This window comes from Corynebacterium jeikeium, assembly GCF_000738175.1.
GTDB lineage: Bacteria > Actinomycetota > Actinomycetes > Mycobacteriales > Mycobacteriaceae > Corynebacterium > Corynebacterium jeikeium_C.
Genome location: NZ_JFCH01000055.1, coordinates 57672 through 113071, shown reverse-complemented (window position 1 = coordinate 113071; position 55400 = coordinate 57672). Strand labels below are relative to the sequence as shown.

55 protein-coding genes and 1 tRNA gene (2 of these 56 cut by a window edge) are annotated in these 55400 nt (G+C 63.9%); 34 read left to right on the top strand and 22 right to left on the bottom strand.

Annotated features, from left to right (window positions below):
• Positions 1–1010 carry the start of a DUF6537 domain-containing protein gene (locus tag JQ46_RS09440; protein WP_034987613.1) on the bottom strand. 2389 nt of this gene lie to the left of the window's left edge, so the window shows 1010 of its 3399 coding nt (coding positions 1–1010); it begins with the start codon at positions 1008–1010; its stop codon lies off the left edge, out of view.
• A 241-nt stretch (positions 1011–1251) separates the two neighbouring features.
• On the opposite strand from JQ46_RS09440, the gene JQ46_RS09435 reads away from it, so the two are divergent.
• A complete protein-coding gene (locus JQ46_RS09435) occupies positions 1252–1731 on the top strand; it encodes an Lrp/AsnC family transcriptional regulator (protein ID WP_011273553.1) in 480 nt (159 codons plus the stop codon).
• Here JQ46_RS09435 and JQ46_RS09430 read toward each other — a convergent pair.
• The 5 genes from JQ46_RS09430 to JQ46_RS09410 form a co-directional block, all read right to left on the bottom strand.
• Positions 1708–2466, bottom strand: coding sequence for a hypothetical protein (locus tag JQ46_RS09430; protein WP_034987611.1), 759 nt, complete (start codon positions 2464–2466; stop codon positions 1708–1710). The two genes, JQ46_RS09435 and JQ46_RS09430, sit on opposite strands and share 24 nt — an antisense overlap.
• A gap of 18 nt (positions 2467–2484) precedes the next feature.
• On the bottom strand, positions 2485–3858 hold the full coding sequence (locus JQ46_RS09425; protein ID WP_034987609.1) for a PFL family protein: 1374 nt from the start codon (positions 3856–3858) through the stop codon (positions 2485–2487).
• A 20-nt stretch (positions 3859–3878) separates the two neighbouring features.
• Complete coding sequence (locus JQ46_RS09420; RefSeq protein WP_005294749.1) at positions 3879–4148, bottom strand: ACT domain-containing protein; 270 nt, start codon at positions 4146–4148, stop codon at positions 3879–3881.
• A gap of 31 nt (positions 4149–4179) precedes the next feature.
• Positions 4180–4749, bottom strand: a complete 570-nt coding sequence (locus JQ46_RS09415) for a TetR/AcrR family transcriptional regulator (protein ID WP_034987652.1) — start codon at positions 4747–4749, stop codon at positions 4180–4182.
• A gap of 116 nt (positions 4750–4865) precedes the next feature.
• Positions 4866–7676, bottom strand: coding sequence for an aconitate hydratase (locus tag JQ46_RS09410; protein WP_034987607.1), 2811 nt, complete (start codon positions 7674–7676; stop codon positions 4866–4868).
• A gap of 225 nt (positions 7677–7901) precedes the next feature.
• On the opposite strand from JQ46_RS09410, the gene JQ46_RS09405 reads away from it, so the two are divergent.
• A complete protein-coding gene (locus JQ46_RS09405) occupies positions 7902–8429 on the top strand; it encodes a DUF6676 family protein (RefSeq protein WP_034987606.1) in 528 nt (175 codons plus the stop codon).
• Positions 8430–8830: 401 nt separating this feature from the next.
• Positions 8831–10678, top strand: a complete 1848-nt coding sequence (locus tag JQ46_RS09400) for a DIP1281 family NlpC/P60 protein (protein ID WP_034987605.1) — start codon at positions 8831–8833, stop codon at positions 10676–10678.
• Positions 10679–10682: 4 nt separating this feature from the next.
• On the opposite strand, the gene JQ46_RS09395 is transcribed toward JQ46_RS09400, so the two are convergent.
• The gene (locus JQ46_RS09395; RefSeq protein WP_034987604.1) at positions 10683–11459 is read right to left on the bottom strand and encodes a hypothetical protein; all 777 of its coding nucleotides are present in this window, start codon (positions 11457–11459) and stop codon (positions 10683–10685) included.
• A 25-nt stretch (positions 11460–11484) separates the two neighbouring features.
• Between JQ46_RS09395 and JQ46_RS09390 the strand changes: the two genes are divergently transcribed.
• From JQ46_RS09390 to JQ46_RS09380, 3 genes are read left to right on the top strand one after another with little or no spacing between them, the layout of a single operon-like run.
• Positions 11485–12315 carry a DUF3097 domain-containing protein gene (locus tag JQ46_RS09390; protein ID WP_005294731.1) on the top strand — a complete coding sequence of 277 codons (831 nt, stop codon included), beginning with the start codon at positions 11485–11487 and terminating at the stop codon, positions 12313–12315.
• A gap of 22 nt (positions 12316–12337) precedes the next feature.
• Positions 12338–12778 carry an NfeD family protein gene (locus JQ46_RS09385; RefSeq protein ID WP_005294729.1) on the top strand — a complete coding sequence of 147 codons (441 nt, stop codon included), beginning with the start codon at positions 12338–12340 and terminating at the stop codon, positions 12776–12778.
• Positions 12779–12794: 16 nt separating this feature from the next.
• Positions 12795–13922 carry an SPFH domain-containing protein gene (locus JQ46_RS09380; protein ID WP_005294727.1) on the top strand — a complete coding sequence of 376 codons (1128 nt, stop codon included), beginning with the start codon at positions 12795–12797 and terminating at the stop codon, positions 13920–13922.
• On the opposite strand, the gene JQ46_RS09375 is transcribed toward JQ46_RS09380, so the two are convergent.
• The 3 genes from JQ46_RS09375 to JQ46_RS09365 form a co-directional block, all read right to left on the bottom strand.
• Complete coding sequence (locus tag JQ46_RS09375; protein WP_005294724.1) at positions 13919–14539, bottom strand: hypothetical protein; 621 nt, start codon at positions 14537–14539, stop codon at positions 13919–13921. The two genes, JQ46_RS09380 and JQ46_RS09375, sit on opposite strands and share 4 nt — an antisense overlap.
• 2 nt (positions 14540–14541) lie before the next feature.
• A complete protein-coding gene (locus tag JQ46_RS09370; protein ID WP_034987650.1) occupies positions 14542–15249 on the bottom strand; it encodes a TVP38/TMEM64 family protein in 708 nt (235 codons plus the stop codon).
• Positions 15250–15253: 4 nt separating this feature from the next.
• Positions 15254–15339 (bottom strand) — tRNA-Leu (locus JQ46_RS09365).
• 151 nt (positions 15340–15490) lie between these two features.
• Between JQ46_RS09365 and JQ46_RS09360 the strand changes: the two genes are divergently transcribed.
• Positions 15491–16048 carry a YbhB/YbcL family Raf kinase inhibitor-like protein gene (locus JQ46_RS09360; RefSeq protein WP_034987602.1) on the top strand — a complete coding sequence of 186 codons (558 nt, stop codon included), beginning with the start codon at positions 15491–15493 and terminating at the stop codon, positions 16046–16048.
• Here JQ46_RS09360 and JQ46_RS09355 read toward each other — a convergent pair.
• Positions 16045–17148 (bottom strand): quinone-dependent dihydroorotate dehydrogenase, encoded by a 1104-nt coding sequence (locus JQ46_RS09355; RefSeq protein ID WP_034987601.1) that lies wholly within the window; start codon positions 17146–17148, stop codon positions 16045–16047. The genes JQ46_RS09360 and JQ46_RS09355 overlap by 4 nt on opposite strands.
• A 14-nt stretch (positions 17149–17162) precedes the next feature.
• Positions 17163–18278: a hypothetical protein gene (locus tag JQ46_RS09350; protein ID WP_237744796.1), complete on the bottom strand. Its 1116-nt coding sequence runs from the start codon at positions 18276–18278 to the stop codon at positions 17163–17165.
• 76 nt (positions 18279–18354) lie between these two features.
• On the opposite strand from JQ46_RS09350, the gene JQ46_RS09345 reads away from it, so the two are divergent.
• Genes JQ46_RS09345 through JQ46_RS09335 form a run of 3 tightly spaced genes read left to right on the top strand, consistent with a single transcriptional unit; the run spans position 18355 to position 20987 of the window.
• Positions 18355–19227 (top strand): undecaprenyl-diphosphate phosphatase, encoded by an 873-nt coding sequence (locus JQ46_RS09345; protein WP_034987599.1) that lies wholly within the window; start codon positions 18355–18357, stop codon positions 19225–19227.
• A gap of 11 nt (positions 19228–19238) precedes the next feature.
• Positions 19239–20486 carry a cysteine--1-D-myo-inosityl 2-amino-2-deoxy-alpha-D-glucopyranoside ligase gene (gene mshC, locus JQ46_RS09340; protein ID WP_034987598.1) on the top strand — a complete coding sequence of 416 codons (1248 nt, stop codon included), beginning with the start codon at positions 19239–19241 and terminating at the stop codon, positions 20484–20486.
• Between the two features lie 24 nt (positions 20487–20510).
• Positions 20511–20987 (top strand): hypothetical protein, encoded by a 477-nt coding sequence (locus JQ46_RS09335; protein ID WP_034987597.1) that lies wholly within the window; start codon positions 20511–20513, stop codon positions 20985–20987.
• Here the strand turns inward: JQ46_RS09335 and JQ46_RS09330 are convergent.
• Positions 20984–21829 carry a thioesterase family protein gene (locus JQ46_RS09330; RefSeq protein WP_034987595.1) on the bottom strand — a complete coding sequence of 282 codons (846 nt, stop codon included), beginning with the start codon at positions 21827–21829 and terminating at the stop codon, positions 20984–20986. The two genes, JQ46_RS09335 and JQ46_RS09330, sit on opposite strands and share 4 nt — an antisense overlap.
• A gap of 90 nt (positions 21830–21919) precedes the next feature.
• Here JQ46_RS09330 and JQ46_RS09325 point away from each other — a divergent pair, with 90 nt between their 5' ends.
• The 3 genes from JQ46_RS09325 to aspA are packed head-to-tail and all read left to right on the top strand — an operon-like array spanning position 21920 to position 25421.
• Complete coding sequence (locus JQ46_RS09325; protein WP_034987594.1) at positions 21920–22918, top strand: phosphoribosyl-ATP diphosphatase; 999 nt, start codon at positions 21920–21922, stop codon at positions 22916–22918.
• Positions 22919–22958: 40 nt separating this feature from the next.
• Positions 22959–23804, top strand: coding sequence for an ATP phosphoribosyltransferase (hisG, locus tag JQ46_RS09320; RefSeq protein ID WP_034987593.1), 846 nt, complete (start codon positions 22959–22961; stop codon positions 23802–23804).
• Positions 23805–23861: 57 nt separating this feature from the next.
• Positions 23862–25421, top strand: coding sequence for an aspartate ammonia-lyase (gene aspA / locus JQ46_RS09315; protein ID WP_080719532.1), 1560 nt, complete (start codon positions 23862–23864; stop codon positions 25419–25421).
• Here the strand turns inward: aspA and JQ46_RS09310 are convergent.
• On the bottom strand, positions 25394–26194 hold the full coding sequence (locus tag JQ46_RS09310; protein ID WP_034987592.1) for a RecB family exonuclease: 801 nt from the start codon (positions 26192–26194) through the stop codon (positions 25394–25396). The genes aspA and JQ46_RS09310 overlap by 28 nt on opposite strands.
• A 54-nt stretch (positions 26195–26248) precedes the next feature.
• On the opposite strand from JQ46_RS09310, the gene JQ46_RS09305 reads away from it, so the two are divergent.
• The 11 genes from JQ46_RS09305 to JQ46_RS09255 are packed head-to-tail and all read left to right on the top strand — an operon-like array spanning position 26249 to position 38327.
• A complete protein-coding gene (locus JQ46_RS09305) occupies positions 26249–27082 on the top strand; it encodes a tRNA (adenine-N1)-methyltransferase (RefSeq protein ID WP_034987590.1) in 834 nt (277 codons plus the stop codon).
• Between the two features lie 13 nt (positions 27083–27095).
• Positions 27096–28640 carry a proteasome ATPase gene (gene arc, locus JQ46_RS09300; protein ID WP_034987589.1) on the top strand — a complete coding sequence of 515 codons (1545 nt, stop codon included), beginning with the start codon at positions 27096–27098 and terminating at the stop codon, positions 28638–28640.
• A 13-nt stretch (positions 28641–28653) separates the two neighbouring features.
• Positions 28654–30177, top strand: coding sequence for a depupylase/deamidase Dop (dop, locus tag JQ46_RS09295; protein WP_034987588.1), 1524 nt, complete (start codon positions 28654–28656; stop codon positions 30175–30177).
• Between the two features lie 2 nt (positions 30178–30179).
• Positions 30180–30374, top strand: a complete 195-nt coding sequence (locus JQ46_RS09290; protein WP_034987587.1) for a ubiquitin-like protein Pup — start codon at positions 30180–30182, stop codon at positions 30372–30374.
• On the top strand, positions 30371–31774 hold the full coding sequence (gene pafA, locus JQ46_RS09285) for a Pup--protein ligase (RefSeq protein WP_034987585.1): 1404 nt from the start codon (positions 30371–30373) through the stop codon (positions 31772–31774). The genes JQ46_RS09290 and pafA overlap by 4 nt, the downstream gene beginning before the upstream one ends.
• The gene (locus JQ46_RS09280; RefSeq protein WP_034987583.1) at positions 31771–32706 is read left to right on the top strand and encodes a helix-turn-helix transcriptional regulator; all 936 of its coding nucleotides are present in this window, start codon (positions 31771–31773) and stop codon (positions 32704–32706) included. Before pafA ends, JQ46_RS09280 begins: the two co-directional genes overlap by 4 nt.
• A complete protein-coding gene (locus JQ46_RS09275) occupies positions 32703–33671 on the top strand; it encodes a helix-turn-helix transcriptional regulator (protein WP_034987577.1) in 969 nt (322 codons plus the stop codon). The genes JQ46_RS09280 and JQ46_RS09275 overlap by 4 nt, the downstream gene beginning before the upstream one ends.
• A gap of 36 nt (positions 33672–33707) precedes the next feature.
• The gene (gene tatA, locus JQ46_RS09270) at positions 33708–33962 is read left to right on the top strand and encodes a Sec-independent protein translocase subunit TatA (protein ID WP_034987575.1); all 255 of its coding nucleotides are present in this window, start codon (positions 33708–33710) and stop codon (positions 33960–33962) included.
• A gap of 7 nt (positions 33963–33969) precedes the next feature.
• Positions 33970–34947, top strand: a complete 978-nt coding sequence (gene tatC / locus JQ46_RS09265) for a twin-arginine translocase subunit TatC (RefSeq protein WP_034987573.1) — start codon at positions 33970–33972, stop codon at positions 34945–34947.
• Entirely contained in the window at positions 34934–37606 is a 2673-nt protein-coding gene (locus tag JQ46_RS09260; RefSeq protein ID WP_034987571.1) for a DEAD/DEAH box helicase, read from the top strand. The genes tatC and JQ46_RS09260 overlap by 14 nt, the downstream gene beginning before the upstream one ends.
• On the top strand, positions 37599–38327 hold the full coding sequence (locus JQ46_RS09255; RefSeq protein WP_034987569.1) for an SDR family NAD(P)-dependent oxidoreductase: 729 nt from the start codon (positions 37599–37601) through the stop codon (positions 38325–38327). Before JQ46_RS09260 ends, JQ46_RS09255 begins: the two co-directional genes overlap by 8 nt.
• Here JQ46_RS09255 and JQ46_RS09250 read toward each other — a convergent pair.
• Positions 38324–38515, bottom strand: a complete 192-nt coding sequence (locus JQ46_RS09250; protein WP_237744795.1) for a hypothetical protein — start codon at positions 38513–38515, stop codon at positions 38324–38326. The genes JQ46_RS09255 and JQ46_RS09250 overlap by 4 nt on opposite strands.
• Positions 38516–38738: 223 nt before the next feature.
• Between JQ46_RS09250 and JQ46_RS09245 the strand changes: the two genes are divergently transcribed.
• The 3 genes from JQ46_RS09245 to JQ46_RS09235 are packed head-to-tail and all read left to right on the top strand — an operon-like array spanning position 38739 to position 41384.
• Positions 38739–39176 carry an FxsA family protein gene (locus JQ46_RS09245; protein ID WP_034987565.1) on the top strand — a complete coding sequence of 146 codons (438 nt, stop codon included), beginning with the start codon at positions 38739–38741 and terminating at the stop codon, positions 39174–39176.
• Positions 39173–40600, top strand: a complete 1428-nt coding sequence (gene lnt, locus JQ46_RS09240; RefSeq protein ID WP_034987563.1) for an apolipoprotein N-acyltransferase — start codon at positions 39173–39175, stop codon at positions 40598–40600. Before JQ46_RS09245 ends, lnt begins: the two co-directional genes overlap by 4 nt.
• Complete coding sequence (locus JQ46_RS09235) at positions 40593–41384, top strand: polyprenol monophosphomannose synthase (protein ID WP_034987561.1); 792 nt, start codon at positions 40593–40595, stop codon at positions 41382–41384. The genes lnt and JQ46_RS09235 overlap by 8 nt, the downstream gene beginning before the upstream one ends.
• Here the strand turns inward: JQ46_RS09235 and JQ46_RS09230 are convergent.
• Positions 41375–41752 carry an RNA polymerase-binding protein RbpA gene (locus JQ46_RS09230; protein ID WP_011273522.1) on the bottom strand — a complete coding sequence of 126 codons (378 nt, stop codon included), beginning with the start codon at positions 41750–41752 and terminating at the stop codon, positions 41375–41377. The two genes, JQ46_RS09235 and JQ46_RS09230, sit on opposite strands and share 10 nt — an antisense overlap.
• Positions 41753–41820: 68 nt before the next feature.
• Between JQ46_RS09230 and JQ46_RS09225 the strand changes: the two genes are divergently transcribed.
• The 3 genes from JQ46_RS09225 to JQ46_RS11370 are packed head-to-tail and all read left to right on the top strand — an operon-like array spanning position 41821 to position 43032.
• Positions 41821–42150 carry a hypothetical protein gene (locus JQ46_RS09225; protein WP_034987559.1) on the top strand — a complete coding sequence of 110 codons (330 nt, stop codon included), beginning with the start codon at positions 41821–41823 and terminating at the stop codon, positions 42148–42150.
• Between the two features lie 20 nt (positions 42151–42170).
• Positions 42171–42854: a YceI family protein gene (locus JQ46_RS09220; protein ID WP_034987556.1), complete on the top strand. Its 684-nt coding sequence runs from the start codon at positions 42171–42173 to the stop codon at positions 42852–42854.
• Positions 42855–42864: 10 nt separating this feature from the next.
• Entirely contained in the window at positions 42865–43032 is a 168-nt protein-coding gene (locus tag JQ46_RS11370) for a hypothetical protein (RefSeq protein WP_005294641.1), read from the top strand.
• 23 nt (positions 43033–43055) lie between these two features.
• Here JQ46_RS11370 and JQ46_RS09215 read toward each other — a convergent pair whose 3' ends face one another.
• A complete protein-coding gene (locus tag JQ46_RS09215) occupies positions 43056–44315 on the bottom strand; it encodes an alpha/beta fold hydrolase (RefSeq protein ID WP_034987554.1) in 1260 nt (419 codons plus the stop codon).
• Between the two features lie 89 nt (positions 44316–44404).
• Between JQ46_RS09215 and JQ46_RS09210 the strand changes: the two genes are divergently transcribed.
• Both JQ46_RS09210 and JQ46_RS09205 read left to right on the top strand, forming a co-directional pair.
• Entirely contained in the window at positions 44405–45631 is a 1227-nt protein-coding gene (locus JQ46_RS09210) for a glycoside hydrolase family 1 protein (RefSeq protein WP_034987551.1), read from the top strand.
• Positions 45631–46842 carry an MFS transporter gene (locus JQ46_RS09205; protein WP_034987548.1) on the top strand — a complete coding sequence of 404 codons (1212 nt, stop codon included), beginning with the start codon at positions 45631–45633 and terminating at the stop codon, positions 46840–46842. The genes JQ46_RS09210 and JQ46_RS09205 overlap by 1 nt, the downstream gene beginning before the upstream one ends.
• A 3-nt stretch (positions 46843–46845) precedes the next feature.
• On the opposite strand, the gene JQ46_RS09200 is transcribed toward JQ46_RS09205, so the two are convergent.
• Positions 46846–48261, bottom strand: a complete 1416-nt coding sequence (locus tag JQ46_RS09200; RefSeq protein WP_051876315.1) for an HNH endonuclease — start codon at positions 48259–48261, stop codon at positions 46846–46848.
• 156 nt (positions 48262–48417) lie between these two features.
• Here JQ46_RS09200 and JQ46_RS09195 point away from each other — a divergent pair, with 156 nt between their 5' ends.
• Entirely contained in the window at positions 48418–49212 is a 795-nt protein-coding gene (locus JQ46_RS09195) for an SDR family NAD(P)-dependent oxidoreductase (protein WP_034987546.1), read from the top strand.
• Here the strand turns inward: JQ46_RS09195 and JQ46_RS09190 are convergent.
• The 3 genes from JQ46_RS09190 to JQ46_RS09180 form a co-directional block, all read right to left on the bottom strand.
• The gene (locus tag JQ46_RS09190) at positions 49187–50464 is read right to left on the bottom strand and encodes an amidase family protein (RefSeq protein WP_034987543.1); all 1278 of its coding nucleotides are present in this window, start codon (positions 50462–50464) and stop codon (positions 49187–49189) included. The genes JQ46_RS09195 and JQ46_RS09190 overlap by 26 nt on opposite strands.
• Positions 50451–52130 carry an FAD-binding dehydrogenase gene (locus tag JQ46_RS09185; RefSeq protein WP_034987540.1) on the bottom strand — a complete coding sequence of 560 codons (1680 nt, stop codon included), beginning with the start codon at positions 52128–52130 and terminating at the stop codon, positions 50451–50453. The genes JQ46_RS09190 and JQ46_RS09185 overlap by 14 nt, the downstream gene beginning before the upstream one ends.
• Positions 52131–52213: 83 nt before the next feature.
• On the bottom strand, positions 52214–53446 hold the full coding sequence (locus tag JQ46_RS09180) for a class I SAM-dependent methyltransferase (protein WP_034987539.1): 1233 nt from the start codon (positions 53444–53446) through the stop codon (positions 52214–52216).
• Between the two features lie 181 nt (positions 53447–53627).
• On the opposite strand from JQ46_RS09180, the gene JQ46_RS09175 reads away from it, so the two are divergent.
• A complete protein-coding gene (locus tag JQ46_RS09175) occupies positions 53628–55043 on the top strand; it encodes an NAD(P)/FAD-dependent oxidoreductase (protein WP_034987536.1) in 1416 nt (471 codons plus the stop codon).
• Between the two features lie 3 nt (positions 55044–55046).
• Here the strand turns inward: JQ46_RS09175 and JQ46_RS09170 are convergent, their stop codons facing one another.
• Positions 55047–55400 carry the 3' portion of a PaaI family thioesterase gene (locus tag JQ46_RS09170; RefSeq protein ID WP_034987534.1) on the bottom strand. It continues 129 nt past the right edge of the window, so the window shows 354 of its 483 coding nt (coding positions 130–483); the start codon falls outside the window, past its right edge — the gene reads right to left on this strand; the stop codon is at positions 55047–55049.

Here is a 55400-nt window from a genome sequence, read left to right as displayed (position 1 = left end):
TCCAGCCCCTCGCAGAAGCGCTCCAGCTCCTGTGGGTCCAGCGGGTAGGTCATCGCCAGCTGCAGCACGCGAACGTGCGCCTCGCCCACGACCTCCGCGACCTCCAGGGAGGTGTTGCCTGCGCAGATCACGCCCACGCGGTCGCCGCCCCGGGCGCCCCACCAGCGGTTCAGTCGGTGCTCGCGGGCGTACTCCAGAGCCCGCGGCAGGCGCTCGCCCACGCGGGTGTCCTCAAGGTCGAGCAGTCGCTTGCCCAACAGGCGAGCTTCGGGCTCGTGCTCGCCGCCGCGCTCCAGACCGCGGGCCGTCGTGGCCTCGCGGATGGCCTCCAGATCCACGCTGGCGGAGCCGTCAGCCACGGGGGTGGTGATGCGCAGCGCTGTCCACAGGCCGCTGTAGCGCGACATCCACGCTGCGTGCGTGCCGAGGCGCAGCACGTCGCCAGCGTCCGCCGGCACGAGGGTCGGCAACCCGAGATCCGCAAGGATTCGCCCGGAGGCAGAGGGGATCGTCGAGGACTTCGCCGTCGGGTCGTCGCCCACGAAGGCCACCGCGCCGCCCGTGCCGCTGGTGCCGGTCATGTTCGCGTGCCGCAGCGCATCGGCCGCCCTATCCAACCCCGGCGCCTTGCCGTACCAGTAGCCGACCACGCCGTCGATGCCTTCCTTGACCGTCGCCCGATCCGTCATCTGCGATCCCGCTACGGCGGTGACGCCCAACTCCTCATTGACGGCAGGGAAGTGCTGCACATCAAACTGGCCGAGCAGCGACTTGCGGCGCCCCAGCTCAAGGTCGTACCCACCCAGCGGGGAGCCCTCGTAGCCGGAAACGAAGCTAGAGGTCTGCAGCCCAATCTCACGGTCTGCCTCCGCGCGATCCAGCACCGTGCGCACGAGCGCCTGGATGCCGGTTAAGTGGATGTGCCCAGTCTTCTCCCGATAACGCGACTGAGTGTAGTCGGGGAGGTCCTGGACGGTGGAGATTGTGTCGGGGATGAATGTGGAGGTCATCGCTGTTCACCCTTTCGTGCGAGCTGTCAGTTTGTGGTTTGAATCACATTAAGCGACAGCCAACGCTACCCGGTAGCACCCGCGGGAAAATAGTTCACTTAGCAAAGGTTTTTTAGATTCCAGACCTAAAACCTAGGCCAATGGCCTAGAATCCCACCCAAGCGACAACAGATTTGCACACAAAAGTAGATGTTTTTTGCCAACAGGCCGCGAAGGGGCGTCACAAAGATAGGGCAGAGGAATGAGGGACCTCGACCGGACAGACATCGAGCTCTGCATGCTACTCAACGAAAGGCCCAAGGCCGGGGTGCGCGAGTACGCACGGGTGCTCGGGGTGGCGCGCGCGACGGTGAGCAGCCGCATAGACAAACTCGTGGAAAGGGGAGTGATCGGCAGCTTCGCCCCGCACTTCGACCCGGGTGCGCTAGGCTTCCCGCTGGGCGCTTTCGTGCACGTCACACTGGACCAGCGGACGTTAGACCAGGCGACCGCGGCAATACTGAGAATCCCGTGGATCACGGAGGCGCATTCCATTGCCGGGCCCTACGACCTATCGTGCCGCGTGGTGGCGCGTGATCACGAGCACCTGGAGCAGATCACCCTCAAACTGCAGGAAGTCGAGGGCGTGCAGCGCACGCGCACGGAAATCATCCTGCGCTCCCGCATCCCCGCCCGCCACGGCCAGCTGCTGCAGGCGTTAGCGGATCTGCGAAACCTCTAGAGCCGCCTTGACCTGCTTGGCCGACAGGTCGGTAGAAATCGTGGCCGTTTCCGGCTGGCCCGCGATGTACCGGCAAATGGTCCATCCGTTGGTGAACTCGGGCTCCAGCACGTCCATGGGGCCATCGGCCATGTGCAGGTTATAGGGTCGACCCTCCCAGTTCGCCGGGGCGTTGAACTCGCCGGTGCGGAACGTGAACGGCTCGGTGCCGTCGGTGGGGTAGGCCTGCACCATGGCCTTGTAGTAGTAGCGGCGCTCCGTGTTCATGCGCTCCCCGTTGTCGTTATGCGTCGATACCCGGGCAATCCACACGCCGCCCACGCGGGCAGGAGCAAAGCGCAGCCAACCATTTCCCCATGCTTTGCCCAGGATCCGCAGTCGACCGCGACGCTTGAAGGCGCTATAGAGGGCCACGCCCGCCATCAGCAGGCCAATGGCTCCGATCACCAGGCCAATAACCAGAGTCTGGGTGCCGCTGCCGGCGACCAGGAAGCCTCCCAGGCCTAACAGCACCACGCCAATTGTCAGCACTACCGTCTGCACCACGCTAAAGCCCGCGGTGTTACCAGCAACGGGCATGCGGCCGTTGTTCGACAGCGCGGCGTTCAGCGCAACCGACCCGGCGGGTAGGGTACAGCGCTGATCAAATGTGCCCGACTGGTCTCCCCGCACCAGCCCATCAAACGGGTCATCGATGACCGCAGAGGAGCGACCGTACTTAAAGACCTGCACCATACGAGCGAGTAGTCCTTCCTAGTTGCGGTAGCCGTGCAGCGGGGCGGGGATGAAGCCACCGCGGTTGATGAACTCGGCGCTGCTTGCACGGTTCACGCCGATCACCGGCGCGTAGCCCAGCAGGCCACCGAAGTCCACGTCGTCGCCCACCTTTGTACCGACCGCGGGGATCACGCGCACGGCGGTGGTCTTATGGTTCATCACACCGATCGCCGCTTCGTCGGCGATCATGCCAGCAATCGACTCCGCGGGGGTGTCGCCCGGGATGGCGATCATGTCCAGGCCTACGGAGCAGATGGCCGTCATAGCCTCCAGCTTGTCGATGCTGATGGCGCCGCTGCGCACAGCGTCGATCATCCCCTTATCCTCGGAAACCGGGATAAATGAACCCGAGAGACCACCGACGCGCGAGCAGGCCATCATGCCGCCCTTCTTCACCGCATCGTTCAGCAGCGCCAAGGCGGCAGTGGTGCCATGGGTGCCCACCTGGCCGAGCCCCATGTGCTCCAAGATGTGCGCCACGGAATCGCCGAGTTCCGCAGTGGGAGCCAGGGAAAGATCCACGATTCCGAAGGGCACGCCCAACCTTTGGGCGGCCATCACGCCAACCAGCTGGCCGGTGCGGGTGATCTTAAATGCCGCCCTCTTGATCTCCTCGGAAACCTCGTTGAGCGTTGCGCCTTCCATTCCAGCGACCGCGCGGTCGACCACGCCGGGCCCCGAAACACCCACGTTGATCACACAGTCCTGCTCTTCTACCCCGTGATAGGCGCCGGCCATGAACGGGTTATCGGAGACTGAATTGGCAAACACGACCAACTTTGCGCAGGCCAGCGTACCGCCCGGCCCGTATGTGGAGGCATCCTTGATGACGTGCCCCATCTCGCGGACCGCATTCATGTTGATGCCCGCCTTCGAGCTGCCGACGTTCACGGAGGCACAGACCACGTTCGTCTCGTTCAGCGCCTCGGGCAGCGAGCGAATCAGGTCCAGCTCGCCGCGCGTGGCCCCCTTGTCCACCAGGGCCGAGTAGCCGCCGATGAAGTTCACGCCCACCTCGGTGGCCGCGCGATCCAGTGCTTCGGCAATGCGCACCGGGTTGCCCTCTACCGCGGAGGCGAGGATACCCACCGGGGTGACGGAGATGCGCTTGTTAACGATGGGGATTCCCAGCTCGCGCTCGATCTCCTGAGCCACCGGCACGAGGTTCCGCGCGTAGTCCACCACGCGCTCAAACACCGCCTCGGCGGTTGCTCCCATCGTTTCGCGAATGCAGGGCATGAGGTTGATGCCCATCGTTACGGTCCGGATGTCGAGACGGTACTTCTCGATCATCTCGATGGTCTCTAGGATGTTGTTGCTTTGGTTTGTGACGCCACGACGTGGATTCATTCTTTAACCCTTTCGAATTCTTACACGTCGTGCATGGCGGAGAAGATGGCCTCCGACTGCACACGGATGACGAGCTTCTCCTGTTTTTCGACCTCCGCCATTCGGTCCTGCACGTCGGCGATCCCGTGCTGGGAGTCGTCGATACGAACGTGCAGGATCATGGTGAAGTAGTCGTCCATGATGGTCTGGGAGACGTTGAGGATGTTGACGTCTAGCTCGGCCAGGGCGGTGGACACGGCGGCGATGATTCCAGTGTGATCCAGCCCGGTAACGGTCATGATTGCGATCATGCACTACATGCTACTCACCGGGTTGGACAGCCTATTGTCCGGGGGAACGCAGAGCGCTTTCCACGAAGTCCAGCGCGTCGGATAGCCCTTCGGTGCCCTGTCGCTGGGCAAGCCGTCCGAGCACACCCTCGAGCACTAGCTCCAACGTCTGGGCTATCGTCTCGATCTCCACATCCTTGCGGATCCGCCCGCTGGCGCGCTGTTCCCGCAGGCGGGTGCGCACGGTTTCACGCAGCGCCAGCTGATCCAGCTCCCACTTCGCCGCGAAGCAGGGGTCGATGTTCACCCTGCGGGTGATCTCCACACGCATACCCCACCAGTCGGTCAAGTCTTTTGACTTGACTAGGGCGCGAATAGCACCGATAAGCCCCTCGTCGGCCGTTAGTTCGGCCATTTTGCGCATGTCTTCATGGGCAACCTCGAGAAACAGCTGATCTTTGTTGCCGTAATGGTGGAAGATCGCGCCGCGGGACTTGGCGATGGTTTCTTCCAGCCGGGCGACGGTCGCGCCGTCGTAGCCGTAGCTAGCGAAGCAGTGGCGCGCGCCGGACAGGATCTCGACCTTCCGCTCTGCCAGGTCCGTGTCGCTTACTTTGGGCATCTGCTTAAACCTCGTTGTGTTGTCTAAGAGCACAAAGGCGGTGACCCGCGCTTCTCTCCCCGTGGGGAAGAGGGCGCCGGTCACCGCCTCATGCCAGGCCTATAAGGAGTTATTCCTTACTTGCCGGACATCATGTTGCGCAGAACGAACTGCAGGATGCCGCCGTTGCGGTAGTAGTCTGCCTCACCGGGGGTATCGATGCGGGTCACGGCGTCGAACTCAATCTTCTCGCCGTTCTCCTTGGTGGCAGTTACCTTGACGGTCTTCGGGGTGGAGCCGTTGTTGAGCTCCTCGATGCCCTCGATGTCGAAGGTTTCGGTGCCCTCGATGCCCAGGGACTTCCAGGACTCACCCTCCGGGAACTGCAGCGGGACTACACCCATGCCGATCAGGTTGGAGCGGTGGATACGCTCGAAGGACTCGGCGATGACGGCCTTCACGCCCAGCAGCAGGGTGCCCTTAGCAGCCCAGTCACGGGAGGAGCCGGTGCCGTACTCCTTACCACCCAGAACGACCAGCGGAGTGTTCTCCTTCTGGTAGTTCATGGCGGCGTCGTAGATGAAGGACTGCGGGCCGCCCTCCTGGGTGAAGTCGCGGGTGTAGCCGCCGGAAACACCGTCGAGCAGCTGGTTCTGCAGGCGGATGTTAGCGAAGGTACCGCGAACCATGACCTCGTGGTTACCACGACGTGCGCCCAGGGAGTTGTAGTCCTTGCGCTCCACACCGTTTGCATCCAGGTACTGAGCAGCCGGGGTGCCCGGCTTAATGGTGGAAGCAGGGGAGATGTGGTCGGTCGTCACGGAGTCGCCCAGCAGAGCCAGGACGCGTGCGCCCTTGACGTCGTTGACGTCCTCCGGCTCCTTGCTCATGCCGTCGAAGTACGGAGCCTTGCGGATGTAGGTGGACTTCGGATCCCAGTCGAAGGTCTTGCCGGACGGAACCTCCAGGGAACGCCAGCGCTCGTCACCCTCGAAGACGTTTGCGTAGTCCTCGGCGTACAGATCCTTGGTGATGGAGGAAGCGATAACTTCCTCGATGTCCTCGGTGGACGGCCAGATGTCCTTCAGGAAGACATCGTTGCCATCCTGATCCTGACCCAGCGGCTGGGTCTCGAAGTCGAAGTCCATCGTGCCGGCGATCGCGTAGGCGATAACCAGGATCGGGGAGGCCAAGTAGTTCATCTTGACGTCCGGGTTGATGCGCCCCTCGAAGTTACGGTTACCGGACAGGACAGCGGTGGCAGCCAGGTCGCCCTCGTTGATGCCTGCGGAGATCTCCTCCGGCAGCGGACCAGAGTTACCGATACAGGTGGTGCAGCCGTAGCCGACCAGGTAGAAGCCCATGGCCTCCAGGTCCTTCCACAGGCCCGCCTTCTCGTAGTAGCCGTTAACAACCTGGGAACCCGGCGCCATGGAGGTCTTAACCCACGGTGCGGACTTCAGGCCCTTGGCAGCAGCATTGCGTGCCAGCAGGCCAGCGCCGACCATGACGGACGGGTTGGAGGTGTTGGTGCAAGAGGTGATGGAAGCGATGGCGACCATACCGTGGTCCAGCTCGATGTCCTCGCCGTTGTAGTTGACGGTGACCGGGTTGGACGGGCGGCCCTCTGCGCCTGCAGCTGCGGAAGGAATGTTGCCCTTCGCATCAGCAGCGGATGCCGGGGTGCCGGCAGCCTGGGCAGAAGTGTCCTCGGTAGCCGGACCCTCTGCGTCGAAGTCCGGGGTAGAGGCAGAAGCGTCGGCGTCGACGTAGTTGTGCAGGTCCTTGCGGAACTGTGCCTTGGAGTCGTTCAGCTCGATGCGGTCCTGCGGACGCTTCGGGCCAGCGATGGAAGGAACGACGGTGGACAGATCCAGCTCGAGGTACTCGGAGTACTCGACTTCCTTCTCCGGGTCCAGCCACATGCCCTGTGCCTTGGCGTAAGCCTCGACGCGGTCCAGGGTCTCCTGGTCGCGGCCGGTCAGCTCCAGGTACTTCACGGTCTCTTCGTCGATCGGGAACATAGCCGCGGTGGAGCCGAACTCCGGGGACATGTTACCGATGGTTGCGCGGTTGGCCAGCGGCAGCTCGCCAACGCCCTTGCCGTAGAACTCGACGAACTTGCCGACCACGCCGTGCTGGCGCAGCATGTCGGTGATGGTCAGAACGACGTCGGTGGCGGTAACGCCAGCCGGGATCTCGCCGGTCAGCTTGAAGCCAACGACGCGCGGGATCAGCATGGAGATCGGCTGGCCGAGCATTGCAGCCTCAGCCTCGATGCCGCCGACACCCCAGCCCAGGATGCCCAGGCCGTTTTCCATGGTGGTGTGGGAGTCGGTACCAACACAGGTGTCCGGGTAAGCCAGGCCGTTGTTGTCGAAGACGGAGCGGGCCAGGTACTCGATGTTCACCTGGTGGACGATGCCGGTTCCCGGAGGAACGACGCGGAAGTTCTCGAAGGCGCCGGTGCCCCAGCGCAGGAACTTGTAGCGCTCGTCGTTGCGCTGGTACTCGATCTCGACGTTCTTCTCCAGAGCGTCGGCGTTACCGAATGCCTCGATGATCACGGAGTGGTCGATGACCATCTCAGCCGGGTTCAGCGGGTTAACGTCGTCTGCGTTGCCACCCAGGGCAACCACGGCGTCACGAATGGTGGCCAGGTCAACGATGCAGGCCACGCCGGTGAAGTCCTGCATGATAACGCGGGCCGGGGTGAACTGGATCTCGAAGTTGGGCTCTGCGGAAGGATCCCAGTTGGCGATGGCCTCGATGTGCTCGCGAGTGGTGTTCTTACCATCCTCGTTGCGCAGCAGGTTCTCGCCGAGAACCTTCAGGGAGTAGGGAAGCTTCTCCATTCCCGGCACAGCATCCAGCGCGAAGTAGTCGTAAGACTTCTCGCCGACCTGCAGAGTGCTCTTGGAATCGAAGGAGTTAATGCTTTCAGCCACAGTGAGCTCCTTTAATCTCTTCTCTTAGTCGAAATGTCGTCGTCGATGTGGTCGCCGCCGCACACGGGCCAGCCGCCCGCGGCGGGGGCTCTGCTTACCATTGTGGCAGCATTCTTGCCGCGACGTCACCACGAATTTTAACAGTACGATTGTCCTGCTGCGAATCCTGCAGGTTTAAGCGTGTCGCCGTTACCCCCACCCCTCTTTTGGTGCTAAAAACGTCCCATGACCGATACGCCTAACCCTGCCCCTTCGGACGACGTTGCGCAGCTCATTGCCTCTCTTAATGACGCCCCTGTCTTCGTTGCCGAGGATTTCCCGACCGAGGTGGAGTCTGGATCGGCCGGCCTATCCAAGAGCCTCAACGAGGTGGTTGAGGCGACCGAGAGGGGAGAGTCGGCGTCCAAAATAGGCACCCTAAAGATCGGCTATATCAATCAGGACGGGGAGCGCCACAACAATCTGCGCGACGTCGCGCAGAAAGTGCTCGACGGCACGGACGCGGACACGGTGATTCTGAAGTCCCCGAGCCAGGCGACGGCAGTGTCGGAGAATCTGTCGCGCTATGCCATCGAATCGAACTATAAGGTTCTCTCTGGCGCCAACAGTCACCCGGAGGCGACGCAGGAGTTCCTCAACCAGGCAGCAGGGTATGAAGCTCCAACCGGTCTGGCCAACGTGGGAGTGGTTCTAGCAGTGGCCGTGGCGGCCGTAATCGCTTCGTTATCAAAGCTGCGGACTAAGCAGAAATAGATAACGGTTTAAAATAGTCAAGCCTGGGGGATTGACTAACCTTAAGGGTGAATCTAGAAAAACGGGGGCTTTCTACAGGTGGTGCAATGCGACACGCCTACACGCTCGTAAATGTGACATAAATCACACTTGTAACTTTTCCGTTACTATTCGCAGGTCAAGGCAATTGCCGTTACTTATGTGACTAGTGCGATTCATGGGATTCATGGTGAAAAAGTTTACGGCCTTGACTCGTGTGCTCTAGGGTTCCCAGTGTCAACTTTTGAAACGAGTTGATCTCGAAGTGATTTTTGAGAGTCACCCGACGGGACCTGTACTGATCGCATGGGGAAGTGCGGCCAGCTGGACCGAGGGTTTCGCTCGCTTCAAAGCCAGTTGTATAAACACCAGGAGAATCGATCGTGACACCACGACCACAAAGCCGTAAACGAACGGTGCTGGCCGTCGCAGTGACCGCTGGAGTGACGCTGCAGTCGACGACTATGGTCGCCCAGGCCGACGACAAGCGCACCGTCGAAAGCTTCCTGGCCGACCTCGTCGGCCAGGTTTCTCGTGCCAAGTCCCAGGTTTCCGAAATGGAGACGCTCATGGGCTCGCTGCGAGAGGATGCCAACAAGGCTCGCGTCGACCTCGTCAACAGCCAGTCCGCCGCCCAAACGGCCCAGGACAAGGTCATGGACGCACGCGGACGCCTCAAGGATTCCGATACCGAGGTAACCAAGGCACAGGCGAAGCTGAACGACATCGCGCGTTCCGCCTACGCCCAGGGGGGCGACGCCTCCGCAGTGAACCTGGCTGCCGGCGGAAGTGACGCGGTTGGTGACACGCTCGATCGCTCCTCCTACATCGACGCAGCCTCCAAGAAGCAAAAGGACGAGGTCGACCGCCTCGACCTTGCGCGTACCCAGAACGCCAACGAGGAATCCTCGCTGCGCGACTCCCGCGACAAGGCGAACTCCGCCGTCGACGACGCGGTAAGCAAGTACAACACCGCGCGCGACACCCTGGACAATTCCCAGAAGACCCTCACCGCGAAGCAGAAGGAATACAAGCGCCTGCTCGATGAGAAGGCGAAGGCGGAAAAGGCACTGCGCGAGGCCCGCGCCGCCGTGGAAACCTTCACCAACACCCACCCGGAGGCTTCTAGCTGGGACAAGCGCAAGGTCGCCGAGAAGGCCGCCGAGAAGGCTGGCGCCGAGGTCGAGAAGGCCGAGGACGCCGAAGATAAGGCCCCGGAGACTCCGGCGGAGGAGACTCAGTCCACTGAGAACTCCACCGAGACCACCGAGACCACCGAGAACACTGAGGACGCTCAGCCGGCTAAGGCTAACGAATCCACTGAGTCCGACCAGTCCGACCAGTCCGACGAGTCCCCGGCACAGGGGTCCCTTGGCAACCCGGCGGGCCTGCCGGAGCTCCCGGCGGAGCTGCAGTCCTCCTACGACCTGAACCCCAGTGGCGATGACCAGCGCCAGGCTGCCCTCGACGGTCTGCGCAAGGCCGGCGAATCCGCGCTGATGGCCGGCTTCACCACCGCATTGTCCGGAAACCCGGATGGTGCCGTGGCAGCCGCGGCCCGCGCGGGCCGCGAAACAGCAGGCCAGGAGTACGACCGCGCCATGGGCGCCGGTACTAGCACCGCACCAGCCGCGCAGGAAAACCCGGAAGCTGCAGAGGCTCCCGAGACTCCTGAAGCTCCGGAGAACCCGGAGACTGCAGAGACCCCCGAGGCTCCCGACGAGGCCGTAGCCCCAGAAACTCCGGAAACTCCGGAGAACCCGGCTGAGGCCATCGCCGACGCCCTGGATCCGAGCAGCCCCGATACCTCCGGCACCGCCGAAGAGAAGATCGAGCGCGTCATCAAGCGCGCCGAAAGCCAGCTGGGCCTGCCCTACGCATGGGGCGGCGGCAACTTCCACGGCCCGACCAAGGGCATCCGCGACGGCGGTGTAGCCGACGCGCACGGCGACTACAACAAGGTCGGCTTCGACTGCTCCGGCCTGATGATGTACGCATTCTACGGCGTGGGCATCGAGTTGCAGCACTACTCTGGCTACCAGTACACGGCCGGCAAGCAGGTTCCTTCCTCTGAGGCCAAGCGCGGCGACATGCTGTTCTGGCCAGGCCACGTCGCCCTGTACCTGGGTGACGGCAAGATGATCGAGGCCCCGCAGTCCGGCGATGTCGTCAAGATCTCCGACGTGCGCTGGGGCGGCATGCAGCCCATGGCAGTCCGCATGATCGAGTGATGATCTAACGCAGCAGCTCCCGCTGCGCATAGTCCACAGCCACCATCCGGGCGGTTCTTACCGCCCGGAGCATTGGCATTAGATGGGGGTCCAGGCTCGCACCCACCTCGGAGCGCTTAGTGACCTCCACAATCGCCGCCACCTGATCGGCCCTGGCCATCAGCTTCGCGGCGCGACTGGGCACTCCCGGCGGCATGCCGGGAAGCCCAAAGGCATCGTTCAAGGCTCCCACCGCCAGCTCAGCGCGTTGAAACGCCGCGCCACCGCTCGGCACGTGCCCTGCGTTCCGCACCATCCTCGTTGCATTATCCGCAGCCTCACGCAGCAGTTGATCTGCCTCACCCGGCGAGTAGACCGGCAGCGGTGGAACTGGCCCCTCCAACTGATCCCACGACCAACTGACCAGGTGGGCGTCAATAACACGAGGGCTAAGCACGTGGCTGACCAAGGGGTCGCGGTCGGCGATGATTAGTGACGCCCCCTCCGGGCCAACCGGCAGCACGGTCGCGTCGCCGGGGCCCGAAAGCGCCAGCTGGATCAAGGGGCGTTCGTCCAATCCGACGGGCGCCTCGTCGGCCACGGAGCGGATATGGCCGAGCATCTCCACCAGTCCGCCCCCGTCGGGCTCCAAGCGGTGATGCTTGCCCTGGGTGGCGTGGAAAGCGTCGATCACTTCGTCTGCCCCGATGATCCCGTGCAGCCACCAAGCCAGCCATAGGGAGGTGTTCTGCACGGGCGACCACAGTTGCGCCCCAAGCCACGTCGGTACCGGATCAGTCATTTTTCCTAGCCTAAGCTGGTTGTCCATGAGCTTCAATTACGGTGACATCATGAAGGGCCACTCTCGCAACCAGAAACCCAGCATTACGCGCGTCGCGCCGGAGCTGGGCATGGTGGTGGAGGTCATCGCCGATGACTTCGTCGGTGCCGTGGTGGGCGGGGAGAAGACCGCCGACGGCGACTTCATTCGCCTGGAGGATCGCTACGGAAAAACGCGCCTGTTCAAGCTTCGCGAGGGCGCATTTCTGCTTGAGGGCAAGCCTATTACCTTGACTCGTTATGTAGATCCCAGGATGCTGCCACCGAAGCAGCGCACCTCCAACTCAGGCTCGCGGCGCGTAGAAAACGTACAAGCCAAAGTCGCGGCGCCCTCCCGCATTTGGGTGGAAGGCATCCACGATGCCGCAATCGTCGAACAAGTCTGGGGGCATGACTTGCGCGTGGAAGGCGTGGTCGTCGAGTACCTGGAGGGCCTCGACAACCTGCCGGAGCGGCTCGCCGAGTTCCAGCCCTCCGCGACCCGCCGTGTGGGCGTGCTCGCGGACCACCTCGTGGAGGGAACGAAAGAGGCGCGTTTGACCGCATCCTTAGGCCCACACGTGATGGTCACCGGCCACCCGTACATCGACATCTGGGAGGCCGTGAAGCCGCAAAGCGTTGGCATCCGCGCGTGGCCGAAGATCCCGCGCGGCATCGATTGGAAAACAGGCGTGTGCCAAGAGCTCGGCTGGGGTAGCCCGCAGGACGGTTGGCGTCGGGTGGCGGCTGCAGCCAAGACCTTTCGCGATCTGGACTCCACTCTTATCGGTGCGGTGGAAAGGCTGATCGATTTCGTTACTGTCCCGCCGGAATACTGAAACACCAACTAGGATCCTGACTATGGGTCCGATCATTTGGTTAATCGCAGCGGGAGTGTTGGCCCTTGGCGAGCTCCTCGTTGCGGATATGTCCTTGCTCATGCTCAGTGCGGCTGCATTGATCACTGCCGGGATTTCGCTGGCGGACATTCCGGTATGGGCAGAAATACTGGTTTTCGGCCTGGCTTCACTGGCGACCATCTTGGCGATTCGGCCCATCCTGCGCAAACGCCTTATGCAAGCACGCTCAGAACATACCTTCGACCACGCCGAACTGACGGGTAGGAACGCAGTGGTGGTTGAGGCTGTTAGTGCCGAAGTACAAAGCGGCGGCATGGTGCGCATCGCCGGCGAGCTGTGGTCGGCGCGCTCGGCAACCCCAGGGGATGTTTATTCCCAGGGAGAGTCCGTACAGGTGATAGACATCGACGGCACGACTGCAGTCGTGTGGAAGAACAAATAGAAGGGCTTAACGACTTATGAGCTTCACAATTTTCTTGGTGGTCTTGCTGCTCATCATCGCTACGGTGATCATCAAGATGGTGGCCCTCATCCCACAGGGTGAGGCGGCTGTTATCGAACGCTTGGGTACGTACACCCGCACTGTTTCCGGCGGTTTGACGCTTCTCGTTCCCTTTGTCGACCGTATCCGCGACAAGGTCGATACCCGTGAGCAGGTCGTGAGCTTCCCTCCCCAGGCCGTGATCACGCAGGATAACCTGACGGTCGCCATTGATACCGTGGTCACCTTTCAGATCAACGACCCGGCGCGCGCCATCTACGGCGTGAACAACTACATCGTCGGCGTGGAGCAGATCTCCGTCGCCACGCTGCGCGACGTGGTTGGTGGCATGACGCTGGAGGAGACCCTGACTTCCCGTGAGATCATCAACCGCCGCCTGCGCGGCGAGCTGGACGCGGCCACCACCAAGTGGGGCCTGCGCATCTCCCGCGTGGAACTGAAGGCCATCGACCCGCCGGCATCCATCCAGCAATCGATGGAGATGCAGATGAAGGCGGACCGCGAGAAGCGCGCCATGATTCTTACCGCCGAGGGTCGCCGCGAGTCGGACATCAAGACCGCTGAGGGTGAAAAGCAGGCCCGCATCCTGGCTGCTGAGGGTGAAAAGCACGCGCACATCCTGGCCGCAGAGGCCGAGCGCCAGGCAGCCATCCTGCGCGCCGAGGGTACCCGCGCGGCCCGCTACTTGGAGGCCCAGGGTGAAGCCAAGGCCATCCAGAAGGTCAACGCGGCTATCAAGTCCGCTCAGGTCACGCCCGAGGTGCTGGCCTACCAGTACCTGGAGAAGCTGCCGGAGATGGCGAAGGGCTCTGCCAACAAGACCTGGATGATCCCAATGCAGTTCGGCGACTCCCTGGAGCAGTTCGCCAAGGCCCTGGCCAAGAAGGACGACGAGGGCGTGTTCCGCTACGAGCCGAAGCCGGTGGACGATGCCACTCGCGAGCAGGCCAACGAGTCGAGCTCCGAGGATTGGTTTAACACCGCCTCCTCGCCCGAGATCGCCGAGGCCGTTGCCGCCGCCAACGCCGTGGCGAACAAGCCCGTCGACGAAGCTGCGCTCGACAATCCCTACAACGAGGGCTAGTTCTTTAGCTCGTCTGCCCTGGCCAGCATGTGCACGGCCAGGGTCCAGCCGGCCTGCTCCGCATGCCAGCCCGCCGCCGCAAGCCGCTGGCTCATCGCCTGCTTGCTGATGCCCACAATCTCTGCCGCCTCGGCTTGCAAGTGCCCAGCGCGCAGCAGGGCAGTGGCCTCGCGGCCCTCCTTTGTGCGCCGCGCCAGCACGTGGGCCAGCAGGGTGAAGGCCGCCGCGATGTCCTGGGCAACTTCGGCCGCCCGCCCCGGGGCGATCACACCGCCCGGGCCTGGCTTTTCAATCCGCACCGACACCGCCCCCGCACGCTGCGAGCGGGTCACCGCGCGGGTGGCTGCACCGATGGTCTCTTCCACGGACGACGGGGCGTCCCCATCAACCTCCGCAACCACCGAGCCAATGCCGAGTGCGAAGTCACCCGCCTGTAGCAAAGACATCACCAGACCGCCGGCCTCGTCGGGGCCGGGCGCGATGCAGACGAAGTCCTCGATGCCCTTCATCTCCACGGACTCGACCATCGAGGATCGCTCCAGTGCCGCCGCGACGTCGCGGACGTATTCTCCACGGCGTTGCGAACGGCCCCGGTAAGCGGCATACACGGCAAACATGTTTATAAACCTACTTCATTGGCTTTGCGCAGCTGGCGCCAGAGTCGAATCTCGTTCGCAGCGAGCGCGAAACCGGCGCACACCACCACAACGCTGAGTAGCAAGATCCACGGCTGCCCACCCGTAGCGAGCGCATCGGAGGCCATAGCCGTGGCGATAGTATTCGGCGCGGAGCCCACGATCGTAGCCAGCACATAGGGCACAAACGGGATGCGGCTCAACCCACAGGCGTAATTCAGCAGCGAAAAGGGGATTGCCGGAACCATGCGCAGCCCCAGCACGGCGATCCAGCCGCGCTCGGCGATCCTTTCCTGCAGAAACTGGATGCGCTGTGCATCTTGGGTCTTCTTTTCCACCCACCTGCCACCGACGGCATGCACCAGGATCAGCGACAGCGCGGCCGAGGCGCCCACGCCCACCAGCGCCAGCACCGAGCCCCACAGGGACCCGAACATCACGCCCGCGGCGATAGTCCAGATCGTGCGGGGGAGCGGCAGCTGGGTAAAAGCGACCAACAGCACCACAAAAGTCAGCGGCGCCCAAGCGCCCGTGGAGGCCACCCAGGTACGAATATCCTCGACCGCGGGTTTCGGGACGAAGTAGACGAAAGCGACCAGCAGGATCGGAACGAGGACGCTTAAGAAACGGTACCGCAGCTTTAGCCCCCACCACGCGCTAAAGGCGTGGCCTACAAAGCGTGGGATTTTCATGTTGTGTCCGGAGGGGGACTTGAACCCCCACGTCCGTTAATAGGACACTAGCACCTCAAGCTAGCGCGTCTGCCATTCCGCCACCCGGACTTGGGTTGCGCACACCACAGTAAGTGGTGGCAACTCCCGTCACTTTAATGCCAAGCCAGTGATTTACACAAATACGCAGGTCACGGGGAGTTACTTGTATATGGATAAGCACTTTAGTGCGCTCGCCCAAAGCTTTGACTAGCGTGGTGCTATGTCCGATAACAACGCACAGCACCAGCCCACTTATATCGATGACCGCTTCCCCGGCCCGGATCCGTACGCGCCGCTGACGGATCTGCCCGCGCTGGAGGTCACCAGCGAGACCTTCGCCGACGGCGATCGCCTGCCCGAGGAGCAGCTGGGGGGCAACGATGTCTCGCCCCAGCTGAGCTGGTCTAAAGGCCCGGAGGGCACGAAGACTTACGCGGTTACCTGTTTTGATCCGGACGCCCCTACGGCCAGCGGCTTCTGGCACTGGGCAGTCTTTAACATTCCGGCGGACGTAACCTCCCTGCCGCTAGGCGCTGGCAACGAAGACCTCAGCGGCCTGCCCGAGGGGGCAGTGGCGCTGCGCGGCGACAGCCGTTCCTGGGGCTACTATGGCGCCAACCCGCCGGCCGGCCACGGCCCGCACCGCTACCTGTTCGCCGTTCACGCGGTGAGCGAGGAGCTGGACATCGACGACCGCCAGACCCCGACCGTCCTGGGCTTCAACCTGAACTTCAAGGCCACCGCCCGCGGCATCCTCTGGGGTTGGGCAGAGAACTAGTTCTCCACCCACGGCAACCCGCTGCCCACGGCCTGCGAGATGTTCTCCAGGCCGTGGGCTTTCAGCTGCGCGGACAGGCCCTGGTGGATCTCGCGGATCCAGTCCGGGCCGCCGTAGATGAAGGGGGTGTAGCCCTGGATCAGGCTGGCGCCGGCGGCGATGCGCTCCCACGCTGCACGCGGGGAGTCGATTCCTCCCACGCCGATCAAAACCAGCTTCCCGTCGGCGCGGGCCGCCAGGCGGCGCAGCACATCCAGCGCGCGGGCTGCCACCGGGGCGCCGGAAATTCCGCCTCCCCCCATGGCCTCCACCTCGTGGGCCGGGGTCTTCAGGCCCTCGCGGCTGATGGTGGTGTTCGTGGCGATCAGACCCGTCACGCCCAACTCGATGGCCAGGTCGCAGACCTTGTCGATGTCCTCGTCGCTTAAGTCCGGGGCGATCTTCACAAACAGCGGGCGGGTGCTTTCCTCCTGCACCGCACGGATGATCGGCCGCAGGGATTCCACGGCCTGCAGATCGCGCAGCCCCGGGGTGTTGGGGGAGGAAACGTTGATCACCAGGTAGTCGGCCACCCCGCCGATGGCCTTGGCGGACTCGCGGTAGTCGCGGTCCGCAATTTCAGCGGCCACCAGCTTGGACTTGCCGAGGTTCGCGCCCACCGGAATGTCCGTGCTGCGCTTCTGCAGGCGCATAGCCGCCGCACGGGAGCCCTCGTTGTTGAAGCCCATACGGTTGAGGATGGCTTTGTCCTCCGGCAGGCGGAACAGGCGCGGGGTGGGGTTTCCCGGCTGCGCCAGGGCAGTTACGGTGCCGATCTCCGCGAAACCGAAGCCCAGCGGTCCCCAGGCGTCGACCTCCTTGGCGTCCTTGTCGAAGCCCGCGGCCAAACCGAGCGGACGCGGGAAGGTGAGCCCGGCGATCTGCTGGCTCAGCGCGTCATCGTGCACGGCCAGAGCGCCGTCCATCGCAGACAGGGCAGCCCTGGAGCCCGCCACCTGCTGCAGCCCGCGGGACATCAGCCCGTGGATGCGCTCCGGGCGCAGGGTAAACATTCCCTTCAGCGCCACCTGGTAGGCGCCGTGACGAATCTTCTTCAGCATTTCTGATCCCCTTTTTATTCCTTCTCCGCCGGGTATTCGTCGTCCGGCGTCGTCTGCTTGTCCTGCACCGCGTCATCCACCTTCTGCGCGCTGTACACACTGACCTTTCCGTCTTCTGTGACCAGCACCAACGCGCCGTTGGCGGCGTCCAAAACCTCGCGCACCTTGCTCGGCGCGTCGACTTCGGCGACCTTCACGGGCGCGCCACTGTCGATGCGGAAGGACGTCAGCTTGTTTTCCCCGGTCGAGCTCACCCAGGCCAGCTGGCGCTTCGCATCCCACGCCACGCCCCACGGGGAGGCCTTCGTGGGGGTCGCTTGATGCAGGCGCACGACGTCGTTCATGGTGTAAATCAACATCTGGTCCTGGCGCTCGTCGCTGGCAACCACCACGCCGTCGTCGCCGCGCCCGGTGGCCACCTGACCCACGCCCTGCCCGATGCGCAGGGAAGCGTTCAGCGAACCATCGTCCACGTCCACGTCGTTGATGCTGGTCTGCCCCCGGTCGATCAGCGCGGCGCGCTGTCCGCGGCCGTGCGGCTTGACCAGAACGGCCTCGTCCAGGCTGCGGCTCACGATCGCCTCCCCGGTCTCGTTGCCGTCCTTGTCGTAGAAGCGCGCCTTGTCCTCGCCCGCCTTGCCCAGCACGGCCTTGCCATTATCCAGGAAGGTCACGGCGGTCACCTTGCCGTCCACGTCTAGGCTGCGGGTTTCCTTGCCGTCCGGCCCCAGCTCGATGGCCTTGTCCTGGCAGGCCACGGCCACGCCGGTTGCGGTGGTGGAGATGTTATCGCAGGAATCGTCGACATCTACCTGACTTGGCTTGTCCTTGGGGCTGGTGGCGTCAATAAAGTGCACCTTGCCCTTCGTAAGAACCGCAACCAGGTTCGCCCCCGGCGCGTTCTCGTCGGCAGAAAGACCTACGCGCGCGGCTCCGAGGGTGGATTCACCCAGCTCTATCTGCTCGCCCAGACCGGACGAACTATCGGGGGAGTCCTGCGGCTGCGCGGGCTCACCTGCAGCAGGCGCGTTTTCTTCCGGCTCTTCGGATCCACAGGCGGAAAGTGACCCCAGGGCCAGGGCGGCAGCGGCGGTCACGCAGAGAGTTCGGCTAAAGCGATTGACGTGCACATTCACAATTTCTAACGCTACCAGCCCGGCCACGTCACTCTTTCACGGCGGGGGAGAAGGACTAGGCTCAATCCCCATGACTACAGATATGACTTGGGCGCAGACGATCATTCTGTCGCTTATCCAAGGTCTGACGGAGTTCCTACCTGTGTCTTCGTCCGGCCACCTGCGCATCTTCTCCACTCTGCTGTGGGGCGAGGATGCCGGCGCGTCGTTTACGGCCGTCATCCAGCTGGGCACGGAGCTGGCGGTACTGGTGTTCTTCGCCAAGGACATTTGGAACATCGCCAGCGCCTGGTGCAAGGGTGTATGGGAGTGGCTCACCGACCTCACCGGCAAGCACGGCCGCCGCGTACACCGGGAGACCTTCGATTATCGGATGGGCTGGATGGTCATCGTCGGTACCCTGCCCGTGGCCGTCCTGGGCTACCTGGGCAAGGACCTGATCCGCGATAACCTGCGCAACCTCTGGATCACGGCCACCATGCTGGTGCTGTTTTCCTTCGTCTTCATCCTCGCCGAGCGCATGGGCCGCCGCGAGCGCAGCTTCGACGAGCTGACCATGCGCGATTCGGTGATCATGGGCTTCGCGCAGTGCCTGGCTCTCATCCCGGGTGTCTCCCGCTCCGGCGGCACGGTCTCGGCCGGTCTGTTCTTGAACCTGGATCGCGAGGTCGCCACCCGTTACTCTTTCCTGCTCGCCATCCCCGCTGTGCTGGCCTCGGGGCTTTTCTCGCTTCCTGACGCCTTTAGCCCTGACGCCGGACAGGCCGCCTCGGGCGCCCAGTTGTTCGTGGGCACGGCGATTGCCTTTGCAGTGGGCTATGCGTCTATCGCCTGGCTGCTGAAGTTCGTGGCCAACCACTCCTTTGCATGGTTCGCGCTGTGGCGTATCCCGCTGGGCCTGGCGGTTATGGGTCTGCTCGCATTCGGGGTACTGCCAGCCTAGAATCGGAACCCATGCACTCTTGGCCCGAACCGGAAGTCCCACAGCTGCCGGGTGAAGCCCCGCAGCTTCGCCTGTACGACACTGCCGACGACGTGGTTAAGCCCGTCGAGATTCCCGCCGGGGAGGTGGGGATGTACGTCTGCGGCATTACCCCGTACGACTCCACCCACCTGGGCCACGCAGCCACCTATCTGACCTTCGACCTGATCCACCGCTACCTGCGCGCGGGCGGCCACAGCGTGCACTACGTGCAGAACATCACCGACGTGGACGATCCGCTGTTCGAGCGCGCCGAGCGGGACGGGGTGGATTGGCAGGATTTGGGCACTAGCCAGATCGACCTGTTCCGCTCCGACATGGAGGACCTGGCGGTCATTCCACCGCGTGACTACATCGGCGCGATGGAATCCATCGACGAGGTCATCGAGATGGTGGCCAAGCTCCTGGAGGTCGGCGCCGCCTACCAGCTGGAGGGCGACGAATACCCGGACATCTACGCCGACTACACCTTCCTGCCGCAGTTCGGCTACGAGTCCCGCTACAACGAGGAGCAGATGGCGAAGTTCTTCGCCGAGCGTGGGGGAGACCCGGAGCGCCCCGGCAAGCGGCACCCGATGGATGCCCTGCTGTGGCGCGCCCACCGCGAAGGCGAGCCGAAGTGGGAGTCCCCCTTCGGCGCCGGCCGCCCCGGCTGGCACATCGAATGCTCGGCTATTGCCGTCAACCGCCTGGGCGCCCCCTTTGCGATCCAGGGTGGCGGCAGCGACCTGCGTTTCCCGCACCACGAGTTCTCCGCCACGCACGCCGAGGCCGCCCACGGGGTGGACCGCATGGCTCACCACTACGTTCACACCGGCATGATCGGCCTGGACGGTACCAAGATGAGCAAGTCGCTGGGCAACCTCGTGTTCGTCTCCAAGCTCACCGCCGCCGGCCACGAGCCCGCGGCCATCCGCCTGGGCGTGTACTCGGGCCACTATCGCCAGGACCGCGACTGGACTAAAGACGTGCTGGCTCACGCCGAGCATCGCCTGGCCACCTGGCGGGCGGCCCTGGCCGCCGGCTCCACCACAACCGACGAGGCCCGCGAGTTGATTGCCGCCGTCCGCGGCCACCTGGCCAACGACCTTGACACGGCGGCGGCCCTGGAAGCGCTCGACGACTGGGCAGCGGCCACCAAGGCTGGGGCGGCAGGGGATGAGGCTGCGGCGTCAGAAATAAAAACCGCAATCGATGCGCTGCTGGGCGTGCGACTCTAGCTCGCACAGGGCAAACTGTCTCTTATGAGCACCACACAGCTGAGCACAGCCACCACATCCGCCCGCGAGGAGTTCCTCGACAACCTGCGCCAAATGGCGACAGGCAGCTACCTGCGCGACGAGGATCGCGAATTTTGGGAGGCTCCGTACCCAGAGTCCGCGGTGGACGACGCCCAGGCCATCGTCGACGGCATGCTGCAGGCCGCGCAGTCCGTGGCTGCCAGCAGCGAAGCCGAGCTGAAGAAGATCGCCGCCTCCCTGAACCTGCAGAACACCGAGGAGAGCGCGGACGAACAGCCCACCGCAACCACGATGGCGATCGCCGCCGTGATCAACCAGCACATCGAGAAGCTCAAGGAGCTCTCCGCCCGCCATGAGGACGCACTGCTGGAGGACGAGGAGATCAAGGACCTGCTCGCCCTAGTGGAGAAGCTGGCCGTGGACCTGGACGCCGACGAGATGTTCGTGACCACCCAGGCCGAGGCCGTCTGCGAAGCCTAGCGCGGGGCCAGCATAATCCCCTGGTTGCAGGTGCCGATGAGGCCCTGCTCGTCGTAGATCCGCGTGACGGTAGTGCCGATGCCGTCGGTGCCGTAGTTGGCCTCTGCGGATAGGCCCAGCCACTCGCCGCGCATCTCGTGGTGCAGGTAAACGGTCGTATCGACGTTCATGTACGTCCACTTGTCCGTATCCAGCAGGTTATTCAGGCCGTTGGCGATGTCCACCGTCTTCATCAGGCGCACCCACGTGGAATCCTCCTTGCCCTCGACGGCCGGCAGGTCGGTGCGAGACCAGTAGATCGCGGGGTTGCGGGATTCGTCGACGTTCAGGTGGCGCTCGTCCAGGTCGGCACGGCGGGCCTCGATGGAGTTGATGTAGCCACTGGCCCAGCGGTCGAGGAAGTCGCTGCCGTCCCCGGCGCCAGAGGGCCCAGGCATGGGCTCGCCGACGGTGCGCTCGATCTCCTTTGTATCCCCGCGGCGGATCCACCAGCCGGAGCCCCGGATGAACTCGCGGCCGGTCTCGTCGGTGACGATCGCCTCGAGGAAGCTGATGCGCTTGCCGGGGCGGACTACTCGCGCGTGAGTACGCAGCTCGCTGAGCGGCACCGCGCCCAGGATCTCGACGGTCATGCGGCTAAAACGGCCTTCTTCCAGGGACAGCCCGGCGTCTCGCGCACCGTCTTCCAACACCGTGGCTACCAGTGCGGCGGGCGGGGAGCCGTGTTGGAAACCCGGCCCCCAGGGGCTTTCCGTGTGCTGGGTGGGGTGGTAGTTGCGGTAGATCTGGCCTTCTTCCTCCGTGACCTGGCCGGGGACGAAGTATGCCGACTGCTCGCTCATCGCGCTCCTTACTTCTGGTGTGTCCTACGTCACTAACTATGGCACAGGGGCGCCGGTGGGAAGCGCAATTGACCTAAACTGAACGTCATCATGAAAGCAATACTTTGGGACATGGACGGCACCCTGGTCGACACCGAACCGCTATGGGGCATCGCAACCTTCGAGATGGGCGAGAAGATGGGCCGCCCGCTGACCGCGGAAGTACGCGAAAAGACGGTCGGCGCGACCACCCCCACCACCGTCGAGATCTGCGCGGCTCACGCGGGGTTGGTGCTTGATGACGCCGCCAAGGCCGACTGGCTTAACTTCATGTACACGCGCGTCGAGGAGCTCCTTGCGGGGCAGCTGGAATTCCGCCCTGGTATCAGGGAGATTCTTAGCGAAGCCAAGGCCGCCGGGTTCCCGATGGCGCTGGTGACAAACACGAACCGCGCCCTGACAGAGGTTTCGCTGAACTCCATTGGCCGCGAGTTCTTCGACTTCACCCTGTGCGGCGACGAGGTGCCCAATGGCAAGCCCGCCCCGGATATCTACGCCACCGCCGCCGCGCGCTTTGGTTTCGCCCCTGACGAGTGCCTGGTGGTGGAGGATTCCACTACGGGCATGACCGCCGCCCGCGACGCGGGCTGCCGCGTGCTGGGCGCCCCCACCGACCCGGAGACCGCGATCCCGCAGGGGGTGCGCACCCTGGCTGAGCTGCACAGGGGAGCCCAGGACCTAAGCGGCTTCGGGTTGGAGGATCTGCGCCAGATCCACGCAGAGCTGGGGCACACTGCACCGGCAGGTGTGCGATCTGCCACAATGGAAGATGTGAACGAACAAGAACTCAAGACCTTCGATTCCCTTTTCGCCGAGCTGTCTTCCCGCGCCAAGGAGCGCCCCGAGGGCTCCGGCACGGTCAAGGCTCTGGATGCCGGCGTGCATTTCCAGGGCAAGAAGATCGTCGAAGAGGCCGGTGAGGTGTGGCTGGCCGCGGAGTACGAGTCCGACGAGGAGCTGGCCGAGGAGATCTCCCAGCTTCTGTACTGGCTGCAGGTCGTAATGGTTGGCCGCGGCCTGACCCCCGCTGATGTTTACAAATACCTCTAGACCACATAAAGCAAACCCGAGAAAGGCAGCCACCACGATCATGCTGCGCGTCGCAGTCCCCAACAAGGGATCCCTGTCCGAGACAGCCACCTCGATTCTGAAGGAGGCCGGCTACGCCACCCGCGGCGATTCGAAGTCTCTGACTATCGCCGACGAGGACAACGGGGTGGAGTTCTACTTCCTGCGCCCCAAGGATATCGCGATCTACATCGCCTCTGGCCACCTGGACATCGGCATCACCGGCCGTGACCTGGCCGCGGACACGCGCGAGGAGGTCGACGAGCTGCTACCCCTGGGCTTCGGCGCCTCCACCTTCCGCTATGCCGCTCCGAAGGACGAGGACTGGACGGTAGAGCAGCTCGCCGGCAAGCGCATCGCCACCAGCTACCCGAACCTGGTGCGCAAGGACCTCGCCAACCGGGGCCTGGAGGCACAGGTGATTCGCCTGGACGGCGCGGTGGAGATCTCCATCCGCCTGGGCGTGGCCGACGTCATCGCCGACGTGGTCTCCACCGGCCGGACGCTGCGCCAGCAGGGCCTAAAGCCGTTCGGCGAGCCGCTCTGCGTCTCCGAGGCCGTGATCGTTGGCCGCAAGGGCGCGGAGGTGACCGCTGAGCAGCGGGTGCTCATCAAGCGCATCCAGGGCATCCTGCACGCCCACAACTACGTGATGCTGGACTACAACGTGGCCCGCGAAAACCTGGACAAGGTAGCCGCCATCACGCCAGGCCTGTCCGCCCCGACCGTCTCTCCGCTGGCCAACGACAGCTGGGTGGCCGTCCGCGCGATGGTGCCAAAGACCCAGGCCAACTCCCTAATGGACGAGCTTTCGGCCCTCGGCGCGGAGGCAATTCTGGCTACCGACATAAGGATCGCGCGCATCTAGGTTCGTTTTCGTTAGGGTGGGGGAACAGAAAGTTGTTCCCCAACCAGAGGACGAATCGTGACCGATAAACCAATTCCGTCAAAGGCAGCGGCGGAAGTTCACGGCGATGCAGTCGTGAGCTCCACCGACATCATCACGTCGGCTGAAACACACTCCCAGCTGGCGCGTGCTGCAAAGAGTTTCCGTACCGAAGAGGATCTGCTGGGCACCATGGAGGTGCCCGACCACGCCTACTACGGCGTGCACACCCTCCGCGCGGTGGACAACTTCCAGGTCTCGCGCACCACGATCAACCAGATCCCGGAGTTCATCCGCGGCATGGTGATGGTCAAGAAGGCCACCGCCATCGCCAACAACGAGGTCTTCGCCCTGCCGGATGAGAAGGCCAAGGCCATCATCTGGGCCTGCGACCAGGTGCTGGAAGAGCACCGCTGCATGGATCAGTTCCCGATCGACGTCTTCCAGGGCGGCGCGGGCACCAGTGTGAACATGAACACCAACGAGGTGATCGCCAATCTCGCCTTGGAATACCTGGGGCACCCGAAGGGCTCCTACGACGTCATCAACCCCAACGATGACGTCAACATGTCCCAGTCCACCAACGACGCTTACCCCACCGGTTTCCGCCTGGGCCTGCACTTCGCAATCGACCAGCTGACCAAGCACCTCGACGCGCTCGAGCGCGCGTTCCTTGCCAAGGGCCACGAATTCCGCAACATCCTGAAGATGGGACGCACCCAGCTCCAGGACGCCGTGCCCATGTCCCTGGGCCAGGAGTTCCGCGCCTTCGGCTACAACATCGCCGAGGAGCGACTGCAGCTGGAGCGCGCCCAGGCGCAGCTGCGCGAGATGAACCTCGGCGCCACCGCCATCGGCACCGGCGTGAACACCCCGCCCGGCTACCAGAACGCGGTCATCCGCGCGCTCAGCGAAGTCAGCGGCCTGCAGATCGAGCCGGCTCGCGACCTCATCGAGGCCACCAGTGATACCGGCGCATACGTCAATGCTCACGCCGCCGTGAAGCGCGTGGCGATGAAGCTGTCGAAGATCTGTAACGACCTGCGTCTGCTGTCCTCTGGCCCGCGCGCCGGTCTAAACGAGATCAACCTGCCGGAGCGCCAAGCCGGTTCGTCGATCATGCCGGCCAAGGTGAACCCGGTCATCCCCGAGGTCGTAAACCAGATCTGCTTCAAGGTTTTCGGCAACGACCAGACGGTGTCCATGGCCGCCGAGGCCGGCCAGCTGCAGCTCAATGTCATGGAGCCGGTCATCGCCCAGTGCGTGTTCGAGTCCGTACGTTTCCTGGCCCGCGCCTGCACCACGCTGCGCGCCCTGTGCGTCGTGGACATCACGGCCAACGCCGACGTGTGCCACCGCTACGTGGAGAACTCCATCGGCATCATCACCTACCTGAACCCGCTGATCGGCCACCATAACGGCGACCTGGTGGGCAAGGAGGCCGCCCGCACCGGCAAGCCCGTGCGCGACCTGGTTCTGGAAAAGGGCCTGTTGGACGAGGAAACCCTCGACGAGGTATTGAGTCCGGAGAACCTGCTGAACCCGACGTTCCAGGGCAAGCTCTACACGGACTACGAGGAGGAAACCTCCAAGGGATAGTCCGGCGGGGTGCCACCGAAGGCGGGGCAGAGGTCCTGGAAGTGGCACCACCCGCACAACTTGGTGGTGCGCGGCTGGAAGTCTCCGCTGCGCACATCCGCCAGGATGCGCGCCCACAGCTCGCCCAGTTCGCGCTCGAAGGCAGCCAGCTCGGTGGCCGTGGGGCTCAGCACCATGTCGTCGCTGACCTTCAGGTACATCAGCCTCAGCTGGGTGGGCAGCTCGCCCGTCATGCGCCACCACACCAGGGCGTAGAACATCATCTGAAAGCGGGCCGAGTCCGCAAAGCGGGGTGCGGGCTTCTTGCCCGTCTTGTAGTCCACCACGCGCACCTGGCCGGTCTCCGCGATATCCACCCGGTCGATGAAACCGCGCACCGGTACATCGTTGGGCAGCGTTAGATTCACGAATTGCTCGCACTCGTGGGCGTCAAAACCATCCGGGTTTTCCATCTGGAAGTAGCCCTTCACCAGCTCGCGGCATTCCTCCCAGAACTCCACGGTGGACTGCTCGGGCACCAGCTCCGAAAGCTCCGGGTCTTTGGCCAGCATCTTCTCCCACTCCGGGCGAATCATCTTCACCGCCGCCGGGTAGGTGCGGCTGCCGCGTGGCAGCTGGTGCAGGTTCTCCAACACCGCGTGGACCAGCGTGCCCTTTACCTGGGCGATCGTGTTCGGCTCCTCCAACTTGTCGATCGCCCGAAAGCGATACAGCAGCGGGCACTGCTTGTAGTCGTTGGCGCGGGAAGGGGAGAGAGCTAGTTTCGTAGTCACCCGACCCACCCTAGTAAAATGAACCGGATCTCTTAAAGCAGGAAGGAAGACCACATGGCATATTCCGGCCGTTTCACCGAAGGCGACCGCGTGCAGCTCACAGACGCCAAACGCCGCCACTTCACCATCACCCTGGCCGAGGGCGAGAGCTTCTTCACCCACAAGGGCGAAATCCGCCACGACGACATCATCGGCCAGCACGAGGGCACCGTGGTCAAGTCCTCCGGGGCCGCCGAATACCTGTGCTTCCGCCACCTGCTGGTCGATCACGTGCTCTCCATGCCCCGCGGCGCGGCGGTGATCTACCCGAAGGATGCCGCCCAAATCCTCGTGGAAGGCGACATCTTTCCGGGCGCCACGGTGCTGGAAGCCGGCGCGGGCTCCGGTGCCATGAGCACCTGGCTGCTGCGGGCCGTGGGGCCTAAGGGCAAGGTCATCAGCTACGAGATCCGCGAGGATCACCTGGCCTACGCCAAGGACAACGTGGAGGACTACTTCGACGGCCACCCGGAGAACTGGGACCTGCGCTTGGGCGACCTGAAGACCGTCACCAAGGAGGATGTCGGCGACATCGACCGCGTGCTGCTGGACATGCTGGAGCCCTGGGAGATGCTGGACACCGTCAAGGACGTGCTGATTCCCGGCGGGGTGTTCATGACGTACGTCGCTACCGTCCCGCAGCTGATGAAGGTCATGGAGGGCATCCGCGAGACCGGCTGCTTCACCGAACCGAAGGCCTGGGAATCCCTGGTGCGTGAGTGGAAGGTCGATGGTCTGGCCACCCGCCCCGAGCACCGGATGAACGCGCACACGGCATTTCTGATCCTGGCGCGCAGGCTGGCTGATGGCGTCACCGCACCTCGACCGCAACGCCGCGCGCGCCGTTAGTAGACTGGTCAGTATGACCGAGAACACATCAGCGGAAGGGCCGCAGACTCTGCGCGAGTTGCAGATCGCGAACCGACAACTCGGTGCGCGCAACGCGAAGCTCGTGGAGCTGCTGCAGGCCAGCCGCACGAAGCTGGAGGAGATCAACGGTCGGCTGGAAGCGCTGGCCGAACCGCCGAGCACCTACGGCACGCTGCTGCAGGCCAACCGGGACTTCACCGCCGAGGTCTTCACGGCCGGCCGCCGGATGCGCCTGATGGTCTCGCCGCACGTCCCGCAGCACGAGCTGGTACCCGGCGCGATGGTGCGCCTGGGGGAGGGCCAGCAGGTCGTGGAGGTCACCGGCCAGCCAGACTTCGGCGACATCGCACAGGTCGTGGAGGTTACCGGCGACCGGCTGATCATCGCCGACAAGGTGGGTGAGGAGTACGTGGTCAAGGCCGCCGGCGACCTGGCAGGCGATGTGGTCACTGGGGACTCCGTGATCGTGGACCGCAAGTCCGGCTGGGCCTTCGAGGCCGTGCCGCGCGCGGAGACGAACAACCTGATCCTGGAGGAAGTCCCGGACGTCACTTACGACGACATCGGCGGCCTGGGCCAGCAGATCACGCAGATCCGCGACGCGGTCGAGCTGCCTTTCCTGCACCCCGAGATCTACACCCGCTACGGCCTGCGCCCGCCGAAGGGTGTGTTGCTCTACGGCCCGCCCGGCAACGGTAAGACCCTGATTGCGAAGGCTGTGGCGAACTCCCTGGCGCAGTCGGATTCCCCGTACTTCCTGAACATCAAGGGCCCCGAGCTGCTGAACAAGTTCGTGGGCGAAACCGAGCGCCAGATCCGCGCGATCTTCGAGCAGGCCCGCCGCGTGGCTAGCTCCGGTCGCCCCGTCATCGTCTTCTTCGACGAGATGGAGGCGCTATTCCGCACGCGCGGCACAGGCGTGAGTTCCGACATGGAGTCCACCGTCGTCCCGCAGCTGCTCGCCGAGCTCGACGGCGTGGAGGCCGCGGGCAACGTCATCGTCATCGGCGCCTCTAACCGCGAGGAGCTCATCGACCCGGCCATCCTGCGCCCCGGCCGGTTGGACGTGAAGATCCGCATCGCTCGTCCCGATGCCGACGGTGCGGCCGCCATCCTGTCGAAGCACCTCGATGCTTCTCTACCTATTGACGCCGACTTCTCCGCCGCCGCCGGTTCCAACGAAGCGGCAGCGGAGGCCCTGCGGCAGAGCATCGTCGACGAGCTGTTTACCCGCGACGAGGCGCACCGCTATGTCACGCTCCACTACGCCGACGGCAGCCGTGAGGACCTGTACTGGGCGGACTTCGTTTCCGGCGCGATGCTTGCGAATATCGTGGACCGAGCGAAGACCCTAGCTATCAAGGACGCGCTACATAACGGCACAGACGGCCTGCGCCCGGAGCACGTAAACGCGGCCGTTCTGGCCGAGGTGGGGGATTCCGAAGATCTGCCAGATACCACCAACCCCGCGGAGTGGGCGCGCATTTACGGCCATGGCACAAAGCGCGTGGTGGACATCGACGTGCACAAGGTCTAGGGAGGATACAAGTTTGTTTGGCCCGCACATCATTGGCTCGGAGACGGAGTACGGCATCGTCGCCGTGGATGATCCGTCGGCCAGCCCGATTCATACCTCCACCCAGGCCGTTGTGGCGTATGCCGAACACAGCGGCCAGGGGGTGAACCGCCGCACCCGTTGGGACTACGAGAACGAATCTCCCCTGCGCGACATCCGCGGCTTCGACCTGCGCCGCTACCGCCGGGGATCCGCCCCGGTGCTGGATCCGAACGCGCTCGGCGCGGCGAACGTCATCACCGCCAACGGCGCACGCTTCTACGTGGATCACGCGCACCCAGAGTATTCCTCCCCGGAGACCACGACCGCTCGCGACGCGGTGGTGTGGGATAAGGCCGGGGATATCATCATGCACCGCGCGGCGGAGGCAGCCGAGCCGGAGCTGAAGATCTACAAGAACAACGTGGACGGCAAGGGTGCTAGCTACGGCTCGCACGAGAATTACCTGTACCCTCGCGACCTGAACGTTGAGGACGTGCAGGCGGCTTTGATCCCGCACTTCGTCACCCGGCAGGTCTTCTGCGGGGCCGGCCGCATCGGGCTGGGGCAGCAGGGCGAGCAGCCGGGCTTCCAGATCAGCCAGCGCGCCGACTACATCGAGACGGAAATTTCGCTGGAGACCACGCTGAACCGCGGCATCGTGAACACCCGCGACGAACCGCACGCGGAGGCCGACAAGTGGCGCCGCCTGCACGTGATCATCGGGGATGCGAACTTGAGCGAGTTCTCCAATTACCTGAAGTTCGGTACTACCGCGCTGGTGCTGGCGGCGGTGGACCAGGGCGCCTACTTCGGCGATCTGCGGCTGCTGGAGCCAGTGTCGGACGTCCAGCGCGTTTCCCGGGACCTGGACTGCACCTACCGCCTGCGCTTCTATGGACAGGCGGAACGCACGGCCATCGAAACCCAGCGGGAGATCCGCAAGCGCGTGGGGGAGATCATGGAGCTGCGCGGCGACGATCTGGAGGTCTATGAGCTCTGGGGCAAGATCCTCGACGACCTAGAGTCCGATCCACTGTCTACCGCCGACCGGCTGGACTGGACGGCCAAGCTGCAGCTGATGAACGCCTACCGGGCGCGTGGCCTGGAGTGGACAGACCCTCGCCTGGCCCTGGTGGACCTGCAGTATACGGACATCGACCCGCGCCGCGGGCTCTACCACGCGCTGGTGCGAAAGGGCCGGATGCAGACCCTGCTGGATCCGGTGGAGATCGAGGCCGCGGTGGACACCCCGCCACAGGCCACGCGCGCGTGGCTGCGCGGGCACCTGGTGGCGAACTACTCCGCCGACATCCTCTCGGCGAATTGGGATAGCGTCATCGTGGACACCCCGGACGGCGCGGTGCAGATCACTATGGACGACCCCCGCGGGTTCAACCAGTTGGAGCTGCGAGCGTTGTTGGAAGCGCAACCGCGCCCCGGCATCGGCGAGCTCGTGGCAGGCTTGAAGGAAATCAACCCGGACAAGATTTCCGGGGTTGGCAGAAAGGAAGATTAATCATGGCACAGGGCGGACAGGTCAGCGCCGGCGGCGGTCGGCGCGACGACGACGAAGCAATCGAGCAGACCTCCGGCGCGGGCACCCAGCAGGTGAACGTCACCGGAACCGACGATCTGCTGGACGAGATCGACGGCCTGCTGGAGAACAACGCGGAGGAGTTCGTCCGCTCCTACGTACAAAAGGGCGGCCAGTGACCGCCATCCGCCGCCGCATTATGGGCCTGGAGACGGAGTATGGAATTGCGAACATGCAGGATTCCTCCCGGCGCCTGGGCCCCGACGAGATTGCCCGCAAGCTCTTCGCCCCCGTGGTGGAGGAGCACCGCAGCTCGAACATCTACACCGAGAACGCCTCGCGCCTGTACCTGGACGTCGGCGCGCACCCGGAGTTCGCCACCGCGGAGTGCGATAGCCTGCACCAGCTGATCGCCTATGACCGCTCTGGCGACCTGTTGTTTCACGAGCTGGCCGACCGCGCCGAGCAGGCCGTCGGCGGCAAGGTCTACCTGCTGAAGAACAACACGGACTCCCTGGGCAACTCTTATGGCTGCCACGAGAACTACCTGGTCAGCCGCGATATTCCCCTGAAGGGTCTCAGCAAGCAGTTGCTGCCTTTCCTGGTTACCCGCCAGCTGATCTGCGGCGCGGGCAAGCTTGCTATCCCTTATCCCGGTGCGCCGAACGAGAACTTCGGCCCGGGCTACACCATGAGCCAGCGCGCCGACCACGTCTGGGAGGGCGTGTCCAGCGCGACGACCCGCTCGCGCCCCATCATCAACACCCGCGACGAGCCGCACGCCGATTCCTCTAAGTACCGCCGCCTGCACGTCATCGTCGGCGATTCGAACATGTCTGAGGTCACCACGGCTCTGAAGGTCGGCTCCACGCTGCTGGTGCTGGAGATGATCGAGGCCGGCGTGGCCCTCCCGGACTTCGAGATGGCCAACGAGATCCGCTCTATCCGCGAGATCTCCCGCGACTTCACCGGCCAGGTGGACATTGCTCTGCGCAGCGGGTCGACCGCCACGCCGCTGGAGATCCAGCGCGCTTTTTATGACGCCGCCTGCGCCTACCTCGCCTCGCGTGAAGACCCGGAGCAGGGCACCCCCAACGCGGAGCTCACCCCCGTGGTGGATCTGTGGGGCCGCGTGCTGGACTGCTTCGACACGGGCGACTTCTCGCCGGTCTCCACGGAGATCGACTGGGTGATCAAGAAGTCCCTGCTGGATCGCATGGCCGCCGCCCGGGGCCTGGATCCCATCGACCCCCGCCTGGCGCAGATCGACCTGATGTATCACGACATTCACCCCACCCGCGGCCTGTTTAACGTGCTGGCTCGCCGCGGCCTGGCGCGCACGCTGCTGGCCCCGGAGACGATCGAGCAGGCCGTCCGCCAGGCCCCGCCGACGACTCGCGCGGCGGTGCGCGGTCGTTTCATCGCGGCGGTGCGCGCCCACCCGGAGCTGTCCTACACGGTGGATTGGATGCGAGTGAAGGTCAACGGCGAGAACGGGGCGGAAGCCCTGCTGGCCGACCCCTTTGCCAACACCAGCGAGGACGTCGACCGCATCATCGAGTCCCTGGAAGCCCGATGAACCGCAACCGCCCCGTCGAGACTCACTGGATTCCGGGCGCCACGCGCCTGTTCAACTTGGTGATCGCGCTGCTGAACTCCGACTGCCCGCGCTCCATCGAGTGGGTGCTCACCAACGTCGAGGGCTACCAGCACGCCAACGATGGCTCCGCCCGCAAGCAGCTCGGCCGCGACCGCCAGGACCTCGCCGAGCTGGGCGTGCGCATCACGGGCGAAGACATGCTCACCCTCGACCCCGCCCAGACCTTCCTGCCGGACATCGAGTTCACCGACGGCGAGGCCACTGTCCTCGCCGCCGCCAGCCGGTGGGCACAGTCGGGGGAGATGCAGCACGCCGCCCGCTCCGCCTACACCAAGCTGGCCGCCGCGGGCATGCAGCACCGCGTTTCCACCGGCGAGGTCGCCGTCCCCAGCGTCCCGGACCACACCGCCCTGGACGGCGATTCCCTCGACGCGATCTTCCGCGCCCTCGATAACGGCCTAGTCTTGGAGTTCAACTACTATCCTTCGCTGGTCGATACTCCCCAGCGGCGTCGACTAGAGCCCTGGGCCTACGGCGCCAAGGAGGGCCTAATCTACGTCACGGGCTTCGACCCGGACCGCGAGGCCCAGCGCACGTTCCGCTTAGCGCGCATTGATTCCGTCGCTGCCCTGCCGGAGTTCGCCCAGCACCCGCGCCCGGAGGGCACCCCGCAGCAGCTGATCCAGCAGGGGCTTTTGAGCAGCCGCCAGATGGTCACCGCCACCGTGGAGTTCCCGGAGCCCGGGGCCTGGGAACTGCGCCGCCTGGCCGACGAGGATGGCCAGATCGGCCCGGTGGAGCGCGACTGGTTTGTCCGCACCGCCGCGGCATACGCGCCCCACGTAATCGTCACCTCGCCGCCGGATGTCGTCGCCGATGTTGTTGCCGTTCTCAAGGAGGCTGCTTCATGACGCCCCCTCGTTCCAATGCCGAACAGTTCCTCCGTACCCTGTCCGTCCTCGCCTGGTTCCGGTCTCACCCGGACAGCAGCCTGATGGCGGCCTCTCGCGCGTTGGACCTATCCACCGCGCAGATCGCCCACGAGCTCGGTCAGGTTTCTCAGTGCCGCGTGCCCGCCAGCATCCTCGACATGCCGGTGGAGATCACCGTGGATCGCATGCGCGCCTCAGTGGAGTTTTCCGCGGGCCTGGATCGCCCGCTCGCCCTGACCGCGATGGAGGCCGGCGTGCTGCTGCTGAACCTGCAGGCGCTGCGCTCCACCGCGCCAGCAGAGGCGCAGGCGGACATCGACTCCGCCAGCGAGAAGATTCAGGCTCTCTTACGCTCCCGGCGCGAGTACACGGATTCCTTCACCCCCGAAACGGCGCCCTCAGCCCCCGCCCATGTGCAGCTGCGCCGACAGCTCTCGGAGGCCATCCAGTCGCGCCGCCAGGTCACTTTCAACTACCAGTCGCTGTCCAGCGATAGCTTCAATACCCGCACGGTAGACCCCGACCACGTGGCCCTCGTGGACGGCGACTATTACCTGTGGGCGCGGGAACGTGGCGTCACCACAAAAACCTTTGCGCTTGCGCGCATCGACGGGCTCGACCTGGGGGAGAAGGGTTCGGCCAGTGCCCAACAGGTGCCCGAGATCGACCCTGAGGATCCCTTCGGCTTCGGCCTCAGCGACGACTGGGCGCGCCTGGAGTTAGACGAGTCGCTGCGGTGGATGCTGGAGTACTTCCCCATGTGGGTAGTCGAGGACGAAACCCGGCTGGTCGTCGACGTGCCCGACACCGGTGAATGGTTTTTACGGTTCCTGCTAGGGTTTTCACCCGGTATTCGCGAGGTAGAACCGCTACCATTAGCCGAGAACTTAAAAGCTCTAGCGCGGCGTGGCCTCGATGCCTACGAGGCTCGCGGGCTAGGATAGTAAGACCGATCCCCAACGACAGAAAGCTCGTAGATAATGCCGAACCTTGGCGTTCCTGAACTACTAATCATCGCTCTGGTCATCTTCCTGCTGTTCGGAGCGACCCGCCTGCCCAACGCAGCGCGTTCCCTGGGCCGTTCGATGCGCATCTTCAAGTCCGAGATGGACGAGATGAAGACCGACGGTGACCAGAAGGAGCTGGCAAAGAAGCAGGCTCCGACCGCCGAGCAGCAGCAGGCCCAGGATCTGGCTCAGCCCAAGTCCGAGCAGCCGAACGAGCACAACGCTTAAAAATTAAGTGGCTAAGAAGCTAAAGAAGCCCGCCGATGGTTCGATGACCATCGTCGAGCACATCAATGAGCTACGTAAGCGCGTATTCATTTCCCTGGTTGCCATCTTCATCGGCACGATTATCGGCTACATCTGGTACAACGTCGAAGTCGGTCCGATCCCTTCACTAGGCGAGGTACTGCGCGGGCCGTACTGCAACCTGCCGCCGGAAGCCCGCTTTGGCTCCGAGGCAGGGGAGTGCCGTCTGCTGGCAACCAGCCCGTTCGAGATGTTCATGCTGCGCCTGAAAGTCGGCGCCCTAGCAGGCATGGTCTTTTCCTCGCCAATTTGGTTAGGCCAGATCTGGGCGTACATCACCCCGGGCCTGCACAAGAACGAGAAGCGTTGGACATTAGGCGTGGGTATTTCCGCTGGCCTACTGTTCACCGTCGGCGCGGTGCTGGCTTATTTCGTGCTTGCCTTCGGCTTGGAGTTCCTGCTGACCATCGGCGACGAGGCGCAGATCGCTGCCCTGAACGGCGAGAAATACTTCAGCTTTGCCATGGCGCTGTTGCTAATTTTCGGCGTGAGCTTCGAGGTACCACTCATTACCGTGCTGCTGAACTTGGCGCACGTAGTCACGTATCAGCAGCTGAAGGATAAGCGCCGCTTCATCTGGGCCTTCCTGTTCCTCTTCGCCGCGTTCGTCACCCCGGGCCAAGATCCGATTTCGATGGTGATTCTGGCGATTGCGCTGTGCGCGATGATGGAAATCGCCACGCAGATCGCCCGCCTGAACGACAAGCGCCGCCAAAAGAACCAGGCGGACTGGCTCGAGGTAGATGACGACGAGTCCACCGGCATCGCCGCCCCGGAGCCCATTGCCCCAGTGACTGCAACCCCGGCGCCGCAGTCCACCAGCGCGGCCCGCCCGATTGACTCGCCGAAGCGCCAAGATCCAAAGGCTCAAGACTTCACCCGCAGCGATTTCGATGACATTCTCTAGCCCCCAGGTAGAGCGCTTCTGCGCCCAGTACGACTTCCCGCTGGACGACTTCCAGGTCCAGGCGGCCGAAGCCATCGACCGGGGCAAGGGGGTGCTCGTCGCCGCCCCGACGGGCGCGGGCAAGACCATCGTCGGCGAGTTCGCCGTGTTCGCCGCCTTCCACGGCGACGGCACCTGCTTTTACACCACACCCATCAAGGCCTTGAGCAACCAGAAGTTCCACGACCTGGTGGAGCGCTACGGCGAGGCCAACGTCGGCCTGCTCACGGGCGACGTCACCATCAACGGCGACGCGCCCATCGTTGTGATGACCACCGAGGTCTTGCGCAACATGATCTACGCCGACTCCGAGCGGCTGGAAACCCTCACGCACGTCGTCATGGACGAGGTGCACTTCCTGGCCGACCGTTCCCGCGGCCCGGTCTGGGAGGAGGCGATCCTCAACCTGGACCCCCGCGTAATCCTCGTATCCCTGTCGGCCACCGTCTCCAACGTCGAAGAATTCGGCGGCTGGCTGTCCGCCGTCCGCGGCGACACCGAGATCATCGTCACCGAGAAGCGACCCGTTCCACTGACCCAGTTCATGATGGTCGGCCGCCAGATCCTGCCCCTTTTCGAGGGCTCGGAGCAGCACCTCGGCGCCATCAACCGCAAGGTCGTCGCCGCCGCCGCGAAGGCCGAGGAAACTGGCAAGCGCCGCGGGCCGAAGCGCGGCGACGTGGTGCAGCACATGGCCACCGCCGGCATGTTGCCTGCGATTTACTTTATCTTCTCGCGTGTTGGTTGTGACGCCGCCGTTCGCGCCCTGCTGATCGATCGCGTGGACTACTCGTCTCCGTCGGAAAGGGAGGAGATCCTGCGCACGATCGACGCGGGCGTTTCCGACCTGACGGAGGAGGATCTGAACGTCCTGGGCTTCCGCCAGTGGCGCCGGGCCCTGTCCCGCGGTTTCGCTGCCCACCACGCCGGCATGCTGCCGGCCTTTCGGCACATCGTGGAGGATCTGTTCGCCCGCGGACTGCTGAAGGTTTGCTTCGCCACGGAGACTCTGGCGCTGGGAATCAACATGCCTGCTCGCTCGGTGGTGCTGGAGAAGTTGGTGAAGTTCAACGGCGAGACGCACGCAGACCTCACCCCCGGCCAATACACGCAGCTCACGGGTCGCGCCGGCCGCCGTGGCATCGACACGAAGGGTAACGCGGTGGTGCTGTGGAGCCAGGGGCTGGATCCTTATGGGGTTGCGGACTTGGCGTCAACAAGAACCTATCCGCTGGATTCCACCTTCCGTCCCGGCTACAACATGGCCGTGAACCTCATCGGCACGATGGGGCTGGACGAGGCCCACCGGTTGCTGCTGCGTTCGTTTGCGCAGTATCAGACCAATGGCGCGGTGGTGGAGAGCGCCGAGCAGATAGAGAAGCGGCGCCGAGAGCTGGCCCAGCAGGAAAAGCAGCTGAAGGCCACGATCCGCGAGGTGCGCCGCCCCTCGAACAGCCTCAACGAGGACTTCCAGCTGGTCACCGAGTATGGCCAGCTGCGCCGCGAGCTCTCGCAGGAGGAACGCCGCGCCAAACGCATGGTCATCGACGAGGCCTCGACAGAAACCACGGCCCTTCTGCAGTCCCTGCAGCCCGGCGACGTGATCGCGCTGCCTACCGGCAAGAACCCCACCACCGCCGTGATTGCGCGTGCCGACCACCGCGGTCGGCCGACGATCATCACTGACGACGGTTGGGTGGAGCGCATCAACCCCGACATGTTCGGCAACACCCCGGTGCACATCGGCCACATGCGCCTGCACAAAGGCGTGGCGCGCAACCCGAAGCGGCAGGCCAGGGGAGTGGCCGCCAACCTGCGCCGCCTCCAGCTGGATAAGCCCAAAAAGCTCCGGCCCCGGGCGCGCCGCCGCTCGCTGCGCGCTGTTGAGCTGCGCGAGCAGGTGCACGCCCACCCGGTGCACGCCTGGGAAGGCCGCGAGGAGCTCTGCCGTGCCGCCGAACAGTACCTGAAGGCCGCCCGCCGCCTGGAGTTCGAGCAGAAGGAGCAGCCGCAGGAGTCCGATTCCCTGTCCGCCCAGTTCAACCGCATCCTCGCGCTGCTGGCGGAGCTGGATTACGTGGAGCTCGAGGGCAACACCGCCCGCATCACGATGGAGGGCGAGCGCCTGTCCAAGATCCACCACGAGTCCGACCTGCTGGTCGCCCAGTGCCTCCGCCGCGGGATCTGGGACGAGCTGGACCCGGCGGAGCTGGCGGCCGTGGCCAGCACTTGCGTATTCGAGAACCGTCGCGACTCCGGCGCCAAGGACGATGGCGTGCCCACCGAGCCGCTGGCCGAGGCGATCAGCCAGACGTGGCGCATCTACCAGGAGCTTTCCACCGACGAGCAACGTCACCGCCTGACTGTGACGCGCGAGCCGGAGCTAGGCTTTGCCACCGCGGTACACCAGTGGACCGCCGGCGCCCCGCTGGAGTACTGCCTGCGCGCGGCCGAGGCTAGCGGCGCCACCCTGACTCCCGGAGATTTCGTGCGCTGGTGCCGCCGCGTGATCGACCTGCTGGATCAGATCAAGCTGACTGGCTATTCCAATGAAGTGAAGGCGGCCTCCCGCAAGGCGGTCGCCGCGATGAGACGAGGAGTTGTGGCCCTCGATGGCTAAGAAAATTGCAATCTTCGGCGCGACCAGCGAGATCGGCGGCGAGATCGCCCGCCTGCTCGCCCCCGGCAATCACCTGGTGCTTGCCGCCCGCCGCACCACGGACCTGGCCGATGAGCTGTACCGACTCGGTGCCACGCAGGTCGATTCCTTCTTTTTTGACGCCACCGACGTGGATTCCCACGCCGACCTCATCGCGGAGATCGAGGCCACCGGCCCGCTGGACGTGGCGCTGGCGATGTTCGGCGTGCTGGGCGACCAGGAGCTCGCGGAGCGCGACTCCTCCGAGGTCTACCGCGTGCTACACACGGACTTCACCGCCCAGGCGGTGCTGCTGACGGAGCTGTCCCGGGTGATGAAGGGCCGCGGCAGGGGAGTGCTGGTGGCCTATTCCTCCATCGCCGGGGCTCGCGTGCGCCGCCCGAACTATGTCTACGGCTCGGCCAAAGCCGGCCTGGATGGCTTCTGCCAGGGCATGCAGGACGCACTGCAGGGCACCGGCGTGCGACTGGTGATCGTGCGCCCGGGCTTTGTGATCGGCCGGATGACCCGTGGCATGGATCCGGCGCCTCTGTCTACCACGCCGGATGTGGTCGCCGAGGCAACGGTACGCGCCATCAACGACGAAAGCGCGGAATCCGTATGGATTCCGCGCTCCCTAAAACTGCTAGCTGCCGCCATGCAGGTGGCCCCGCGTTGGCTGTGGCGGCGTGCGCCACGCTAGACGTGGAAGATGTTGTAGACGATCGTCCGCAGGATTCCGAAGGCCACGGAGATGCCGGTGGCCGCTGCGATGCCGATCGCAACCTTGGCGAACGGGTTCAGGTTCTCCCACCACTCGTCGGAGTCGCTCGAGCCTTCTGTCGTCGAGCTGGAGCTGGTGCTGGAGTTCTGGGGGGCAGTTTCTGCCACTGCCGGGGTGACGGATGCTAGAGCAACCGTGGGGGCCAGAACTGCAGCGAGGATAGAGCGGCGTAGACGCATCGAAGTACTCCCTAAAACGTAGTTAAGTTATCGCGTGTAGGAACTATTCTTCCCACACTTTCGTTATCGTTATGTAAGCACGATTTCGTTACAAAGATCGCGTTTTCATAACAAATTTTCAGACAGATACCATAGGAGTTTCCACACAGCCATGCAATTCTTACCCGCCGTGTATCTCGTCGTAGAAATCATCGCCTTCATCCTCTTGGGAGTGTGGATCGGCTGGGGCTGGGCGCTGCTGATCCTGTTGGGCCTGTTTGTGCTAGGTATCGCCCTGGCCACCTGGCAGATGCGCGAGCTCACCGTCCGCGCGCTGCAGCAAAAGGGTCGTCCCGGCGAGCTCACGGCCGACATGGCTCTTTCCATGGTGGGCGCTGTTGGCGTGGCCGTTCCCGGCATCGTCACGAGCTTTCTCGGCATTTTCTTCCTGATCCCGCCGACCCGTTCCTTGATCCGCAAGATGCTGGGCCAGGCCGCACGCCGCTCCCTGGAGCGTTTCGGCGTGACCACCTATTCGCGCGTTAGCCACATCCAGAACTCGGGCGGTTGGGGAGACGTCATCGACCACCGCACGGGCGAGAACGGATGATTTTAAGGCTCCTCGCCGCTGTTTTTAGCGGTGTGATGGTCTTTGCCTCCTTCGAGCCGACTGGCCTGTGGTGGGCCGCGCCGCTCGGATTTGCGCTGCTGTTCTACTTCGCCGACCACCGCCACGCCATGTTGATGGCCTGGGTGCAAGGCCTCACCATCTACGGCTTGTTGCTGCCGTGGGTCGGGGAGTTCGTCGGCGCGGCCGCCTGGATCGCTTTGGCGCTGGTCCAGTCCCTCTACAGTCTGCTGTTCGGCGCGGGGCTAAAGCTTTTAGTCCGACGCCCCCTCACGGCCCAAATCATCGGCATTCCGACCTGGTTCGTCGCGACTGAGTGGCTGCGCTCTTCCTTTCCCTTCGGCGGCTTTCCATGGGGGCGCATCGCGTGGGGCCAGGCCAGCGGCCCGATTAGCTGGCTGATCCGTCTCGGTGGCCCCGCACTTGTCACCTTCGCCGTGGTGCTGATCGGCTTGCTGCTGTCTTTGAGCCTCCGCAGGCACCGGGCGCCTGCGTACTCCTTGGCTGGCGTAGTGGCCGTGATCGCCGCCTACGCGCTGCTGATTCCCGCCACGCCCACCGACCGCACCGTGGATGTCGTCGCAGTGCAGGGCAACGTGCCGCGCCTGGGTCTGGACTTCAATGCCCAGCGCCGCGCCGTGCTGGATAACCACGTGCGGCGCACCGAGCAGTTGGAGTCAGATCCGGACATCGTCATCTGGCCGGAGAACTCCTCCGACGTCAATCCTTTCACCGACTCCGGCGCCCGTCAGCAGATTGAGCGCGCCCAGCGGTCCGTCGACGCACCGATCCTCGTCGGTACCGTCAGCCCGGAGCACAACACGATGGTGGTCTGGGATAGCGACGGCCCAGGGGAGAGCCACGTCAAGCGCTTCCTACAGCCCTTCGGCGAATATATGCCCTTCCGCGATTTCTTGCGCAAATTCAGCGAGCATGTCGACCGCGCCGGCAACTTCCAGCCCGGCGACGACAACGGAGTGGTCCACATGAACGGCATCCCCGTCGGCGTGGCCACCTGTTACGAGGTGAGCTTCGACGGCGCGTTCCGCATGGCTGTGCAGGGCGGCGCGCAGATTCTCACCAGCCCGACGAACAACGCGACCTTCGGGTTTACGGACATGACGTATCAGCAACTTGCCATGTCTCGCATGCGCGCCAAGGAGTATGATCGCGCAGTGGTGGTCGCCGCAACCTCGGGTGTGTCGGCGATCGTCAAGCCCAATGGTTCGGTGGAGCAGCGCACTGCCATTTTTACTTCTGACGCCCTCGAGGCCGAGTTGCCCCTAAGCGATACAATGACACTGTCAGCCCGCGTCGGCCCATGGGTGGAATGGATTCTAGCTATTCTGGGTCTGCTGTCCGTGGCATTTACTTATAGGAGAGGTAAGAAAGCTTTTCATGACTAAGCTGAGCGATAAAACACTGGTCATCATCCCGACCTACAACGAGAGGGAAAACCTTCCTCTGATCATCGGTCGACTGCTGAAGGCCGAGCCCGAGCGCGTGGACGTCCTCATCGTCGATGATTCCAGCCCGGACGGCACCGGGGACCTGGCCGACGAGATGGCCGCTGAGAACTCGAAGATTCACGTGATGCACCGCGGTGGCAAGGGCGGCCTGGGTGGCGCCTATATCGCTGGCTTCCACTGGGGCCTGGAGCGCGACTACGAGATCCTGTGCGAGATGGATGCCGACGGCTCCCACGCTCCCGAGCAGCTATACCTGCTGCTCGACCGCATCGATGCGGGCGCGGAGATGGTTCTGGGTTCCCGTTACGTCAAGGGCGGCAAGACCGTGAACTGGCCGGTCAGCCGCGAGGTTCTGTCCCGCGGCGGCAACATTTACGCCTCTCTGGCGTTGGGCGCGGGCCTGTCCGACATCACCGGCGGCTACCGTGCGTACCGCCGCGAGGTGTTGGAGGAGATCGACCTGGATGCCGTCGATTCCGCTGGCTATGTCTTCCAGGTAGATCTGGCTTGGCGAGCCGTCGAAGCCGGCTTCGACGTGCGCGAGGTTCCGATCACCTTCACCGAGCGGGAGATCGGCGATTCCAAGATGAGCGGCAACATCGTCTCTGAGGCTCTGCTGCAGGTGACGAAGTGGGGTGCCGTGCACCGCTTTAACCAGGTGAAGAACCTGGCCCAGGAGTCTTGGCGCATCGGCGCCGGCACCGTGCGAAGCTACTTCTGATTCGCTTCCTGCTGCTCCTTCATGAGCTTCACCGCAGTGCGGCGGCGCTTACGGAGCAGTTCAATGCGCTCGTCGAGCAGCTCGTCGAGCTCCTCGAGGCTGCGGCGCTCGCGCAGCATGTCCCAGTGAGTGCGCGGGGGCTTCACCGGCTTGGATTCCTGGCCTTCGCCCTCGACCAGCGTGCCCATCTGGCCGTTCTTGCACATCCACTCCTGTGGAACCTCCGCATCGTCGGCGAAGGGAACCTCGTAGATTTCCCCAGCCTCGGTGCGGTATTTCACCATGCGGCGGGGAGCTAGGTCGTGGTCGCGGTCCGTCTCATAAGAAACGGCACCCATGCGACTTCCGCGCAGTACGCGATCGGCCATTCTTCATCACTCCTAAATCAGTTCGAACTAATCCATCATAACAACGAAGTTTCGTTAAGAATTGTTCCATGCCTCGACCAAAGCACTGCGCCTGGTGCGGCAGGGTAGTTGAACCCGGCCCGACGAACCGGCCCCGCAAGTTCTGCAATCAGTCGTGCCGCCAGCGCGCCTACGAGCAGCGCGCCCAGTTGGCGGGCACCTCGATCCCGGCGGATTCCGTCATTATGTCGGCCAGCGCGGCCGAGAAGTTCCACGATGACCTCTTCGAGCTGCGCTGCGCAGCCGAGGACCTATGCACCGCGGCAAAGGAAGGGGAGTCCGCCAAGGTGGTGGAGGAGTTGGCGTCCGAACTAGAGAACCTGACCCGCCGCATCGAGCAACTTAGGGGACGCAGGTAGGAAGGGCTATGCTATAGGGCATGCGTAAGGGAATCATCACTCTCGCCGTAATTGGCATGATTGTCGGTGTGCTGATGGCTTTCGGGCCGCTGGTGGCGAACTACTTTAGCGACCGGGGCTTGCGAACCGCGGACATTACCGCAGGTGGAGAGCCCGCTAGCGTGGGAATGGACGGCTCCTGGCACGTGGTACGGGGAGCCGGAGATAACGTTTCGCAGGCTGGCTACACCTTCGACGAGAAGTTGCCCGCCGGCTCCAAGACCACCTCGGGCCGCACCGAGGACGTCGAGGGCGACGTCAAGGTTGAGGATAAGAAGCTCACCGAGGGCAAGATCACGGTCGACGTCGCCAGCATCAGCAGTGACGTGGAAAAGCGCGACATCAACGTGCGCAAGAGCATCCTGCACACCGATAAGTTCCCGAAGGCCACGTTCACGCTGACGGAGCCCGCCGACGTCTCCAATCTGCCGGACGATGGCACGACCGAGAAGGTAAAGGTCACCGGCGACCTCGAGCTGCGCGGCAAGAAGAATCCGGTGACCGCCGAGCTGAAGGTTCTGCGCACCGGCGAGCACGTGATCCTGCAGGGCAACATCCCGTTTAAGCGCAGCGACTTCGACATCCAGACTCCGCAGTTCGTCGCCGCAACGATCGCCGACGAAGGCACCATCGATCTATTGCTCGTACTCGAGCAGGATAAGTAGGCGCGGTCAAATGTCTCCAGAGATGCTCAAGTACTCGCGCATCATGCGCATCGTGGTGCTGTTGTTCTTTATCGGCTATCTGCTGTGGCAGGGCACGGGCCTGACGTATTTCTTCGCCGCGGTCTGCGCGCTGTTCCTGGCCGCCACCTGCTATCAGCTGTGGCAGTCCAGGGATTAGCCGATAATATACATTATGACACTTTAGCTTCCTGCCACGTTGGGTAGCGCTGCGCTGCCTTCCACGGATCCTTGCAGCTGCCCCACCGGCGCCTCGCACGTGCGCCCCAGCGGTTCGCCGCGGAAACGCTTCAAGATGAAGTCGATGCCGAACGCGCCGCCCGTCACCGCCTGGATGAAGTGATTGTATTCGCCCACCGGCGGCATGATGTCGTCTCGGTACTCAACCTGTGCGCCCTTCTCGCACCACGTGCGCGCCAGTTCCTTCGCCTGGTTGTACTCGACGTTCTTGTCGTGACGCCCAGATATCACCATTACCGGCGCCACCGGACGCTTAAGCCCAATGCGCTGATCCTCCATAGCTTCCCGCGCCTCGGGCATCTCCTTCAACAACTCATCGAGCGTCTTGCCCGACTTTGTCCACTCGCTGGTCTTCTTGTGCCCGTATTTGTCCGTAATCTCCCCGGTGCACATCGTAGACAGATCCTTCAGCGCCTGCTTGCCCTCTTCGTTGAGGTGCTTATCCAGCAGCGGCTGCAGGTGCGGATAGCGCTCCAGCAAGCCGTTGATCGTGAAGCCGATTGCTCCCATAAGATCCGAACCGTCAATGTTGCGCTGCACCGCCTCCAGGTCCGCCGGCGGCGCAGATGCATACGCCCCGACCACATTGAGCTCCGGAGCGTACTCGCCCGCCGCCTCGACCGCCGCAGCCGACGCGCCGCCGCCCTGCGAATGCCCGTAGAACGCCACCGGCCCGTCACCCACACCGGCAGCGCGCGCCGCATCCAGCATCGCGTGGGCCTGATCGTCGCGGTTCATGTACGTGTGCATTCCCGGCGTTCCCATGCCGATGTAATCGGTCACCACCACGCGCACACCCTTGGAGGCAAATACCCAGTCGTAGATACCCTCCAGATTTACCGCCCGCTTAGCCTTGATCGGATCCGGCTGCCCGTCCAGCGGCCAGTTCCTGCTCGGCGCGCACTGGTCGCCCTGCCCGACCGTTCCGCGGCCGATCACCACTGTCGGGCGCGGCCCCTCGCCTTTCCACTCCACGACCGGCTCCACGATGTAGCCGCTGACCTGGGCTTTCTTCCCGTCCGAGGTGGTCGTCGTGTACTCGATTCGGTCCACCGTCTTCGGCAACCTCATGTGCAGGTCGCCGAACACATTGGAATATGCGACCTTCTCCCTCTTAGTTATCTGCGCAGCCTCGGCGGGCGACGCGAATCCGGCAAATGCAATGGCTGTTGCGCATGCGAGCGCTGCTGTTTTCTTAAGCATTACTTTGTTGTACCAAACCAATTACCCCCGATGGGGTAAAAACCGAAAACTTTGCCAACAGAAACTAAGGGCGTCAATAAGTTAAGTACATGGACCTCAGCAACATCCGCATCGGTACCGCATCGGCCGGGCTGCAGATCGAAGGATCACCTCGCCCCAACAACTGGAGCGAGTGGGTCGCCAAGGACGGCACTACCCCGCACCCCACAACCGACCACTGGCGCCGCTGGCGCGAAGACAACCAGCTCATGAGCGACCTCGGCCTGCAGATCGCTCGCGTCGGCGTGGAGTGGTCGCGCGTGGAACCCGAGCCCGGCCGCTACGACCACGAAGCGCTTCAACGCTACAGAGAAGAGTTCCTCGACCTGCGCGAACGCGGAATCGAACCACTAGTCACCCTGCATCATTTCGGCCATCCCGCCTGGTTTGAAGCCAACGGCGCATTCACGCGCGAGTCGAACGTGGAGATTTTCCTGCGCTACGTCGATGTCGTGCTCGACCACTTGGGTGACGTGGTGACCGACTGGATCACCATCAACGAGCCGAACGTCTTCGCCACCGAGGCTTACCTCTTCGGCTCCACCCCACCCGGCCGCGGGGGTCTGCCAAAGGTGCGCCCGTGCCTGCGGAACATGGCGGCTGCGCACATACTGGCCTACCAGCGCATCCACTCACGCTTGGATAATCCGCGAGTTACCTTCGCCCACCACCGCCGAGTCTTCGCGCCCATGAACCCGCGCAACCCCATCCACCGGCTGCTTACTCCCCTGGTCGAATGGCTTTTCCAAGGTGCGATCGAGCCTGCTTTCTTCGAGGGGCGCTTCCACCCCGTGCTCGGTCGCCCTAGCCTCAACCTGCCCAGCGGCGGGGTCTTCGCCGATGCTGTGGCCATTAACTACTACTCGCGCACGGCGGTTCGCGGTTTTTCTGACGCCACCTTCCCCGGAACCCCAACCAATGACCTCGGCTGGGAGATCTACCCGCCGGGGATTGCGGAGGTCTCCGCCGAGCTGGCCAAGCGCTACCAGCTGCCGGTCTGGATCACGGAGAACGGAACCGCCGACGCCGCCGAACGCTTCCGTTGCGCGTTCATCCTGGACCACCTGGCGGAGCTTTCCCGCGTTCCGGAGGTCGAGCGTTACTACCACTGGTGCTTCGTGGACAACTGGGAGTGGTCCGAGGGCATGGCGCAGAAGTTTGGCGTAGTGGACGTTGATCGGCAGATCAAGCCCGCTGGGCGTCTGCTGCAGGCGCTGATCCGCGAGGGTGCCATCACCCCGGAAATCGATGCCAAGTTCAGAGAGAAGGGCCAGTGATGTTGCAGACTCTTACTGCCGCCGAGCGCGAGCCGAAGCGGTTCTATTGGAAGTTCGGAGTGGCCTTCTTCGGATCCGTCTTCGCCTGGGCAGGCCCCACGCAGCTGCTGCTGGGCTTGCAGATGATTGAACTACGGCCGGACACCAAGGAGGATTCCCTCGCCCTCATGATGATGCTCGGCGGCGCGACCGCCGTAGTAACGAGCCTGCTGACCGGCTACATCGCCGACCGCAGCTGGTTCTGGGTGGGGCGTTGGGGCAAGCGGCTGCCTTGGGTTCTGCTGGCCGCGCCCCTGGCCACGCTGGGATTGCTGCTGATGTCTTTCACCCCCGACTTTTGGGTACTCACTGGGCTGTGGTGCTTGGTGCAGGTCTTCGTTGCGTTCGTGACGAATAACCTGATGACGGTCACCGCAGATGTTGTCCCGCAGGAGAAGTTCGGGTTAGTTTCCGGGATCGTCGGCGCGACCTACACCTTCGGAATTGTCGGCGGGACCGCCGTTGCCGCGGCTTTGCCGATCCAGCAGGCGTACTGGGTTGTAGGCGTCATTTCCCTTCTCTTTATCTTCCAATTCGCTTTCGGTCGTGGTCACGTGGACGTGCACGTGCGCCCGTACGATTCGCTGTCCGCGACGGTCGGCGACGAGGGCTCGTACCGCAATTATTGGCTTGTCTTCACCAGCCGTTTCGTGATCCACCTAGCCAACTACACCAGCCTGTTCTACTTGCTGTATTACCTGCGGGATCACATTGGAATACCGGATCCGGATGCGGGCGTGCTGATGCTGACCCTGCTGTATGCGGTCTTCACCATCATCACTGCGTTTATCAGCGGTGGCGTGTCGGACCGGTTGGGCCGGCGGAAGACTCTGGTGGTCGTTTCGGCGCTTGGAGTCGCGGGCGCTACGGGCATGATGACTATCGCCACCGGCATGGGTTTGGTTTATGCCGCGGCGATGCTGTTGGGGTTGAGCTGGGGAGTGTTCAGCAGCGTGGATCAGGCCATGGTTAACGAGTCGCTGCCCAGCAAAAAGAACCGTGCGCGCGACGTGTCACTGATGTCGCTCACCCAGGGGGTCAGCAACATGTTCTGCGGTGGCCTCGCGGCCCTCGCGTTGAGGCATTTCGATTACCCCGGCATGTTCCTGATGTGCAGCATCATCTGCGTGTTCGGCGCGCTGCTGGTGCTGCCCGTCACCTCCTCAAAGTAGTGGTTAGAACGGCGGCTCCTCTTCGTCCTTCTGCAATTGTTCGAGCTGCTCGATCTGGCTGCTCAGTTCCTCTCGCGCCAGCTCGGCGATGGCGTTGGCGATCGTGATCTCACTGTTGATCCGCCGCTGAAGCTCTTCCTTAATTTCTTCGACGGAAGCGCAGTTCAGCATCTTCTGCAACTCCTCGCGGGTGATAGACAGCCCGCGAGGCATCATCGGATCGGCGTTGAGCTTCTCCTCGTTGAGTTTGCGCACCACCCGGGCCTTGCGTACCCCGCGCTCGGCGAAGTTCTCGCGCGCCAGCGGCCCGTCGGGCACGGTGACAACCTCGTGGCCGTCTCCGTGCGAGGTCCACACTTCGGTGCCATCAGCGTGCAGCGCGACGTCCCAGGTACCAGCCGTCTTTAGGCGGTGATGGGTGCGACAAAGCAGATGCATATTTGCCGTCGAAGTCGGTCCGCCTTCGGCGTGGCGGTGCACATGGTCGATGTCGCATGTGTACCCCGGCGCATCGCAGCCCGGGAAACGGCAGTGCCCATCGCGCCCTATTACTGACGCCCGCAGCAACTCCGTCGGCTGGTATCCCTCCGTCGCGGTGTAACCGGGGGCTGCCAGGTGGGTGACTTTCGCGAGCCACTCGCAGCTAGCGGCCTCGGACAGCCAGTGGTCTTCGGCGAAGACTCCGCGGGGTTGCGACCCGACGGCCTTATACAGGTTCAAGGTGACCTCGGTGGTGATGTTCTGCTCGAGCATCGCCAGGAAGGCCTCCCCCATGGAGCATCCGCGCTTCAGGGAGGCCGCCTTCACCGCCTTGTGCAGTTCCACGCCACGCAGGCGCGGAACTGTGAGGGTAAACGCAGTGGTCTCGTACTCACTGCGGTCGATCACCAGCTCCGGCGAATTCGTATCCATGGGCGGAATATCGTCCAATGGAGCCGCCAGCTTGTCCCGGTCCCCCACAATCGCCTTGACCTTGTTGTACGCCGCCCGCGGGGTGGGAACCTGCTGGTTCGGCACGGTGGGTTTGAGGGCTTTCAGGATCTCCTGCTCCACCTCGGCGCGCTTGTCCGGGGCTACGGCCTCGACAGCCTCCGTGACCTGCTGGATATGGCGAATAGTGAAAGCGCCGCTGCGGAACAACTGGTGGAGTTGTGGGAAGACTTGGAGCATCAGCCCAGCGTCGGCATAGTTGGCCGCCACTACCTTGCTGATACCGAAACGCACGGCGAGCTTGGAAACATGATCGGGAACGAGGTCGTCCGGCCCCGGAGTAGACTGCTCGACCATGGCGAGGTGGGTCAGATTGAGAGCACGGGACGTCGCCGTTAGCGGGTCGTCGGAACGCGCAAGCCGGTAGTAAGGCTCGGCGCTATCGGGCGGTGGTTCGATGGTGTTTTCGGTGAGTGTTGTGGTGTTCATACGATCCCCTTCGTGAACTAACACGAGTTTAGAACACACAATCGAACGATGTCAATACCCCTAGCAAATTAAATGCTAAGACTCAACCTTTACTAGAACGTTTGAACTATTCTTCTTTCGTCGCCCAACTCCCAGATTTCGTGTAAAAATGACACCATGAGCACTTTGGACCTCTCCCAAGAAACCGTCCTCATCACCGGCGCCAGCTCGGGTCTCGGCAAGGAATTCGCCACCCAACTGGCAGCCAAGGGCGCAAACCTCGTTCTGGTCGCGCGCCGCCAGGATCGGCTGAACAAGATTGCGGCGGAGATTAAGAGGCGTCATAAAGTAAAAGTCGAGGTAATAGCCAAAGACCTATCCGAGCACGGCGTGGCGGGCGAGATCTCGTGGGAGCTTTCTACGCGCGGGATTACGGTGACCTCGCTGATCAACAACGCGGGCTTCGCCAACTACGAATCGTTCAGCGACGTCCCAACCGACCGCCTCCGCGCGGAGATCGCAGTGAACGTGCACGCGCTGGTGGAGCTGACCCACATGTTCCTGCCACGGTTCGAGGATCGCGGGAATGGCTTCATCCTGAATGTGGCGTCTATCGCGGGGTTCCAGCCCTCCCCTAGCATGGTCGTTTACGGCGCCACCAAGTCGTTTGTGCTGTCGTTTACGGAGGGGCTGTACGCCGAGCGCAAGGGCTCCGGCGTGCGGATTATGGCGTTGTGCCCAGGGCCGACGGAGACCGAATTCTTCCGCGTAGCCGGCAGCGACCGGGCCGACGGCGGCCTGAAACGCATGAGCAGCCGCGACGTCGTAGCTGCCGGCATCGAAGCCCTGCTGCGCAAGTCCCCGCCGCCGTCCGTGGTCGCGGGCACGTTCAACAAGGTGCTGATGAGCGTGTCGCAGCGCATGCCACGGCGCGCTATGACGGAGATTATGGCGCGGGTGATGAAGCGCTAGCTAACTCCAGCAATAGCCGCTCATCGCGGGCGACTAGCTGCACGCCGACAGGCAGGCCATCACTCCCCTTACCTGCAGGAATGCTCATCGCGGGGTGTCCGGAAACATTCCACAAAGCAGTGTAAGCGACCGACGGCAAACTAGCGATCTGCGCAGCCAGCATGCCCTTGCCCGACAGCACACCGGCGCGCGCCGGGCGGGAAGCGACGGTTGGGGTCAGTAGCACGTCGATGTCGTCGAATACCCGATCCAACTGTTCCCCCAGCCGATCCGAAAACTCTTCGGCCCAGCGCAGCACCGGACCTTGCGCCCACACTCCTGCCGCGCGGGTGACCTTGTGGCGCCTTTCGATGCGGCCGGGATATTCCAGCTGTGCGATCTCCTTGCGAATCCCCGCGAAGAACTGCGTGACGAACGCCGCCGTCGGATCCTTATGCTGCAGTGTGCAGTTGCGCACCTCGTGGCCCATTCCGCGTAGCCGGTCAGCCATCGCGCGCACAGCACGGACGTGGTCTCGGTGCGGTGGGGTTAGCGGCGTTGAGGGTTGCAGGCTCACACCGATTCTTAGTGACGCCCCCTTGGTTTCGGTAGCGACGGAGTCAGATAGGGCGTCAAAAAGAAGGGCACAGTCGCGTGCAGAACGAGCGATAGGGCCGGCGGTGCCGAGACGGCACCACAGATCCTCCCCCGGGAGTGTGCCGCGGGCGGGCTTAAGACCGTAAAGGCCACAGTGCGCGGAGGGAATGCGGATGGACCCGCCGCCGTCACCGCCGACGGCGAAAGGCACCCAACCAGCGGCAACGGCAACTGCAGAGCCTCCGGAGGAACCGCCCGGGGTATAACGCGGATTGTGCGGGTTGCGGGTGATCCCGCGGGCCTCGGACTCGGTGAACGGGAATGCGCCAAACGCAGGCATGGTGGTTTTGCCTAGAATGATCGCCCCGGCTTTGCGCAAGCGGCGAACGATTTCGTCGTCGGCGGTAGCGGGCGTGGGGTTCGCGTTCGTGCCGAAGGTGGTGGGTACTCCGCGGACCGCGACTTCCTCCTTGATGAGCACCGGCACGCCGTGCAGTGGGCCGGGGTCGGCGCTGGAATCTAGGTCGGCGGCGGCTGCCAGCGCTTCATCGTCCAGGAGTACCGAGATGGCATTGAAGTGCCGATCCTGGGCGCGGATGCGGCGTAGCGTCTTCTCAATGAGCGGAACCGCGCCGTGTTCCAGCGCCTCGGCGCGCCATTCGTTAGAGCTGAGCAATGGTAGCCTTCAGGTTTTCGCCGACCCGCTTGCCGGAGTGGATGCAGCCACCGAGGAAGGTGCCCTCGAGGGCGTTCTTGCCGTGCATGCCGCCACCGCCGAAGCCGGCGACCTCGCCGGCTGCGTACAGGCCGGGCAGGACCGAGCCGTCGGTGCGCAGGCAGCGGCCGGAAAGGTCGGTCTCGATGCCGCCGAGGGTCTTGCGGGTCAGCACGTGCAGCTTGACGGCAATCAGCGGGCCCTTCGACTCATCGAGCAGGCGGTGTGGGGCGGCGCAGCGGACGATCTTGTCGCCCAGGTATCCGCGGGCGGTGCGGATGTAGTTGATCTGCGCGTCCTTGCTGAACTTGTTGTCCACCTGCGAGTCGCGGTCCTCGATAGTGCGGCGCAGTTCGTGGACGTCGATGGCGGGGGCATCGTCGTCAGCGATGGCGTTCATGCCCTCGACCAGGGAGCCCAGGTCGTCGGCGACCACCCAGTCCTCGCCGTGGTCCATGAATGCCTTCACGGCGGGGTGCGTGCCGGGGCCAACCTTGGAAAGTAGGTTCTTGACCTTCTTGATGGTCAGATCCGGGTTCTGCTCGGAGCCGGAGAAGATGAACTCCTTGTCGGCGATCGTCTTGTTCAGGATGAACCAGGAGTAGCTGTGGCCCGTGGTGCCGAGGTGCTTCATGGTGGAGATCGTGTCGCCACCTGGGATGATGTTGCTGGGGAAACGCTTGCCCGTCGCGTCAATCCACAGCGAGGACGGGCCCGGGATGATGCGGATGCCGTGGCCAGGCCAGATGGAATTCCAGTTCTTCATTCCCTCGGTGTAAGCCCACATGCGGTCGGTGTTCACCAGGTTCGCGCCGGCGGTTTCGGAGATCTGGATCATGCGGCCGTCCACATGGGCGGGCACGCCGGTGACCATGTCGTTCGGCACCGGGCCCCACTGGTCGGTCGGCCACGCACGGCGCACCAGGTCGAGGTTGCCGCCGATGCCGCCGGAGGTCACTACGACGGCACGCGCGCGTAGCTCGAACTCCCCTACGGTCTTTCTAGATGACGCCACGCCGCGGTCCAGATCGCTCGGTTCCAGCACGCTGCCGCGCACGCCGACGACGGCGTCATTTTCTACAATTAGCTCGTCGACCTGGTGCCGGAAGCGGAACTCGACCTTGCCTTCCGCCTCTGCGGCCTCGATGGGTTCGCGGAAGACACGTACGACCTCCGGTCCGGTGCCCCAGGTCAGGTGGAAGCGGGGCACGGAGTTTCCGTGGCCGCTGGCGTCTCCGGAACCGCGCTCGGCCCAGCCGACAGTGGGCAGCACGTTGAGGCCGAGCGCCTTGAGGTAGTCGCGCTTCTCAGTGGCTGCGAAACGGACGTACTCGCGGCCCCAGCGGCGCGGCCAGTAATCGTTCTGGGAATCGTCGAACTGCGCGGAGTTTTCCCAGTCGCGCCAAGCGAGCTCCTCGGAATCCTTGACTCCCATCAGCTTCTGCTCGGGGCTTCCCACATAGAACAGGCCACCAAGCGACCAGAAGGCCTGTCCGCCCAGGTTGTTACGGTTTTCCTGGTCCAGGATCAGGACCTTCAGACCCGACTTCTGCGCCTCGTAGGCGGCGACGAGGCCGGCCAGGCCGGCGCCGACGATGATGACATCGGGGTTCGTGGGAGTAGTCACGGAAGAGTTCCTCTCGGGGTTATGCGCGAATATTTATTATTACGCTAAAACTATCCGGCGAGCCCCGCGGGGAAATCGCAAAACTACTTAGGGGCGAGGACGAATTGGACGCACCCGATGTCCTCGGCGGTGGCCAGGGCCTCGTGGAGGGCCAGCTGGTAATCCCAGAGGTGGCGGAACACCGGGTCAAAGCCGGCGGCCGCGGCCTGGCGCTCGCGGGAGAGGAAGTTCGCACGCCACAGCGGCAACGTCGCGCGCAGGTGGGCGCTGAGGTTGTTCTCCGCGACGACGGCCAGTTGGGTGTGCTCGGCAGCGGCCTCGCGGACCTGCTGGACGGTGGGATACTCCAGGGCGGGCCAGACGTAGGCGCGCATGACATCCAGGGACTCGCGGGCGGTCTCCCGCATCTCGTCGGTGGCGATGATCGACTGGATCACGGCGAGCCCATCGTCGGAGAGCATGCGGTCAACGGCCTTGAGGTAGTGGCTCAAGCCCCCGAGCCCCAGGGTCTCCATGCGCTCGACGGAGAAGATGGCCTCGTAACGGCCGGACCACTGGCGCGGGGAGGGCACCGGCCCGGCGATGACCTCCACGTTCACCGCTCCCCCGACCCCGGCGGTGTGGACGCGGGCGCGCACAGCGTCCGCATGGTCTTCGTCGCTGGTCAGGACGTCCACGCGAGCGCCGCGTTTGGCGGCCTGAACGGCCAGCTGGCCACCGGAAGAAGGCATCTCCAGCACGCGGTCGCCGGGGCCGACCTCGGCCTCGTCGAGCATGGTGGTGATGCGGCGGCGCTGCGCGTCGTCCAGGTCGAGACGCTCCACGGGATCCGGCTCGCCGAACCAGGTGAAGTCGATGCCGTCCTCGTGCGCACTAGTGCGGGAGGCGCTACTGAACTGGGCGGATCCCGTGGCGCGGGTGGCACCGGCGTAGAGCTCTACGAGAGCCTCCGGCAGCTCTCCCGGGGCAGGGCCTCGGCGCTTCGACGTGCGGCGGGCGAAGAACTCGCCAAATCTGCCCTCGAAGGGCTGATCCATCAGAGCTCCGAGGACCTCCGGGAGGGGTTCAGCCGACCACTCCCCGGCCATGTATCCCTCTGCCAGACCCAACCAGCCCTCAGCGACCACCCGATCGATCACCTGGCCATCCCGAACAACCATGTGCGGCACCGTGTCGGCGTCCAGAGCAATTCCGTGGGAAGAAAGCAGCGCCTCCATGCGCGCGGTGACGGCCTCGGCCCGGCGGCCCATAAAACGAGAGTGCGGGGCGGCAACCAGGCGCGGCCAGCGTTCCTCGTCGATGTACGGAGACGTCATCTTGCCTTCCTTTTGCGCTGTAACTCCCCCCCGAAGTTACTAGGGAAACAACTTTTGGCTTCCGAGGCGCAACCGAAAGCGCCCGAATTTCTCGAAAACCGGGGGATCTCGGTGTGAAGCGCACGGCTGAACCAATTAAGATGGTGCCGGATTACAACCATATTTGAGGAGAAGCAACTAGATGACCAGAACAACAAACCGCCACCACGTCGTAATCATCGGCGCGGGCTTCGGCGGACTGTTTGCGGCGAAGAAGTTCAAAAACGAGAACGTCCAGGTCACGATCGTCGACCGGACGAACCACCACCTGTTCCAGCCGCTGCTTTACCAGGTTGCGACCGGCATCCTCTCCGAGGGCGAGATCGCCCCGTCTATCCGCCAGATCCTGGCGGATCAGGACAACGTCCGCGTGGTCAAGGGCGAGGTTCGCAACGTAGACATCAACGAGCAGACCGTCACCGCCGACCTGGGCGGCACCGATGCCGTACTGAACTACGACTCGCTGATCCTGGCGGCCGGCGCAGGCCAGTCCTACTTCGGCAACGAGCAGTTTGCCGAGTTCGCGCCGGGCATGAAGTCTGTCGATGACGCCCTGGAGATCCGTGCTCGCGTGACCGGCGCGTTCGAGCGCGCCGAGATCACCACCGACCCGGAGGCCCGCAAGCGTCTGCTGACCTTCGTGGTCGTCGGCGCCGGCCCAACCGGCGTGGAGCTGGCCGGCCAGCTGGCAGAAATGTCCCACCGCACCCTGCGCGACGAGTTCCGCGAGATCAACACCGAGGACACCCGCATCCTGCTGATCGACGGTGGCCCGCAGGTGCTGGCACCGTTCGGCAAACGCCTGGGTCGCAAGGCTGCCCGCCGCCTGGAGGATCTGGGCGTGGATATCGTCCTCAACTCCCTGGTCACCGACGTATCCAAGGAGGGCGTGTGCTACAAGGACATGAAGACCGAGGAGGAGCACTTTGTGCCCTCCTACGCCAAGATCTGGTCCGCTGGTGTCGCCGCTTCTCCGCTGGGCAAGCACGTGGCCGAGCAGGCTGGCATCGAGGTCGACCGTGCGGGTCGCGTGCCGGTGAACGACGACCTGACCCTGGGCGAGCACCGCAACATCTTCATTGTCGGTGACATGATGAGCAAGGACCGTCTGCCGGGCGTGGCCCAGGTGGCAATGCAGGGCGGCCAGTACGCGGCAAGCACTATCCTGGATGAGGTCAACAACGGCACCGCCCCCGAGGGGCGCGTTCCGTTTAGCTACTTCGACAAGGGCTCCATGGCGATCGTTTCCCGCTTCAACGCGGTCGTGAAGATGAACAAGGCCGAAGTCTCCGGCTTCTTCGGCTGGGTCATGTGGCTGGTGCTGCACCTGCTGTACATGGTCGGCTTCCGCAACCGTGCGGTCGCAGCTTTCAGCTGGGGCCTGAACTCCGTGTCCCGCCGCCGCTGGCAGCTGGTGGCAACCCGCCAGCAGCTGCACGCGCGCAACGCGATCCGCAAGCTGCGCGACCTGGAGGACAAGGAAGGCATCCGCTCCATCGAGGTGCGCGACAACCTGCGTTTCGGCGAGGGCCGCGACACCCGCGCAGTCTCCGACTAGCGCCTACCGAGCGCGCTGCATATCCGGCACCACCTGCGTCTTGAGGAAGGTCAAGGCGCAGGTCTTGCCGGTTTTTTCGTTTTTGTGCTCAATACGGAACAGGTGCGTGGTGCGCCCAACGTGCTCTGCCTGGACGGTGGAGACGATGACGTCGCCCTTGACGGACGGGCGCAGGAAGTGCGTCTGGTTAGAGGTGCCCACGACTGCCGGGCCGGCGCCCGCGGCGACGAAGCTGGCCATCGAACCGGCGGTCTCCCCCAGGCTGGCGTACACGCCGCCGTTGGTCACACCCCAGGGCTGCAGGTGGTCCTCGGTGATTTCGAGGGCCAGTTGCATCTTGTCCGGGCCGACGGCGCG

What these genes read in the sequence shown, in the direction of transcription:
- JQ46_RS09405 (WP_034987606.1), top strand. Translation starts at nt 7,902, where the DNA reads ATGACCGATACGCCTAACCCTGCCCCTTCGGACGACGTTGCGCAGCTC.
- JQ46_RS09375 (WP_005294724.1), bottom strand. Translation starts at nt 14,539, where the DNA reads ATGTTTGCCGTGTATGCCGCTTACCGGGGCCGTTCGCAACGCCGTGGA.
- JQ46_RS09255 (WP_034987569.1), top strand. Translation starts at nt 37,599, where the DNA reads ATGGCTAAGAAAATTGCAATCTTCGGCGCGACCAGCGAGATCGGCGGC.
- JQ46_RS09395 (WP_034987604.1), bottom strand. Translation starts at nt 11,459, where the DNA reads ATGACTGATCCGGTACCGACGTGGCTTGGGGCGCAACTGTGGTCGCCC.
- JQ46_RS09305 (WP_034987590.1), top strand. Translation starts at nt 26,249, where the DNA reads ATGGCATATTCCGGCCGTTTCACCGAAGGCGACCGCGTGCAGCTCACA.
- JQ46_RS09330 (WP_034987595.1), bottom strand. Translation starts at nt 21,829, where the DNA reads ATGAGCGAGCAGTCGGCATACTTCGTCCCCGGCCAGGTCACGGAGGAA.
- JQ46_RS09235 (WP_034987561.1), top strand. Translation starts at nt 40,593, where the DNA reads ATGACTAAGCTGAGCGATAAAACACTGGTCATCATCCCGACCTACAAC.
- JQ46_RS09420 (WP_005294749.1), bottom strand. Translation starts at nt 4,148, where the DNA reads ATGATCGCAATCATGACCGTTACCGGGCTGGATCACACTGGAATCATC.
- mshC (WP_034987598.1), top strand. Translation starts at nt 19,239, where the DNA reads ATGCACTCTTGGCCCGAACCGGAAGTCCCACAGCTGCCGGGTGAAGCC.
- JQ46_RS09230 (WP_011273522.1), bottom strand. Translation starts at nt 41,752, where the DNA reads ATGGCCGATCGCGTACTGCGCGGAAGTCGCATGGGTGCCGTTTCTTAT.
- JQ46_RS09345 (WP_034987599.1), top strand. Translation starts at nt 18,355, where the DNA reads ATGACTACAGATATGACTTGGGCGCAGACGATCATTCTGTCGCTTATC.
- JQ46_RS09415 (WP_034987652.1), bottom strand. Translation starts at nt 4,749, where the DNA reads ATGCCCAAAGTAAGCGACACGGACCTGGCAGAGCGGAAGGTCGAGATC.
- JQ46_RS09360 (WP_034987602.1), top strand. Translation starts at nt 15,491, where the DNA reads ATGTCCGATAACAACGCACAGCACCAGCCCACTTATATCGATGACCGC.
- JQ46_RS09205 (WP_034987548.1), top strand. Translation starts at nt 45,631, where the DNA reads ATGTTGCAGACTCTTACTGCCGCCGAGCGCGAGCCGAAGCGGTTCTAT.
- JQ46_RS09425 (WP_034987609.1), bottom strand. Translation starts at nt 3,858, where the DNA reads ATGAATCCACGTCGTGGCGTCACAAACCAAAGCAACAACATCCTAGAG.
- JQ46_RS09370 (WP_034987650.1), bottom strand. Translation starts at nt 15,249, where the DNA reads ATGAAAATCCCACGCTTTGTAGGCCACGCCTTTAGCGCGTGGTGGGGG.
- JQ46_RS09220 (WP_034987556.1), top strand. Translation starts at nt 42,171, where the DNA reads ATGCGTAAGGGAATCATCACTCTCGCCGTAATTGGCATGATTGTCGGT.
- JQ46_RS09200 (WP_051876315.1), bottom strand. Translation starts at nt 48,261, where the DNA reads ATGAACACCACAACACTCACCGAAAACACCATCGAACCACCGCCCGAT.
- JQ46_RS09180 (WP_034987539.1), bottom strand. Translation starts at nt 53,446, where the DNA reads ATGACGTCTCCGTACATCGACGAGGAACGCTGGCCGCGCCTGGTTGCC.
- JQ46_RS09225 (WP_034987559.1), top strand. Translation starts at nt 41,821, where the DNA reads ATGCCTCGACCAAAGCACTGCGCCTGGTGCGGCAGGGTAGTTGAACCC.
- JQ46_RS09195 (WP_034987546.1), top strand. Translation starts at nt 48,418, where the DNA reads ATGAGCACTTTGGACCTCTCCCAAGAAACCGTCCTCATCACCGGCGCC.
- JQ46_RS09435 (WP_011273553.1), top strand. Translation starts at nt 1,252, where the DNA reads ATGAGGGACCTCGACCGGACAGACATCGAGCTCTGCATGCTACTCAAC.
- JQ46_RS09280 (WP_034987583.1), top strand. Translation starts at nt 31,771, where the DNA reads ATGAACCGCAACCGCCCCGTCGAGACTCACTGGATTCCGGGCGCCACG.
- JQ46_RS09325 (WP_034987594.1), top strand. Translation starts at nt 21,920, where the DNA reads ATGAAAGCAATACTTTGGGACATGGACGGCACCCTGGTCGACACCGAA.
- JQ46_RS09390 (WP_005294731.1), top strand. Translation starts at nt 11,485, where the DNA reads ATGAGCTTCAATTACGGTGACATCATGAAGGGCCACTCTCGCAACCAG.
- lnt (WP_034987563.1), top strand. Translation starts at nt 39,173, where the DNA reads ATGATTTTAAGGCTCCTCGCCGCTGTTTTTAGCGGTGTGATGGTCTTT.
- JQ46_RS09275 (WP_034987577.1), top strand. Translation starts at nt 32,703, where the DNA reads ATGACGCCCCCTCGTTCCAATGCCGAACAGTTCCTCCGTACCCTGTCC.
- JQ46_RS09430 (WP_034987611.1), bottom strand. Translation starts at nt 2,466, where the DNA reads ATGGTGCAGGTCTTTAAGTACGGTCGCTCCTCTGCGGTCATCGATGAC.
- JQ46_RS09210 (WP_034987551.1), top strand. Translation starts at nt 44,405, where the DNA reads ATGGACCTCAGCAACATCCGCATCGGTACCGCATCGGCCGGGCTGCAG.
- JQ46_RS11370 (WP_005294641.1), top strand. Translation starts at nt 42,865, where the DNA reads ATGTCTCCAGAGATGCTCAAGTACTCGCGCATCATGCGCATCGTGGTG.
- tatA (WP_034987575.1), top strand. Translation starts at nt 33,708, where the DNA reads ATGCCGAACCTTGGCGTTCCTGAACTACTAATCATCGCTCTGGTCATC.
- JQ46_RS09380 (WP_005294727.1), top strand. Translation starts at nt 12,795, where the DNA reads ATGAGCTTCACAATTTTCTTGGTGGTCTTGCTGCTCATCATCGCTACG.
- JQ46_RS09290 (WP_034987587.1), top strand. Translation starts at nt 30,180, where the DNA reads ATGGCACAGGGCGGACAGGTCAGCGCCGGCGGCGGTCGGCGCGACGAC.
- JQ46_RS09175 (WP_034987536.1), top strand. Translation starts at nt 53,628, where the DNA reads ATGACCAGAACAACAAACCGCCACCACGTCGTAATCATCGGCGCGGGC.
- JQ46_RS09335 (WP_034987597.1), top strand. Translation starts at nt 20,511, where the DNA reads ATGAGCACCACACAGCTGAGCACAGCCACCACATCCGCCCGCGAGGAG.
- JQ46_RS09245 (WP_034987565.1), top strand. Translation starts at nt 38,739, where the DNA reads ATGCAATTCTTACCCGCCGTGTATCTCGTCGTAGAAATCATCGCCTTC.
- hisG (WP_034987593.1), top strand. Translation starts at nt 22,959, where the DNA reads ATGCTGCGCGTCGCAGTCCCCAACAAGGGATCCCTGTCCGAGACAGCC.
- JQ46_RS09385 (WP_005294729.1), top strand. Translation starts at nt 12,338, where the DNA reads ATGGGTCCGATCATTTGGTTAATCGCAGCGGGAGTGTTGGCCCTTGGC.
- arc (WP_034987589.1), top strand. Translation starts at nt 27,096, where the DNA reads ATGACCGAGAACACATCAGCGGAAGGGCCGCAGACTCTGCGCGAGTTG.
- JQ46_RS09260 (WP_034987571.1), top strand. Translation starts at nt 34,934, where the DNA reads ATGACATTCTCTAGCCCCCAGGTAGAGCGCTTCTGCGCCCAGTACGAC.
- JQ46_RS09355 (WP_034987601.1), bottom strand. Translation starts at nt 17,148, where the DNA reads ATGCTGAAGAAGATTCGTCACGGCGCCTACCAGGTGGCGCTGAAGGGA.
- JQ46_RS09215 (WP_034987554.1), bottom strand. Translation starts at nt 44,315, where the DNA reads ATGCTTAAGAAAACAGCAGCGCTCGCATGCGCAACAGCCATTGCATTT.